The sequence below is a fragment of the Pseudoalteromonas sp. SR43-7 genome (assembly GCF_014163785.1).
Taxonomy (GTDB): domain Bacteria; phylum Pseudomonadota; class Gammaproteobacteria; order Enterobacterales; family Alteromonadaceae; genus Pseudoalteromonas; species Pseudoalteromonas distincta.
This window is the reverse complement of sequence record NZ_JACJDY010000003.1, coordinates 230,686-288,127: the sequence shown is the minus strand read 5'-3', so window position 1 is coordinate 288,127 and position 57,442 is coordinate 230,686. Positions and strand designations below refer to the sequence as shown.

Annotated in this window: 51 protein-coding genes (1 of these 51 cut by a window edge); 17 read left to right on the top strand and 34 right to left on the bottom strand. The window is 38.7% G+C overall.

Annotated elements, in window-relative coordinates:
* Nucleotides 1-133: 133 nt before the first annotated feature.
* On the bottom strand, nt 134-3,142 hold the full coding sequence (locus H5087_RS03940; RefSeq protein ID WP_182671233.1) for an immune inhibitor A domain-containing protein: 3,009 nt from the start codon (nt 3,140-3,142) through the stop codon (nt 134-136).
* Nucleotides 3,143-3,631: 489 nt separating this feature from the next.
* Between H5087_RS03940 and H5087_RS03935 the strand changes: the two genes are divergently transcribed.
* Both H5087_RS03935 and ilvN read left to right on the top strand, forming a co-directional pair.
* Entirely contained in the window at nt 3,632-5,356 is a 1,725-nt protein-coding gene (locus H5087_RS03935; protein WP_182671232.1) for an acetolactate synthase 3 large subunit, read from the top strand.
* Entirely contained in the window at nt 5,356-5,853 is a 498-nt protein-coding gene (gene ilvN / locus H5087_RS03930) for an acetolactate synthase small subunit (protein WP_002960314.1), read from the top strand. The genes H5087_RS03935 and ilvN overlap by 1 nt, the downstream gene beginning before the upstream one ends.
* 92 nt (nt 5,854-5,945) lie before the next feature.
* Here ilvN and H5087_RS03925 read toward each other — a convergent pair whose 3' ends face one another.
* The 15 genes from H5087_RS03925 to H5087_RS03855 form a co-directional block, all read right to left on the bottom strand.
* Entirely contained in the window at nt 5,946-6,221 is a 276-nt protein-coding gene (locus tag H5087_RS03925; RefSeq protein WP_002962474.1) for an HU family DNA-binding protein, read from the bottom strand.
* 210 nt (nt 6,222-6,431) lie between these two features.
* Nucleotides 6,432-6,971 (bottom strand): DUF3833 domain-containing protein, encoded by a 540-nt coding sequence (locus H5087_RS03920; RefSeq protein WP_182671231.1) that lies wholly within the window; start codon nt 6,969-6,971, stop codon nt 6,432-6,434.
* 1 nt (nt 6,972) lies between these two features.
* Nucleotides 6,973-7,461 (bottom strand): chalcone isomerase family protein, encoded by a 489-nt coding sequence (locus tag H5087_RS03915; protein ID WP_182671230.1) that lies wholly within the window; start codon nt 7,459-7,461, stop codon nt 6,973-6,975.
* A gap of 53 nt (nt 7,462-7,514) precedes the next feature.
* Nucleotides 7,515-8,015 (bottom strand): DUF2878 domain-containing protein, encoded by a 501-nt coding sequence (locus H5087_RS03910; protein WP_182671229.1) that lies wholly within the window; start codon nt 8,013-8,015, stop codon nt 7,515-7,517.
* A complete protein-coding gene (locus H5087_RS03905) occupies nt 7,993-9,255 on the bottom strand; it encodes a cyclopropane-fatty-acyl-phospholipid synthase family protein (RefSeq protein WP_182671228.1) in 1,263 nt (420 codons plus the stop codon). Before H5087_RS03905 ends, H5087_RS03910 begins: the two co-directional genes overlap by 23 nt.
* A gap of 37 nt (nt 9,256-9,292) precedes the next feature.
* Entirely contained in the window at nt 9,293-10,030 is a 738-nt protein-coding gene (locus H5087_RS03900) for a DUF1365 domain-containing protein (protein WP_182671227.1), read from the bottom strand.
* Nucleotides 10,023-11,279, bottom strand: coding sequence for an NAD(P)/FAD-dependent oxidoreductase (locus H5087_RS03895; protein ID WP_182671226.1), 1,257 nt, complete (start codon nt 11,277-11,279; stop codon nt 10,023-10,025). The genes H5087_RS03900 and H5087_RS03895 overlap by 8 nt, the downstream gene beginning before the upstream one ends.
* Nucleotides 11,276-11,986: an SDR family NAD(P)-dependent oxidoreductase gene (locus H5087_RS03890; RefSeq protein WP_182671225.1), complete on the bottom strand. Its 711-nt coding sequence runs from the start codon at nt 11,984-11,986 to the stop codon at nt 11,276-11,278. The genes H5087_RS03895 and H5087_RS03890 overlap by 4 nt, the downstream gene beginning before the upstream one ends.
* 2 nt (nt 11,987-11,988) lie before the next feature.
* Nucleotides 11,989-12,417, bottom strand: coding sequence for a nuclear transport factor 2 family protein (locus H5087_RS03885; protein ID WP_182671224.1), 429 nt, complete (start codon nt 12,415-12,417; stop codon nt 11,989-11,991).
* 1 nt (nt 12,418) lies between these two features.
* The gene (gene phrB, locus H5087_RS03880; RefSeq protein ID WP_182671223.1) at nt 12,419-13,813 is read right to left on the bottom strand and encodes a deoxyribodipyrimidine photo-lyase; all 1,395 of its coding nucleotides are present in this window, start codon (nt 13,811-13,813) and stop codon (nt 12,419-12,421) included.
* Nucleotides 13,813-14,766 (bottom strand): DUF523 and DUF1722 domain-containing protein, encoded by a 954-nt coding sequence (locus H5087_RS03875; protein ID WP_138490055.1) that lies wholly within the window; start codon nt 14,764-14,766, stop codon nt 13,813-13,815. Before H5087_RS03875 ends, phrB begins: the two co-directional genes overlap by 1 nt.
* 8 nt (nt 14,767-14,774) lie before the next feature.
* The gene (locus H5087_RS03870) at nt 14,775-15,455 is read right to left on the bottom strand and encodes a ChrR family anti-sigma-E factor (RefSeq protein WP_182671222.1); all 681 of its coding nucleotides are present in this window, start codon (nt 15,453-15,455) and stop codon (nt 14,775-14,777) included.
* Nucleotides 15,448-16,071: a sigma-70 family RNA polymerase sigma factor gene (locus H5087_RS03865; protein WP_002962457.1), complete on the bottom strand. Its 624-nt coding sequence runs from the start codon at nt 16,069-16,071 to the stop codon at nt 15,448-15,450. The genes H5087_RS03870 and H5087_RS03865 overlap by 8 nt, the downstream gene beginning before the upstream one ends.
* A gap of 68 nt (nt 16,072-16,139) precedes the next feature.
* Nucleotides 16,140-16,718, bottom strand: a complete 579-nt coding sequence (locus H5087_RS03860; protein WP_024596915.1) for an LON peptidase substrate-binding domain-containing protein — start codon at nt 16,716-16,718, stop codon at nt 16,140-16,142.
* A 235-nt stretch (nt 16,719-16,953) separates the two neighbouring features.
* Nucleotides 16,954-17,226 carry a hypothetical protein gene (locus H5087_RS03855; protein ID WP_182671221.1) on the bottom strand — a complete coding sequence of 91 codons (273 nt, stop codon included), beginning with the start codon at nt 17,224-17,226 and terminating at the stop codon, nt 16,954-16,956.
* Nucleotides 17,227-17,524: 298 nt separating this feature from the next.
* On the opposite strand from H5087_RS03855, the gene H5087_RS03850 reads away from it, so the two are divergent.
* Nucleotides 17,525-19,216 carry an alkaline phosphatase gene (locus H5087_RS03850; RefSeq protein WP_182671220.1) on the top strand — a complete coding sequence of 564 codons (1,692 nt, stop codon included), beginning with the start codon at nt 17,525-17,527 and terminating at the stop codon, nt 19,214-19,216.
* Between the two features lie 60 nt (nt 19,217-19,276).
* Here the strand turns inward: H5087_RS03850 and H5087_RS03845 are convergent, their stop codons facing one another.
* Together H5087_RS03845 and H5087_RS03840 are read right to left on the bottom strand one after the other, a co-directional pair.
* Complete coding sequence (locus tag H5087_RS03845; protein WP_182671219.1) at nt 19,277-20,755, bottom strand: cellulase family glycosylhydrolase; 1,479 nt, start codon at nt 20,753-20,755, stop codon at nt 19,277-19,279.
* Between the two features lie 399 nt (nt 20,756-21,154).
* Nucleotides 21,155-21,505, bottom strand: coding sequence for a hypothetical protein (locus H5087_RS03840; protein WP_182671218.1), 351 nt, complete (start codon nt 21,503-21,505; stop codon nt 21,155-21,157).
* A 185-nt stretch (nt 21,506-21,690) separates the two neighbouring features.
* On the opposite strand from H5087_RS03840, the gene H5087_RS03835 reads away from it, so the two are divergent.
* Entirely contained in the window at nt 21,691-22,320 is a 630-nt protein-coding gene (locus H5087_RS03835; RefSeq protein ID WP_182671217.1) for a hemolysin III family protein, read from the top strand.
* 155 nt (nt 22,321-22,475) lie between these two features.
* Complete coding sequence (locus H5087_RS03830) at nt 22,476-23,483, top strand: hypothetical protein (protein WP_182671216.1); 1,008 nt, start codon at nt 22,476-22,478, stop codon at nt 23,481-23,483.
* A gap of 247 nt (nt 23,484-23,730) precedes the next feature.
* Here H5087_RS03830 and H5087_RS03825 read toward each other — a convergent pair whose 3' ends face one another.
* Nucleotides 23,731-24,042 (bottom strand): MGMT family protein, encoded by a 312-nt coding sequence (locus tag H5087_RS03825; RefSeq protein ID WP_096794573.1) that lies wholly within the window; start codon nt 24,040-24,042, stop codon nt 23,731-23,733.
* Entirely contained in the window at nt 24,032-24,928 is an 897-nt protein-coding gene (locus tag H5087_RS03820) for a LysR family transcriptional regulator (protein ID WP_002958590.1), read from the bottom strand. The genes H5087_RS03825 and H5087_RS03820 overlap by 11 nt, the downstream gene beginning before the upstream one ends.
* A gap of 122 nt (nt 24,929-25,050) precedes the next feature.
* Here H5087_RS03820 and H5087_RS03815 point away from each other — a divergent pair, with 122 nt between their 5' ends.
* Both H5087_RS03815 and H5087_RS03810 read left to right on the top strand, forming a co-directional pair.
* Nucleotides 25,051-26,133 (top strand): efflux RND transporter periplasmic adaptor subunit, encoded by a 1,083-nt coding sequence (locus H5087_RS03815; protein WP_165724062.1) that lies wholly within the window; start codon nt 25,051-25,053, stop codon nt 26,131-26,133.
* 2 nt (nt 26,134-26,135) lie between these two features.
* Nucleotides 26,136-29,204 (top strand): efflux RND transporter permease subunit, encoded by a 3,069-nt coding sequence (locus H5087_RS03810; RefSeq protein ID WP_182671215.1) that lies wholly within the window; start codon nt 26,136-26,138, stop codon nt 29,202-29,204.
* Nucleotides 29,205-29,313: 109 nt separating this feature from the next.
* Here H5087_RS03810 and H5087_RS03805 read toward each other — a convergent pair whose 3' ends face one another.
* Nucleotides 29,314-29,646 (bottom strand): PBPRA1643 family SWIM/SEC-C metal-binding motif protein, encoded by a 333-nt coding sequence (locus H5087_RS03805; protein ID WP_182671214.1) that lies wholly within the window; start codon nt 29,644-29,646, stop codon nt 29,314-29,316.
* Nucleotides 29,647-29,887: 241 nt separating this feature from the next.
* Here H5087_RS03805 and H5087_RS20125 point away from each other — a divergent pair, with 241 nt between their 5' ends.
* Both H5087_RS20125 and H5087_RS03795 read left to right on the top strand, forming a co-directional pair.
* Nucleotides 29,888-30,028: a hypothetical protein gene (locus H5087_RS20125; RefSeq protein ID WP_259397728.1), complete on the top strand. Its 141-nt coding sequence runs from the start codon at nt 29,888-29,890 to the stop codon at nt 30,026-30,028.
* A gap of 176 nt (nt 30,029-30,204) precedes the next feature.
* Nucleotides 30,205-30,789 carry a hypothetical protein gene (locus H5087_RS03795; protein ID WP_182671213.1) on the top strand — a complete coding sequence of 195 codons (585 nt, stop codon included), beginning with the start codon at nt 30,205-30,207 and terminating at the stop codon, nt 30,787-30,789.
* A gap of 19 nt (nt 30,790-30,808) precedes the next feature.
* Here H5087_RS03795 and rluF read toward each other — a convergent pair whose 3' ends face one another.
* The 10 genes from rluF to H5087_RS03745 form a co-directional block, all read right to left on the bottom strand.
* Nucleotides 30,809-31,822: a 23S rRNA pseudouridine(2604) synthase RluF gene (rluF, locus tag H5087_RS03790; RefSeq protein ID WP_182671212.1), complete on the bottom strand. Its 1,014-nt coding sequence runs from the start codon at nt 31,820-31,822 to the stop codon at nt 30,809-30,811.
* Nucleotides 31,823-31,908: 86 nt separating this feature from the next.
* Nucleotides 31,909-32,979 carry a DUF418 domain-containing protein gene (locus tag H5087_RS03785; RefSeq protein ID WP_182671241.1) on the bottom strand — a complete coding sequence of 357 codons (1,071 nt, stop codon included), beginning with the start codon at nt 32,977-32,979 and terminating at the stop codon, nt 31,909-31,911.
* A gap of 30 nt (nt 32,980-33,009) precedes the next feature.
* Nucleotides 33,010-34,224: an EAL and HDOD domain-containing protein gene (locus H5087_RS03780; protein WP_182671211.1), complete on the bottom strand. Its 1,215-nt coding sequence runs from the start codon at nt 34,222-34,224 to the stop codon at nt 33,010-33,012.
* Between the two features lie 89 nt (nt 34,225-34,313).
* The gene (locus H5087_RS03775) at nt 34,314-35,849 is read right to left on the bottom strand and encodes a glycogen synthase (protein ID WP_182671210.1); all 1,536 of its coding nucleotides are present in this window, start codon (nt 35,847-35,849) and stop codon (nt 34,314-34,316) included.
* A gap of 80 nt (nt 35,850-35,929) precedes the next feature.
* Nucleotides 35,930-37,231 (bottom strand): glucose-1-phosphate adenylyltransferase, encoded by a 1,302-nt coding sequence (glgC, locus tag H5087_RS03770; protein ID WP_002958601.1) that lies wholly within the window; start codon nt 37,229-37,231, stop codon nt 35,930-35,932.
* 14 nt (nt 37,232-37,245) lie between these two features.
* A complete protein-coding gene (locus tag H5087_RS03765; RefSeq protein ID WP_182671209.1) occupies nt 37,246-39,783 on the bottom strand; it encodes a glycogen/starch/alpha-glucan phosphorylase in 2,538 nt (845 codons plus the stop codon).
* Nucleotides 39,776-41,839, bottom strand: coding sequence for a glycogen debranching protein GlgX (gene glgX, locus H5087_RS03760; RefSeq protein WP_182193805.1), 2,064 nt, complete (start codon nt 41,837-41,839; stop codon nt 39,776-39,778). Before glgX ends, H5087_RS03765 begins: the two co-directional genes overlap by 8 nt.
* Nucleotides 41,832-44,039 (bottom strand): 1,4-alpha-glucan branching protein GlgB, encoded by a 2,208-nt coding sequence (gene glgB / locus H5087_RS03755; RefSeq protein ID WP_182671208.1) that lies wholly within the window; start codon nt 44,037-44,039, stop codon nt 41,832-41,834. Before glgB ends, glgX begins: the two co-directional genes overlap by 8 nt.
* Complete coding sequence (gene malQ / locus H5087_RS03750; RefSeq protein WP_182671207.1) at nt 44,040-46,034, bottom strand: 4-alpha-glucanotransferase; 1,995 nt, start codon at nt 46,032-46,034, stop codon at nt 44,040-44,042.
* Between the two features lie 9 nt (nt 46,035-46,043).
* Complete coding sequence (locus tag H5087_RS03745; RefSeq protein ID WP_002958606.1) at nt 46,044-46,346, bottom strand: isoamylase early set domain-containing protein; 303 nt, start codon at nt 46,344-46,346, stop codon at nt 46,044-46,046.
* 385 nt (nt 46,347-46,731) lie between these two features.
* On the opposite strand from H5087_RS03745, the gene H5087_RS03740 reads away from it, so the two are divergent.
* The gene (locus H5087_RS03740; protein WP_182671206.1) at nt 46,732-47,664 is read left to right on the top strand and encodes a hypothetical protein; all 933 of its coding nucleotides are present in this window, start codon (nt 46,732-46,734) and stop codon (nt 47,662-47,664) included.
* A gap of 57 nt (nt 47,665-47,721) precedes the next feature.
* On the opposite strand, the gene H5087_RS03735 is transcribed toward H5087_RS03740, so the two are convergent.
* Nucleotides 47,722-48,891 (bottom strand): cellulose-binding family II protein, encoded by a 1,170-nt coding sequence (locus tag H5087_RS03735; protein WP_182671205.1) that lies wholly within the window; start codon nt 48,889-48,891, stop codon nt 47,722-47,724.
* 515 nt (nt 48,892-49,406) lie between these two features.
* Complete coding sequence (locus H5087_RS03730; RefSeq protein WP_002958609.1) at nt 49,407-49,835, bottom strand: Lrp/AsnC family transcriptional regulator; 429 nt, start codon at nt 49,833-49,835, stop codon at nt 49,407-49,409.
* Nucleotides 49,836-50,029: 194 nt separating this feature from the next.
* Here H5087_RS03730 and H5087_RS03725 point away from each other — a divergent pair, with 194 nt between their 5' ends.
* The 4 genes from H5087_RS03725 to H5087_RS03710 are packed head-to-tail and all read left to right on the top strand — an operon-like array spanning nt 50,030 to nt 54,633.
* Nucleotides 50,030-51,235 carry an aspartate aminotransferase family protein gene (locus H5087_RS03725; RefSeq protein WP_182671204.1) on the top strand — a complete coding sequence of 402 codons (1,206 nt, stop codon included), beginning with the start codon at nt 50,030-50,032 and terminating at the stop codon, nt 51,233-51,235.
* A gap of 50 nt (nt 51,236-51,285) precedes the next feature.
* On the top strand, nt 51,286-52,320 hold the full coding sequence (astA, locus tag H5087_RS03720) for an arginine N-succinyltransferase (protein ID WP_182671203.1): 1,035 nt from the start codon (nt 51,286-51,288) through the stop codon (nt 52,318-52,320).
* A 7-nt stretch (nt 52,321-52,327) separates the two neighbouring features.
* Nucleotides 52,328-53,794: a succinylglutamate-semialdehyde dehydrogenase gene (astD, locus tag H5087_RS03715; protein ID WP_182671202.1), complete on the top strand. Its 1,467-nt coding sequence runs from the start codon at nt 52,328-52,330 to the stop codon at nt 53,792-53,794.
* A 35-nt stretch (nt 53,795-53,829) separates the two neighbouring features.
* A complete protein-coding gene (locus H5087_RS03710; RefSeq protein ID WP_182671201.1) occupies nt 53,830-54,633 on the top strand; it encodes a DUF1338 domain-containing protein in 804 nt (267 codons plus the stop codon).
* Between the two features lie 72 nt (nt 54,634-54,705).
* Here H5087_RS03710 and H5087_RS03705 read toward each other — a convergent pair whose 3' ends face one another.
* Nucleotides 54,706-55,986 (bottom strand): flavohemoglobin expression-modulating QEGLA motif protein, encoded by a 1,281-nt coding sequence (locus H5087_RS03705; protein ID WP_002958615.1) that lies wholly within the window; start codon nt 55,984-55,986, stop codon nt 54,706-54,708.
* Between the two features lie 146 nt (nt 55,987-56,132).
* Between H5087_RS03705 and H5087_RS03700 the strand changes: the two genes are divergently transcribed.
* The 3 genes from H5087_RS03700 to betI form a co-directional block, all read left to right on the top strand.
* The gene (locus H5087_RS03700; protein ID WP_008169639.1) at nt 56,133-56,390 is read left to right on the top strand and encodes a DUF3081 domain-containing protein; all 258 of its coding nucleotides are present in this window, start codon (nt 56,133-56,135) and stop codon (nt 56,388-56,390) included.
* Complete coding sequence (locus tag H5087_RS03695) at nt 56,390-56,695, top strand: hypothetical protein (protein WP_002958617.1); 306 nt, start codon at nt 56,390-56,392, stop codon at nt 56,693-56,695. Before H5087_RS03700 ends, H5087_RS03695 begins: the two co-directional genes overlap by 1 nt.
* A gap of 409 nt (nt 56,696-57,104) precedes the next feature.
* Nucleotides 57,105-57,442, top strand: the 5' portion of a protein-coding gene (betI, locus tag H5087_RS03690; RefSeq protein ID WP_182671240.1) for a transcriptional regulator BetI. Its footprint extends 238 nt past the window's final position; only the first 338 of its 576 coding nucleotides appear in the window; its start codon is at nt 57,105-57,107; the stop codon falls past the right edge of the window.

The following is a 57,442-nucleotide window of genomic DNA, read 5'->3' as shown; positions in this document are numbered from 1 at the left end:
GGCAAAAAATTCGCTATTTAGTTGTTCTCGGCAATTGCTCCTGCATTGCTCTACCTTCTGCATCCATGCAGTCGTAAATGAGAATTTTTTAACACAGGTAGCGACACGTTTAGCCCCGCAAAATGGTTAAGTATTATTGCGGATTGGTATTAGTATTAAACCTAAATAAACTTAACAGTAGTAATCCTAATAAACCCGCCAGTGATCCGCCACTTGAACCTGAACTACTTTGCTGTTTTTGTACAGTAGCAGATAACTCTTGAGTAAAAGTATCATTGGTTTGAGTATCAGTAACATTCAGCGTTACGTTGTATGTCCCATCAGTTTGATAAGTATGCCTTGGGTTTTGTAAATTTGATAACGCACTGCCATCACCAAAATCCCAACTATAAGTATAACTATCAAAGCCGCCGGTTACTTGGACATTAAATTGTGCGCTTAAATCACTAACTGTAGCGTTAGCGTTTATGCTAAGCGGAACATTAGCAGTTACATCAATCGCTTTTGATTGTTCAGTGCCGTCGTCATCTGTCACTGTAAGCGTTACTTGGTAATCACCAGAGTACAAATAATTATACGTAAGTGATTGAGTCGCTAAAGTACTTCCATCTCCTAGCTGCCAATTATAAGTATACGGTGCAACTCCACCTGTAAGCGATACCTCAGCTGTTAAAGTTCCTTGGTTTATTTCATATTCAATTTCACTTACAGTTAATGGTTCAACTAATGTAACTTGTGCTACAGCTACTTGCTGTGAAGTGCCATTATCTGCCATAAACTCAACGTTATAAGTGCCATAGTCTTGGTATTCATGAGTAGGCGTTAACTCTGTGCTGGAGCTCCCGTCGTCAAAACTCCACGTAAATTTGTCCGCTGGAGTAAGTGCAAAACCTTCTACACTAAAATTAACGGTTAAATCGTTTTTAGTAAAATTAACTCCCTTAGTAACATCGTAAGTAAGCTCTACTTCTATATCTTCACTGTCTGTTGACTGGCTTATAATACTAAACCCAAAACCAACCTGTGGAAGCACAACACCCGATGGTTTTTGCGCTGCAAAGCTATAATCGGTTTTATCAGTAAACCCGGTGATAGCTGATAAATCATCATCACCTAACCCTGCTCTTTGTTGATATAGGCTAAAAGCAGCATCACGTATTTGAATTGCTGAAGCTGCCGGAGTTTGCGTACTACCTTTATTTATTGATCGCTGATCGGCATCTACCACTAATGCAAAACCACTGCCTGGATGCTCGGTAGTATTATTATCTGCTTGAGATTCATTGCTGTACCACAATAATAACCCCGGTGAGTACTGCTCTGCTTGCAAACTACTGTCAACGCCTGTGTATGAACGCAGTTGTAAATAGTAATGTGATGGCGATGCATATGTGTAACTACCAACTTTTTCAAAGCCATTAAACACAGTGTTAACTTGATCTTGTGCATTATTTTGCCAAATTAAAGTATCACTTTGCTCAATGCGCATATCATCAACAACAAAACCATAATAATGTGTGTTCGCATCTGTTATGTATTCAATTTTTAAATCAATTGTTTGCCCAGCATAAGCTGATAAATCAAACTTATGGGTCAAATAGCCGTTAGGTTGCTTAGCATCACTATTAAGAAATGAATCACCTGAGATATACGGACCAATATCACCGTAGTATGGATTAAGCGCTTGCGTATAATTACTCGCGATTGGCTCGCCATCTACTTTTACTTGAACTAAATCGTAATCGCGCTCAATACTGTAATAAGCAATAAAGCTTAAAGTAAGTGTCTCAGTTGTGTTTGGTAGCGCTATTGTATTAGCTAAGCTGTTGCTAATATTGTCGCCCGTATTTGAATAGTATTGAAAATCACCTTCAACTGGAGCCCTAAATTTTTCGAGCCTTGGTGGTAGTGATATTTTTATTTGATTTTGCTGTTGTGAAGTACTCGCAGTATTAATTAATGTTTGCTGTGAGTTAGCCTCTATCTCATCCATATCAAGCGTAAGCTGGTTAACCCAGTTACCCTGGTACCGCTTTTGTAAATATTCAAGCGCATAAGGGCTAAACATAACTGGCTCTGAGCCTCTTGGCGAACCAGCCCAACTTCCTGTCGACATAACTGACCAAGACGCGACAGGCTCACCTACCGTGTTAGATTGTAAGTCGTATTCATCTAATAATCCTAAATCATGCCCAAATTCATGCACAACCACACCAATCCCGGCATCAATAGGGTTAATGGTATAACCAAAGAGCTTAATGTTGCTGCCTGCAATCTCGCTTGGCCCGCTATTTTCATCAAATACATAGTAGCGGTGCGACCAAATAGCATCGGTGCTTAGGTAACCGCCACCCGCTTCTTCGCCAATACTTGAATGAAATACCATTACATGGTCAATAATGCCATTAGGTTCATTAAGGATACCGTCGCCATCAATATCATCTAAATCAGTTAAGTCATAATCCGCTAAATTAATATTAAACTTTGCAACTGCTTTCTCCACAGCCTCTTTAATTAAAGCGGGCGCATTTATATCCCGTGTACTGCCTTGGCGCTCACCATATATTTTTGCATTGCTATTAGCGGTTACCCAGCCATATACTTGCCCGCTAAAGTTTAAGCTGTTTCCCGAAGCCGCTTTATAATAATCAGCAGCCGTTTTTAAGCTTTGTCCATCAGGGCCTGTATAACCTTGAGTATTAAAAAGCATTTGCTGATAGTGCTCAGTTGAATAATCAGCGTAAAACATATCTGTGTCTTGCTCTACAAGTTGATTGTCGTCATGTTTAAGATCAGGAAAATCAATTAAAATAGCTAACACTTTCACATCATTAACGCTTTGATCTGGCACTAGCGACGTTGAAAAAGCGACCTGTTGTTTATTTGTGTTTGAAAAAACGTCAGAGGAGGATTTTAATTGCCTAAAGCCATTTTTAATTGAGTGATTGGCAACGTCTTTGTTACTCATATATGACTTAAATGAACTATCTAACTCACTTGAAGATATTTGGTCTCTTTTTTTAAGCCAATATAAAATACGCTCTTCGTTAGTTATACCAACATCATGCGGACTTAAGTTATTAGCCGCCACCATAGGGCTTAATAGCGTAGTTAAAAGCGCAATTAACGTCACTTTTTTCACTGTGTTTTCCTCAAACATAATTATGTAGCAATCATACCTAATAATAGAAATTTAAACATGCGATAAAAACATATAGTTAACATATGCAATTAAAGCTAATGGTCTCTCACACTCTTTTATATCTAAAATCGAACTTACAACCTAAAATGCATAATTTCTGCCAGTAAACTCAATTAAACACAGGTTTCCTGCAGCTTTAAATTAAAAAAAGCCACAAAACGAATTTAAAATGCAAAAAACAGCTTTCAAGGTTGACATGAAGGCTTAAAACCCTTAAAAATAAACCTATACAAAATCTTTAATTTAAAAGCAGTGTTTTGCTAAGTAGAGTAAAAACTATGAACACACACATTAATCTTTTAGTCGTACTCGTACTGGTCTTAGTTATAAGCCCAGCGGGGATGTATTAAAAGGTGATACTGCTTTTTAAAAACCCTCGCACTACGCGGGGGTTTTTTTATGCATAAAAAAGCGCACAGAGGAATGAGGATGAGCAAACAAGAATATAATGGTTCTGAACTAGTAGTTCAGGCATTAAAAGAGTTAAAGGTAAAATACATATTTGGCTATCCCGGTGGTTCGGTTTTAGACTTATATGATGCACTTTTTCAGCAAGATGACATTGAACATATATTAGTACGTCACGAACAAGCTGCAACACATATGGCTGACGGCTATGCACGAGCTACTGGAGACGTTGGTGTTGTACTTGCAACCTCAGGCCCTGGCGCTACAAACTGCATTACAGGTATTGCAACGGCCTACATGGATTCAATTCCTATGGTTGTGTTATCAGGCCAAGTGCCTACAAATTTGATTGGCGACGACGCATTCCAAGAAACCGATATTGTTGGTTGTTCTCGCCCTGTAGTTAAACACAGTTTTAACTGTAGAAGTGCTAAAGACATCCCTACAATCTTAGCTAAAGCTTTTTATATTGCTAGCACTGGTCGCCCAGGTCCTGTCGTTGTTGAGCTTCCAAAAGATATGCTTAACCCTGCTATTAAGTTTGAATACGAATTTCCTAAAACCACCGAGCTGAGAACGTACAGCCCTAATACTAAAGGGCACTCAAAACAAATTCGCAAAGCCGTAACAGCGATTTTAGAGGCCAAAAAACTGGTTATCTACTCTGGTGGTGGTATTGTTATTTCAAATACATCAGAGCAATTAACGCATTTAGTTGAATCATTAAATGCCCCCATTACAAATACACTAATGGGATTGGGTGGTATTTCAGGTGTGCATCCAAACTTTGTAGGTATGTTAGGCATGCACGGTACGCTTGAGGCAAACAAAGCAATGGCTAACGCCGATGTGATTTTAGCGCTTGGTGCCCGATTTGATGACAGGGTAACTAATAATGTTCAAAAGTTTTGCCCTAATGCCACAATTGTTCATGTTGATGTTGACCCAACTTCAATTTCTAAAACAATTAAAGCACACATACCAGTTGTAGGCTGTTTAGCAACCGTACTTGAACAACTACAAGCGGGTATTGATAAAAGCCCAATTAAAATAGATCGCAGCGCGCAAGAAGATTGGTGGCGACAAATTATCAGCTGGCGCGAACAAAAGTGCTTAAGCTACAACACTGATGGCGACAAAATTAAGCCACAAGCTGTAATTGAAGCGGTGTATAAAGCCACTAATGGCGATGCTTATGTAAGCTCAGACGTTGGTCAGCACCAAATGTTTGCAGCGCAATATTATCCATTTAAGCACCCTCGTCAATGGATAAACTCAGGCGGCCTAGGCACTATGGGCTTTGGCTTACCTGCAGCAATGGGCGTAAAGCTAGCCTTTCCTGAGAAAGAGTCTGTGTGTATTACGGGTGATGGCTCTATTCAAATGAATATTCAAGAACTATCTACCTGTTTACAGTACAACCTAGCGGTAAAAGTTGTATCACTTAATAACCGCTCTTTAGGTATGGTACGCCAATGGCAAGACATGGTTTACGGTGGGCGTCATTCATCATCTTACATGGATTCACTGCCTGATTTTGTTAAGTTAGTTGAAAGCTACGGGCATGTAGGCATACAAGTAAACACACTCGATGAGTTACAACCTGCTATCGATAAAGCATTGTCAATTAACGACCGATTAGTCTTTTTAGATATAAACGTTGATGAAAAAGAACATGTATACCCAATGCAAATTAAGTTAGGCGGCATTGATGAGATGTGGTTACGTAAAGGAGTAAAAGCATAATGCGTCGTATTTTATCTATTCTACTGGAAAACGAACCAGGTGCCCTATCACGTATTGTTGGGCTTTTTTCACAACGTGCATATAACATCGACAGCCTAACTGTTGGCACAACTGACGATCAATCATTGTCGCGTATTACCATTACCACTATGGGTGATGACAGAGTTGTAGAGCAAATTACAAAGCAGGTTAACAAATTAGTCGACGTGCTTAAAATTATCGATTTAACAGAAATGAGTCACATTGAACGTGAGTTATTGCTTGTTAAGGTATTTGCTCAAGACGAGACGACTCGTGCAGCGGTTACGCGAGTAGTTGATGTGTTCCAAGGTGCTATTTTAGATATGGGCCGACAAAGCTATAGCCTACAACTAGTGAGTAGTACAGACAAAATAGAATCGTTTTTAGACACTCTTCGTCATGAAACCGATATTATTGAAGTTGTACGTTCTGGCGCTGTTGGCATTGGTCGAGGCGATAAAGCCTTAAAAGCGTAAACTTATAAAAAAAAGGCATCGATTGGTGCCTTTAATCAGCATAAAAAAAAAGAGCTAAATAGCTCTTTTTTTAATTTAATTCGTTAAACCTATTAAGGGTTTACTTGGTCTTTAAGACCTTTACCTGCTTTAAAGCTTGGGATAGTTGCCGCTGCGATTTGGATCTCAGCACCCGTTTGTGGGTTACGGCCAGTGCGAGCTGCACGTTCTTTTACTGAGAAAGTACCAAAACCAACTAATGCTACTGAATCACCTTCTTTTAAAGAAGAAGTTACAGCACCTGTAAACGCGTCAAGAGCACGAGTAGCAGCGGCTTTAGAGATTTCTGCATCAGTAGCAATTTTTTCAACTAATTGAGCTTTATTCATTGTTAGATTCCTATTCGTTATTATTTTGCCTTCGCAAAACCTATCTTTATGCATTTTTAAAGAGTTAGCAACAGCAAATTGCATTTTTTGCTTAAATTCTTAAAAAATGAGTAAAATTTAAATAATTCTCTGTAAAATACAGCGTGTTGGGTTAACAAAGACTTAATTTGAGTACAATTTTGGCGCAAGTTAAGCAACTGGGTAAATAAGCTATATTTTTTCGATCACTAAGGTCACTTCCCCGACCTCGACACCAAACTTAACAATAGATGTGCGGTTTATCAAGCGCGATTGTGTAACCAGGTACATCCAATCATCAAAATTCACTTCTAAAGTACTGCCATCGTATGGAAGCTCTACATCGTAATTCCAATGAAATACGCTACCATCACTTTTACCTTTTGCTGTACCTATAACATCATCTGCCGTCCCCGTTAAACTATTGTCTTCATTTAACGTTATTTTCCAAATACGCTTTTGAGTTTCGCCATCGTCATAAACAAAGTCTTCTTCAATAACGCCCTGGTTACCGTCCCAAGTCGCATTCATATCTACGACAAGCTTTCGGGTCAATTCACCCTTAAAGTCTTGTACGACACCGTAGGCTTTCAAATTTCCACTAAAAAATGTTTTAAAGTCAAAGTTTGGCGATGTATTTTTATAATGCTCTACATTTGGTGCCGAACAGCTTATCAGCAACAAAGCAGATAAGCACACAAGAGCTGTTTTAAACGCGTTAAATACATTCATATTAATTCCCTAATAGTTGCTTTCGTAGTTTCGGCTCAGAGGTTTTTTCATCCAGCCAAATGGCTAAAAAATCATCCGAAAATTGAGATTCATTTATTTCGCCAATTTTTTCATCATTATGATAAAAAGTACTCATACCTTGCTCATTTGTGACTAACGTTAGCGAGTCACCTTGTTTAATATCAGGCCAAATAGACAATAATTTACTGTCGTATTTATCTGCTAACTCTTTTTTTCCAATATGCTCCCACTGCTCATTTGTTGCTTTTACAATTTCTTTAGCTTCAAAGTCACGTAAATAGGTAAGTTTAAATTTAATAGGATGCGATCCTGCGCTGTAATTACCTGAAGGGGTAAATAAAACCGCGTCATATACATCCCAAAATAAATACTCCATTCGTGCTTCGCCTACTTTATTAAATTGTGTATCAGCTAAAACAATTGAAGTTGTAAGCAAATAAAAAGCTACTGCGTTTAGTATAGGTTTCAAAATAAGCTCCCTCGGGTCAATGGGTAGTATTACGAAATGGGAATTGTGGGCGATCAGCGGTTGATGAATAACTTAATTTTTTGGTTTATAAAAACAATAGCAGTAAACACAGTAGACCAAAGCGCACCGTAAACGAGCCAAAACTGCCATAAAGGTAAACCTAAACTTATTACTTCAAAGCGTGCTCCAGCCCAATAACTTGCTGGCGCAAAAGCCATGCATACCAAAAAAGCCTGCCAAAGTTTCAATCTACTTAAAAATATCATTGAGGTATTTAAAGAAAGTAATAACGCGGCCCATAAAAAGGCAAGCCATAAAGGGAAGGGATAAACTTTAAATTCTAATAAACCTAACTTTACCGCTATAAATTCTAACAATAGAGCTAAAGGTAGTGCTTTAATCAGTATTAAGGTGTCTTGTTTTTTTTGTTTTGACAACCAAAACATTAAAACAATAATTAATCCGCTAAAAAGTAGCGAATCAGCTTCAAGCAGCAATGATAAAAACCACACTGCTTGAAATAAAACAAAATTAATAACCGAGCGCAATATCATCGTTATCGCTAACAAAACGTGGTTTACGCGCCATTAAATGTACCGTACTTGTTGCTCTAGCTCTAAACGCGCCTTCGCAATAAGCAAAATAAAACAACCATAAACGATAAAAACGTTCATCAAATTTAGAGCGATCTAAATCAGGCCAGCTTTTTATAAAACGGCTTCGCCAATCAGCCAATGTTCGCGCGTAATGTGCGCCAATATCATTAACAGTATGAATTACCATGTCAGTATTATTTTTAATCTGTTCACTCATTTCGTTGAGTGATGGCAAACACCCACCTGGAAAAATATACTGCTGGATAAAGTCAGAGTTTTTTAAGTAATGCTTATAACGCTGATCGCCAATAGTAATTGCTTGTATGAGCATGGCACCGTCATCTTTTAACAGTTCACCACATTGGGTAAAAAAGCTAGGTAAGTACTCATGGCCCACCGCTTCTATCATTTCGATAGAAACAAGCTTGTCGTATTTACCTTTTAGTAGTCTGTAATCGAGCTTGAGTAGTGTTATTTTACTTTCAAGACCAAGTTCAACAATTTTATTGGCGACATAATCATGTTGCTCATCAGATATGGTTGTAGTTGTTACATGGCAATCGTAATGTGTGGCTGCATATATAGCAAAAGCACCCCACCCTGTACCAATTTCAATTACTGAATCATTTTCTTGAAGCTCAACTTGCTCACAAATGCGTTTCAGCTTGTATTGTTGAGCATCTTCAAGTGTCGCTTCTTTTGTAGGATATACGGCACTTGAGTAGAGCATTTCTTTACTCAAAAATGATTCGTACAGATCATTACCTAAATCATAATGAGCAACGATGTTTTTCTTAGAACCCGATTCAGAATTTTTGTTTTTTATATGATTAAACCGATGTGCGATATTACTAAAAAATGCGAATTTCTTTTCAAACTCATCAAGTTGCTTTTCATTTATAGCAAATATCTCAATGAAAGAGGTTAAATTGTCACAAGACCAATGCCCCAAAATATACGCTTCACCAGCGCCAACGCTACCAGATAATGCAAATGCTTTATACATAGCTTTATCGTTTACTATAATTGTTGCTTTTAGAACTGAAGATGAGTCACCAAAAACTGTACGCTCATTTGCATCAATTAAAATTATTTGGCCTGTTTCAATTGACGAAAAGGCTTTAGTCACTAATTTTTTATATATGTTAGTTAACCAATTTGTGCTTTGTTCGCAATTTAAGCTCGACACTTTATCCATTGAAATACCTATTAATTGTCCTGACTATCTATGCGCTTTATGGCTTGCCTGAGTGGCCTAAAAAAGGAACTCGTTTAATAAACAACTTTAACGCTTGATAATAAATACCTTTGAAAATAGACCATGTCATGGCCGGAAAACGTTTAAATAACTTATTAACTTCTTCTTTAGTAAGTTCTTTACGTTTTAAGCGAAGTGTAGCATCAAATAACAGCTCTTCATTTCGCTTATTTTCAATATGTATCAATGTTTTATCAGACGATTGCTTAACATGCCAATGATAGTTCATGTCTAGATTCATGAAAGGTGATACGGAAAAAACCTTTTTAAAGTTCACTTTTTTTTCTAAAGGTACCAAATAATAATGACGTTCGTTCCATGGTGTATTACTAACCTCAGCAATCATGTATTTAAAACGGGTGTCGTTATGACCAAAAAAGTAAAAATTAACAGGACTAAAATACACACCAAAACAACGAAGTTGCCCAAGCATGTAAATATGAGAAAAGGTTTCAGTAATACCTAAATTGGCAAGTTGTTCGTGTGCACGCTCAATAAGGGGACGTTTAGCAAGCTGTGAGGTGCCTGTAAGATAATCATCTTCATTAAACTTTAACGCCTTTAAGCCTGACGTACCTATGTGTTTATGCACACCATTTAGTTGTTGAGGATTATTTAAATCTACCCACATCATATATAAAGGGTAACTAAAGCGATGTTCTTTAACAGCAAAACGGCGATGTTTAACATCGCCTAAATACACTGCACTAGTCAAATTCGACCCCAAGTTGCTTGGCTACATCTACACCACTGTGTACGCCATCCTCATGAAAACCATTGTACCAATAAGCGCCACAATAGTAACTATTGTTGTGTCCATCAATACTGTGTTTAAGTTTTTGAGCCGCAATAGACTCTTGGTTAAATACAGGGTGGTGATAAGTAAACTCGCGCAAAATTTTACTTTGGCTTATTCCTTCAAGATGGTTAAGCGTTACACAGAACTGTGTATCTGATTGTATACCTTGCAAAATATTCATTTGGTAAGTTACAACAGCGGCTTTATCCGTGTTGTTATTAAGTAGGTAGTTCCAGCTTGCCCATGCCGCTTTTCTATCTGGCAAAAGGTTTGTATCGGTGTGCAGCACCACTGAGTTCTCAGTGTAAGCTATTGCACCCAATACTGACTTTTCTTGCTCAGTAGCATCACCCAGTAGTGCAAGCGCCTGATCTGAATGACAAGCAAATATTACTTTATCAAATTTACCTTGCTCACCATTGGCAAACTCTATTGTTACTTCATCATTTTGACGCGTAACTGATTTAATATTTGTATTGAGGTTAATTTTGTCGGCAAAACCTCTGATCAGCGGCTTAATGTACTGACGAGAGCCTCCTGGTACTACATACCACTGTGGTCTATTGGTTACATCTAAAAGCCCATGATTAAAGAAAAACTTAACAAAAAACTCAACGCCTACGTTTTCCATTTCTTTAATACTGGTAGACCAAATAGCCGCGCCCATAGGAAGAATATAATGGTATTTAAAAAAGTCATTAAACTGGTTATCGTTAAGCAATTGCCCTAATGATTGATCAGACTGGTAGTCACTTTTTTCATGTAGTGCTTTACACAGTTTGTTAAACCTAACAATGTCGTACAATAATCGCCAAAATTTAGGTCTAAAAATATTACGACGCTGTGCAAATAAGCTTGTAAATGTATGTCCATTGTATTCAAAACCAGTGGCTTCATTGTGCACACTAAAGCTCATCTGGGTTGTTTGTTTATCAATACCGATGCGCGAAAGAAGCTTTTCAAAATATGGGTAAGTTCGGTCATTAAATACAATAAAGCCAGTGTCTATTGCGTATTTGATGCCACACACATCAACATCAACCGTTGCTGTGTGGCCACCTATGTAATCATTTTTTTCAAATACGGTTACATCGTAATGTTTGTGAAGCAAATGTCCACATGTTAAACCAGATATACCAGTTCCTATTATTGCTATTTTTTTCAACGGGCTAATCCTTTTGCGATTTTAAGCCAAATCGGCAGTGGTAAAATGCGTAAAGCTTTTAATATAAGTGTAAAACGATAAGGGAAATGAACGTCTTTGCGGCGTTTTTGAATACCCTTAATCATATAGTCTGCGGCTTTTTCAGCAGTAACGGCCATAGGCATCGGAAAATCATTTTTATTAGTAAGTGGCGTTTTTACAAACCCAGGATGAACTAAAGTCACATCAACATCATTTAAATCAACCGCTAGGCTTTTTGCTAAGTAACTTACACCCGCTTTTGATGCGCCATAAGCTTCTGAACGAGGTAGCGCAAGATAAGTAACACTTGAGCTGACCAAAACAAGTTGGCCGCCTGGATTTATTTTAGGAAGTAACGCCTCAAGGCAATACCCCATAGAAAGTAAATTTACGTTTATTACACGCTCAAACAACGCGCTATCAAAGTTGCGCGCATCATCTATATATTCACAATTACCCGCGTTTAAAATAACACGGTCAAAATGAGGAAAGCCAATAGTAGACTCTTTTATATCTTGCAGGTTAGTTGCATCAAATTTACATGCTTGGATATTGTCGTATTTAGCAAGCTCGGCGAGCTTATCACTATTACGACCGCAAGCTACAACAGTGTCTTCTAGCTGTGCATATTTAATTGCTAGCTGCTCGCCAATACCTGATGTAGCACCCGTTATAAGTGTGATCATAATTAACCTGCTCTTTTATCAATTAGCTTTATAACGCTACCAAGTAAAGGAATGTGTTTGTATAACAACTCGCCCACATTAAAGTAGTCTCTGTGCTTAATAATTTTGCCATTTTTAAAAATAAGCTTGCTATGACCGTCTACCGAGATAGTTTTACCTGATGAGAGCTTTGGATGTGCATAATGCATAGTCCAATAAATAAAAGCATTGTTACCGCTGTTAAACGAATCACTAATATCAAACTGGCAATGCTTAACGTTGCTGTATAAGTTAGCAAAGTATCTGCGCAATTCTACAATGCCGTTAATTTCATGCATCGGGTCTATAAACTGTATGTTGTCACAGTAAATATCACTCAATAAATCAAGATTAGTGCTATCAAGCTGTTGGTATATTTCAACAAATTTATCTACTGGTAACTGGTTATCCATATCACACCTTAAATGCAGCAAGTGCACGTTCTCGTGCCGCTTTATGATCAACTATTGCTGGCCAGTAACATTCCTTATCTTTGCCTGTTGCGGCTAAATAAGTGTGTGGAAAATGAATGTGTTTATCTGGCACGTTTTCAAGCTCTGGCAAATACTTACGGATAAACTTGCCCGTTGGATCAAAGCGCTCGCTTTGTCTGATAGGATTAAAAACTCTAAAATAAGGCTGAGCATCACAGCCCGTACTTGCAGCCCACTGCCAACCACCATTATTTGAGGCTAAATCGCCATCAATTAAGTGCTGCATAAAAAAGCGTTCACCTTCACGCCAGTCTATTAATAAATGTTTAGTTAAAAAGCTTGCAACAACCATTCGTAAACGATTATGCATCCAACCGGTTTGCTTTAGTTGTAGCATTGCAGCATCCACTAACGGGTAACCTGTACGCCCTTCACACCATGCTGTAAATTCATTTTCGCTTTTACGCCACACTACGGCGTTATACTTTTCGTTAAAGTTATCGCCGCGCGAAAGCTTCGGAAATTCAGCAATTAAATGCCTGTAAAATTCGCGCCATACAAGCTCGTTAATCCACGTAAACGTTTTACTTTTAGATGTAGTTAAAATATCAGGATAACGCTGCTGAATATTAATAAGCAGTTGCTTTGTGCTTACAATACCTAGTGCTAAATACGGGCTTAAACCCGATGTGCCTTTTACACTGGGAATATCACGCTGGTCGTCGTAACTTGTAAGTTTGTCGCATATAAAGTTATCAACTACGGTAGAGAGTGTTTCGTCGTCAACCGGCCACTTATCTGAGCATCCATCACTTTTTAGTAAGTCGCTTTCATCAAATTTTATTGGCTCAGAAGTTAAAGGCCATTGTGGCAAACTAAAGTGTGTATCTTGATACTGCTTTAACCATGCACGTTTAAATGGAGTAAACACTTTATACATTTCATTACTTTGATTTTTGATCGTTCCAACAGGTGCAATTAAGTCACCTTCGTACAAAGTAAAAGTAATAGAAAGCTCATCGCATTCATGCAAAATTGCTTTATCGCGGTTTGCTTCATTAAGCTCATATTCTGTATTAGCAATTACGTGTTTTACATCGTTTGCTTTACAAAAGTTAATAAGCTCGCGCGTACAATCACTAAAGCTAGGCGCTTCAATAATATGTAAAGTAATACCGTAATCAGCAAGTTGTGATTGAAGATAAGCAACTCGGCGCATGAGTAAGTCAATCTGAATAGGCGCAGCTTGGTGTTGTTGCCACTGCTTTTCAGACACAAAAAAAATGGCGTGTTTAGCGCCATTATTTAGCGCTTGAATTAACGCTTCATTAGAAAAAAGGCGCAAATCGCGCCTAAACCAAAATAATGTATCCATTAAATACCAAATCGTAATTTTAAATCGTGAGGGTATGGGTTAAAAAACACTTGTTTTTCAAGGTACTCATTCGGATGAACTTTCAAATGATGTTTTAACAAAGTAAGTGGTACATACAATGGCACCAATCCTTCGCGGTATTCGTCTATGGCATCACGAAGTTCTTGTTTTTCAACCTTCGATAAATCATTTTTAAAGTAGCCTTGTAAATGCATTAGGGTGTTGCAATTATTTCTTCGAGAAGCTGGCTTTTTCAGACCCGTCATCAAACCTAAAATATATTCATCCGCAACTGCATTTATATCGTCACCTACGAACGTTCCAAGCAGATTACCCAAATCTCGATAAGCTTGGTAATTATGAGCCATCAACAAGTACTTATACTGAGAATGAAATTGAGTAAGCTTGTGAACCGTTAGTGGTTCTTGTACTAACTTTTGCCAATTTTTAAATACGTAAATTCTCATTACAAAGTTTTCGCGTAAATGCATGTCATTTAAGCGACCGTTTTCTTCACATGGCAATAATGGGTTGTGCTTCATTATTTGCTCAGCAAAAAAACCAACGCCTTCAGAGGTATTACCCGTGCCTGCTTCGTTGTATATTTTAATGCGTTCCATGCCACAGCTTGGACTTTTTGCGCAAAATACAAACCCGCTCAACTCTTTAGCTTGTTCTGTTGCAACTTTTTTACCATACTCGGTAAGTTGTTGACCTACATCTCCAGTGCCATCTGGGCGGCATACTTTAATAGTGTCTCCCACTTTAACTTGGCGAATAGTTGGTCGAGGTATTGGTAAACCTACCGCTACCTCCGGACAAAACCGTGTATATTCAACGTGTTTACCTAACTCATCCATACAGAAGTTTGACTTTTTATGACCTGTGTCAAATCTAACTTTTTCGCCTGCTAAGCAGGCGCTTATACCTATTTTTATTATATCTGTGTGCATAAATTCTCTTAGTAAATCAAATTACCTATTGGATTTAGTAACTTGCTGAAGCCCTTATTAAAATGTAGCGCACTACTGACAACTGTAAAGCACAAACAACCATCTTTTGTTAAAGGAGTATGTTGGTGGCTACCATCTTGCCATATAAAGTCACCTGGTACGTAACTACCATCTTCATCACTAAACTCGCCATCTAGGAGTAAAGTAACTTCAAAGCCAGTGTGTGTGTGTTCTGGTATTTCACCACCAGCATCAATATGTAACAAGCTAGAGCGTAATGGGCCATCATCAAGTGCAATACGCGATCTAGCAAGCTTACCCACTTGGGTAAATTTACTGTGAGAAATACGCGTTAGCGCACGTGGAAGCTGATAGTTATGCTCATTAACTTTAATAGAAACAGGCTCTACTTCATAAACTTCGTCGATAGAATCATCAGACGTGATCATATCAAGCACATTCAATTCAAATTCTTCAAGTAACTCAGGTTGCTCAGCTTGAGGTTTCTCATACTGCGCTGGCTCTTCGCTAAATAATGCGTTTGCGTTGCTTGCCTCAATTTTAGCTACTTTAGCTTGGCACACAGGGCACATATCTACATGTATAGAAACGGCTAAACTCAATGATGTAGCAAGTGATGCATCGCAATACTGTGTCAGTAAAGTTTCACTCGGGTGATGTTTAATCATGCTGATCTCCCATTTCATTACGTAATTTTTGCAAGGCCAAACGCAATCGTGATTTTACCGTGCCTACTGGAATATTAAGTTGATGTGCAAGTTGCTCTTGCGACATGTCTTGAAAATAAACGCCTCTTACCACTTCGCGTTGAGCAATAGGTAATTTGTCTAAATAACGTTTAATTTGTTTATCTTCTAAATGATCACTGTATTCGTGATGTGTATCTTGTGATTCGTTTAATAACGGCCAAATATCTTCGCTTATGTTTTCTTCTTTATTACTTTTCATTTTACGAAGCATATCGAATGAAGCATTACGCATAACGGTATAAACCCACGTAGTAGCCGCACCTTTATCACTGTGATACAAATGTGCTTTACGCCAAACAGATGTTAGCGTCTCTTGCACAAGCTCCATTGCTTGAGCTTCAACACCAAATTGCTTAATTCCAAAGCGTTTAATTTTTGGCGCAAAGTATTCAAATAAATAGGAAAATGCTTTTTTATCGCGTGACTGTGCAACATCTATAAGCGCTTGCATGAGTTCTTTACTCGGCGTTTCTGGCATGGCAGTGTACTTACCTGTATTAGGTTCACAACGTGGTGACTGTTGTTGACTTACCATAATAGTTTATCCCGTTATTGCTTTTGTATTAAGTAATACGGGCAATAATTAATTTAGGATCATAAAATTTAGGCAAATTCGTTATTAATCACAGTATGGAGGAAATTCAGTAAGTTATCAAAGTTCGTTTCAAACGCAAGTTGCTGTTTTTTCTCAATAGAAATAGGTAGGAGCTCAAGCCAACGAGCTGCAATCCAAGGCAGTTTGTCAAAGTGAGTTTTTTTGTACAGTAAATTAAGTTCCGGATTACTTTTAAACACGTTTAAAAGCGCATCATGCAATAAGTCATGTTCGCCAACTGAGTTGTTAGAATCCTTATACCAATATGGCGTATTACAAGAAGACACCAAACCATGTCGCAGTTCGTCCTCGTCTTGATAAACATCATTTATTTGAACGCTTTGAGAAGCAAACACATCGATTAATAATACATCGTTGTCGTCTTGGTCAAAATCAATAATATCAACAAGGCAACCTTGCGCGCTTATATTAAATGGCGTGTCGTGCTCAAATGTACAAAGCACAAACCCTGTATTGTTTTTTAATGCGGTTTTAACCATATTTAAATAGCGAGGCTCAAATATGCGTAATCGCGTATAGCCTTCAGGTAACATAAAAATGGGTAATGGAAAAATCGCACGTTTCATAAAGTCTACTTCTTTCAAACACTCTGCCTTTATTTACGTGCGCTTTTGCTAAGTCGATCAGCTTTGTATGAATCGAATTAATTACCAGCTATATAATTGGCTAAAGATTAAACCAACCTCCCATAGCTTTAAACACTTGAACCGAGTAATAAGCGCTAATCATACTGACTACGGGTGCTAACATTAATGCAAATAATCCAAGTTCACTGCTCATCGTTTTAATCCTTTAAATGATTTATTTTACGTTTTTTATACTAGTGTCAGTATTTTTAAGCGCTGAGCTATCTGTTAAAGCGGGCTCATCTAATAAACCCTCTAAAACAGTTTTAGCATCAAAATAAAGCGTTTCCTTTAGTGATTTTTCAAGCTCGATTGTGGTTTGCATTACGTAGCTTGCTACACTTTGAGTTAATATATCAGTTACATCTAGGTCCACTTCTGTTGCATGTACTTGCGCAGAACCTAATACTAATAAACTTGCCATAGCTATTTTAATTGAATGTTTCATAATGGTATTCCTTGTTTGTGTATTGTTTAGACGTAGTTACATACTCAAGGGTTGTGCCAACATAAAAATAAATCGTAAGAAACTGTAATTAAACAGTTTTACATACAACACTTTAATTTAAAAAATTCATACCTTGTTAATTTAACCATTTAATTTAATTTTTTGACTACTTTTTAGTTAATAAATAAAAGGGTTTAAATGTATTAATACCGTCACACTAAATACATTTAGCGTTTATAAAAACGTCATATCTACCCGCTAAAGTGCACACCACTATAAATAATTCAAAAAGTGCAGTATGACCCTTTCATCACGTCGAAATTTCTTAAAAACCTCAGCAGCAAGCATATTTACCGTCGCAGTATCGAGTGCCATTACAGGTTGTGCTCAAACATTAACAAACAAACCACTATCGGCTATTGAATTTAAACACGGTGTAGCCAGTGGCGATCCGCTCAGTAATGCTTTAATAATTTGGACACGTGCAACTACTTCTCAATCAAATTTTGAAGTTACTGTTGCTTGGGAACTGGCAAGTGACTCTCAATTTAAAAACATCATCCGCAGCGGGCGCGAACAAACAGATAAAAGCAGAGACTTTACAATAAAAATAGATGTGCAAGAACTTGCTCCAAACACAGAGTACTTTTATCGATTTGTGGGTTTAAATACACAAAGCCCAATTGGCCGGGCTAAAACACTACCAATAAACAATGTTGAACAAATAAAAATGGCTGTTGTGTCGTGCTCAAACTACCCTGCTGGGTACTTTAATGCCTACACCGATGCCGCTAAACAAAAAGATTTAGATGTAGTACTGCATTTGGGTGATTACATTTACGAATACCCAATGGGCGGATACGCTACCGAAAATGCTGAAAACATTGGCCGCCAATTAGCAGCCGATAACAGCGGTGAAATTATTACCCTTGGCGACTATCGTAAGCGCTATGCTATTTACAGAACAGACCAAGGCTTACAAGCACTTCACGCTGCAGCGCCATTTATCGCAATATGGGATGACCACGAAGTTACCAACGATACCTATAAAAGTGGTGCTGAAAATCATACCCCTGATGAAGGTGACTTTTTTAAGCGCCGTGCAGCAGCTATTCAAGCCTATTACGAATGGCTGCCAATTAGACCGCCTATGGGTGAACAAAGCCCGCAAATATACCGCACCTTCGATTTTGGTAATTTAATAAGCTTGCACATGCTAGATACGCGCGTAATAGCACGCGATAAACAACTCGCTTACAGCGACTATAAAAACCTAGAGACCAAACAAATGGATGTTGCGCGCTTTGCCAGTGATTTAAATAATCCAAATAGGCAGTTACTAGGTAACACACAACTAAACTGGCTCACCAGTGCAATAACTAAATCAAATGCAAAATGGCAAGTATTGGGCCAGCAAGTATTGATGACTAAAATGTGGCTACCTACTGAAATATTCTCGCAATCCGATCGCACTAAAATACCTCAGGTGTTAAAAGAGCTTGTTACCATTAAAAAAGCCGTGTTAGCTAATAAAGCGGTAACACCCGCGCAACTTGCACGCGTAAATACTTTAATGCCTTACAATTTAGATGCGTGGGATGGTTACCCAAGCGAGCGCGAAGCATTATACAAAAGCGTTACCGCATTAAATAAAAAGTTAGTCGTGGTTGCAGGTGATACGCACAATGCGTGGCATGGCACATTAAAAAATGCAAAAGGCGAAAACGTAGGAGTAGAATTTGCAACGCCTGGTGTTACATCCCCGGGTATGGAGCATTATTTAGCGCTTAATACAGCACAAGCAAAGCAAATGGCTGACTCGCTTTCATTGTTAATAAACGATTTAAACTATTGTGACTTATCACACCGTGGTTATATGTTACTGACTATTACTAAAGAGCAAATTACTAGCGATTGGCGCTATATAGATAACATAAATTCCCCAAGCTACAACATCACTGATCAACACCAAAATGTTTATAAAGGCTAATACTTTTAAAAAGAAGGTGAATGTATTATTTACCTTCTACGCATATTTTATTTAACGCGCTTAACTACAGCTATAGATAAGCGTCCACGAAGCATCACTTCCGGGAATGCTGTTTGTATACCAATTTGCGCTGTATGCATTACCTTGATATTGCATTTTATCGTCGGTGTTATTGTGAGTAAACGGACCGGCCGAATAATCTTTTTTCACCCAATTAGGATATGTATTAATACCATTACAATCTGTTGAACTTACAACACTGCATCCGTTTGTATCAACACTTTTACCAGCGGGTGTATCTGGGCACTGATCAATATCATCATTCACTCCATCGTTATCCACATCGCTTTGAGGATCAACTACTTCAACAACGCAACCTACATTATTAACAGTTTCACCTGCAGGTGTATTAGGGCATTGATCAACACTATCGCTAATACCATCGCCATCGCTGTCAGTTACCTCACAACCAATACTATCAACCGTTGTACCTGCGGGAGTATTATCGCACTGATCAAGGCTGTCACTTATACCATCGCCATCAGAGTCTAAAGCAACCGTACTACCACCCCAACCTTGAATGATCTCTTTAACTTTAGCGCCTGACGCGGTTAGTGAATTCCAACTACCGCCTGGAGTAAATAACGATGCACCTTCGTTTTTATCGTTTAAAGCCCAGTTAGCGTGGCTAATATTGTTTGTTTTAAAAAATGCCATCCATGCATCAGTTTCATTAATATTAACACCACCATTGCCATCAGCATTAACTGTTCCCCACTCTGTAGCAAATAGTGCAATGCCGTTATCGAGTGCTGTTTGTGCTTTATTTCGATACGATTGACCATGCGTGCCAGCATAAAAATGTAGAGTGTAAGCAATATTGGCTCGATCAATTGGGTTTTGTGATGCCACATCAACATCTTGCGACCACGTAGGCGTTCCAACCACAATTAAGTTATCAGGGTCGATTGCTCTAATTTTATCAATAACTGTTTCTGCGTAAGGCTTAATATCGTTAACCCACGAAATTTGTAACGGCTCGTTATAAATTTCATAAATAACATTGTCGTACTGCCCATATTTAGTAGCTACCTCTTCAAAAAAGCGAACTGCAGTTGCCTGATCCGTATGTGCTTCATGGCTATGAAAATCAATAATAACGTACATATCTTCGCTAATAGCTGCGTTTACAACAGTATCAAGACGGCTCATATTGCCCTCCCAATCAAAGTTCAAACTACCACCAGTACTCGTACCATGACCAATAGCTGCACGAATTAATGTTGCATTAAATTCAGTTTTTGCCTTTGCTACTGTTTGTGCTGTATAAAACTTTTCAGCGCCCCAACCGGTGTTACTCCAAAATAGGCTAGGTCCTGCAAAGCTTGTGTTTTCTCCACATGCAAGAATTTGATTCCCACTCACCGTTAACTTCTCAACAGCGGCATTGGCCATAGTTGAGCATCCTAATAATAAAGCTAACGATAAGCTCGCCACTTTAAAATCCTTTCTTGTGTAATTATTTGAACTGTTATTCATCGTATTTCCTTAAATTGAAATTATCAGTCGTCATTGCTTGATGTAATAAATTGACACCAAACCAATGCTTAATAGTTAAACAAAGTTAATTTGGCGAGCAGAAAGTATCATTTATTTATTAACATTAAATGAAAAAAAAGACACAAGGAGAAGGGCTTTAATTAACTAAGTATCAACAAGTGAGCAATTTAACGAGGTTTGAGGATTTTACTGGGTATATACAGGTATTTACACTATGTTTACATGGTGCAGGCAAAAATCTCGGTTACAAAAAATATGTATAAAAATGAAAAAGCGGTAATAATAATTATTACCGCTATCAATAATAGCTAAATATCAGGGATAAATATGTGGAAAGAAAATTAATAAGCCAACCAAACCGAGTTCTGATTAACTGGCTTATTTTTTAGTGGGCAGCGCTTTTCTGCCCAAACGGTATGCATCCATCATGCTCAGCACCCAAATTATAATCATTAAAGGTACATACTTATATTCAGCGAGTTGAGCACAGGTGTCTGATGGTTTTTGCGCGGCTTTTAATATGGCCGTAACCGACATGGGGATTTTTCCGTTTACAATTTCATTTGCAGTACACTGTGCAATCGCAAATATATCTTGAAAGGTTAAAATTAAAAGAACAGAGAATACACCCGCAAAAATAGCGCCTATAAGGTGTTTTTTTAAAGAAAAATGCCCCGCTCCAGGATAAACAATGGCGGTAAGTAAAGCAGCTTTTAGATCTTGTTTCATGGTTATTTCAGCTCGTAATATGTATTACACTAGACACCAACATAGTGAATTAATTCTCTTTAAAATCAAGTAAAAGCTAATGTAGCGTATCAAATAAAGTTATTTAGAATTACTCACAGCTAAGATTGAAACTTTCAGCGTACAGTTGTACACTGAAATTAATTCCAATAGTGGTAGGAACAGTTATGTCGTTAGAAGCGCCTTATTCCCGTAAAGAAGAACAACTAAACGTAATTAGCCATGCACTTGGTATTGTATTTGCCGCATTTGTTATGTGGGATTTATTTAGCCAAGCCACCAGCACTAAAGCGTATATTAGTACTGCAATTTATGGCAGCAGTCTATTTGTACTGTTTTTGTCGTCCACTTTGTACCATGCCAGTATTCAACCGCGCTTAAGAGCCTTTTATAAAAAGTGCGATCACTGCGCCATATACTTACTCATTGCCGGCACCTACACTCCCTTTTTATTAATCTCATTAACTGGTGCTTGGTCATGGGCAACACTCACATTTATTTGGGCTGTGGCACTGGCGGGCGTTGCGTACAAAGTATTTGTAAAAAACGGCAATAAAAAAATATCACTCGCCACCTACTTACTCATGGGTTGGTTTGCACTAGCTATTGTATATCCGCTTTATTCAAGTGTTGATGTAAAAGCACTTTACTGGCTACTTGCCGGCGGTATTTTTTATAGTTTAGGCACTTTTTTTTACAGCGCTAAAAGCACCCAATTTAGCCACGCTATTTGGCACTTATTTGTTATTGCTGGGTGTGTTTGCCATTATATTTCAATTAGTAATTATGTTTATTGAGCTGGTATAGCCAATTAATATGGTCTGGTTTGAGCGATGAGCGGACGCTGGTAAAAGTTTAACCTAATGATGAATAGCATATAATTAATCGCTGTTTTGATGTGTTATAAACTCCAGAATGGTGTTCAATAAGCTGTTAGCTTTAAGAGGAAGTTATGGAAGACAACCGTATTTTGGTATATCTAGATCACAACGTATTAGACTTGATGACTAAAGGCGACCCTCATCGGGTTATAGAGTTACTTAAAAACAATGGCCTCACTCCAGTCTATTCAGACGAGACTCTAAAGGAAGTTCAGCGGTCATTAGGTTATGAAAGTAATTTTCTTGAACTACTAGAAGAGATCGAGGCAAAGTATATAGAGCCAATTCTTGATCAAAACTTCAAACAAACTGGTCAGGCAAATATTCATTCAGTTCTCCCCAATGATATTTATAAGCGCTTTTTAGCCAACCAATTGGAAAACTCTGATGGCGATTTTGGCATGTCTGAGATGCTCATGAAATTTTATGGGGGGCAACCGGATAGATCTTTCGAGGAAATCTTCCAGCAAGGCGCTGCTAATTTACAAAAGTACATAAAGGAAGCATTTGAAGGAATTGACGAAGTTTCGTCGGATGACACCATAGATATAGAAGGCATCAAAAAGCTTATTCAGGATTTGCCTGCATTAATGAGCAGTCAAACTTCGAGAGTAGCAAAGGAACTTGATGAAAGAGATGGATCCCCAATTTCAGAGTTCCAGGCCAAAACGGGAATCAGACCAGTTATATTAAAAAATGTAAAGCCGCCAAACGTGGTGGAAAAAATATGGCAGATGTTATCAGACACTGAAGGATTCTCAGAAATAGATATAAGAACATTCTTCGGGGTAAAGCCACATAGCTTTGAAGCCGATTCGGATAGAGAGCGGACGATTCAAGAGAAGGTCAACGCAGTCTATCATCAGTTGAATTTTCTCGGATACTATCGTGATTCTAAAATGAAAAAAGATAGAAGATTTCGGGCATCTTTTAGTGATATGACCCATGCAGGTGTTGCTTCATTTTGTCATTTGTTTTTGTGTAGAGACGAAGATTTGGTAATGAAGGCTGCTGCGGCTTATGAATTCTTAGGCGTAAATACTAGAATATTGCACTACAAAGCTAATAAGAAAATATAGCCGTTCACTGATGCGTCGGCTGATTAGGGCGTTACCAATGGCCGCAATTGACACTCTCCAGCCAGTCGACAACATAAAATATTGATAATAATTGGCAAGGTATTTTACTGTGTCAGATGGCGTGGCTTCGCCACTTATCCGACCTACGTCAAAAGGTAGGTTGGTTAAGCCGAAGGCGCCACCCAACAGAGTATCAATTCACGCCTTGAAAGTCAGCTATGGCACTTACCTGCCAATAATAGTCATATCACTCCCACCGACACTCACGCATATTTACTTTGTCATTTTTAAACAATACGCCTTCTGATAATAGCTTTTCGCGTTGTTCTTGGTATTTTTCGCTACCTTCAGGGAATGATATTTTACCTTGGCTATTCACTACCCTGTGCCAAGGTATAACCGAGTCGTTTGGCATCATTTTTAATAAGCGCCCAACCAACCGTGAGTTTTGCGGGTAGCCCGCAAGAGCTGCAACTTGCCCGTAGCTTGCCACTTTACCTATTGGTATGCCTGCGATAACAGTATAAATAAGTGTTTCTTTATCAATATCAGCGTTCATTTAAATACGCCTCACTAAGTACTTTAAATTGCTCCCAAATAGTACGCGCTACAGGGCCGTGGTGCACTGCATGTTGTCTAAAGGCTCTAATTTGTGCGCTAAATTTATGCTCTCGGTCAGTTATGTGTATTTCTTGAAGTAAGCCTGCTTTTATTTCAGGAGCGCAGTGTTCTAGGCTCATCATTGCCCAACCTGCACCTGAAAGTAAAAACGATTTTAAGGTCGATACATCATCAATTTTCATCATGGCGGAGCCTTTTGAGTACGATAGTCTGTCGCTGTCGATACTCAAGTCACTTTCAAACATAGCTAAACACGGATACGTTTGTAGTTCGCTATAGGTTAGCTTTTGAGGGAGTACGCCTTTAGCGCTGACAATGCCAATATCGAGCCTGCCTATAGGTACGCTTTCTAAATCGCCTGTCGCATGAAATAAATCAAACCACGGGCCAATGCCCAATTCGGCTTGCCCACTATTTACTTGCTCTAACGAAATAAAGCGCTTCCCGCTTGTTAAGCTAAATTCGGTGCTGGTAAACAATCTAAAAGTATTACTTATGATCTCGTTGTAACTCTGCGTATGGCAAAGTTGTTCGTAACAAATTCTAAATTGGGGTTCATTACCGAGTGCCAATTCTTTAGCAAGCTGCGCTAGCTCGTCGTTGGCATGCAGAAGTTGCTGCGCCTCGCGGTGAAAAATACGCCCTTTTTCAGTAAGCTGTAATCGGTACTTACTTCTGTCTAGCAACTCAAACCCTATTTTTTCTTCTAGATTTTTAATAGCAAGTGTAAGCGCTGGCTGCGTTTTATGTAGCTTTAGTGCTGCCCCGCTTAAGCTTGCGCTTTGCACTATGGCATCTAAAATTATTAATTGATTCAGCTTCATATAGCACTCTGCAACATTATAAGTAAAACTTATTAAGTTTCTAAAATTTAATGATTTTTATTTTATATGTTTGCAGCGTATGCTGCACTTAATTATTTTGCCATCATTGCAACGGAGAAGACATGAAACTCTTTCGTCTATGTTTTTTAACTACGACTTTATTAAGCTTAATAGCCTGTTCTGAGCCAGAACAACAAGTTAAAGAAGAGCCCATTCGCCCTGTTAAATTATTCAACATAGGTCATGATTCTCAAACTAACATTCGCAGCTTTCCTGCTGAGGTTGTTGCAAACCAAGGCTCTTACCTTGCTTTTAGGGTAAACGGCGAACTTATTAAGTTTCCTGTGCTTGCTGGTGAACACGTTGAAAAAGGTGATTTATTAGCAAAACTTGACCCTGAAGATTTTCAGTTGCAGTTTGATGAGCGCAAAGCGCGCTTTGAATTGGCAAAGTCACAACTTGGCCGTATTGAGCAATTATTTGAGAAAAAAATAACCAGCCAATCAGAATTAGATCAAGCCACTGCTAATATGCAAATTGCTGAATCTGCATTTAAAATTGCACAAACAAACCTTGAGTACAGCGAGCTACGCGCGCCATTTTCAGGCACAGTTGCAAAAGTATTTGTTAAAAACTTTGAAAACATTCAAGCCAAACAAAATATATTACGCTTAGAAACACGCGATTTAATGGATGTAGAAATCCAGGTTCCTGAAAAAATAGTCGCTCGTTTTCAAAAAGGCACTGATTACCACCCTACTGTAAAATTCGATGGCTTTGACGATAAAGAATACACACTTGATATTAAAGAGTGGGATACCCAAGCAGACCCTGCAACACTTACCTATAAAGTTGTGTTTTCGCTACCAGTACCTGAAGACTTTAATTTACTAGCGGGTATGACGGGTAGTGTATTTATTGATTTAAGTAAAGTAACTCGCTCGCAAGTGTCTTACACAATACTGCCAATTGAGTCAGTGTTTTCTGAACCTCAAGAATCTATTAAAGATAATGCCTACGTGTGGCTTTTTGATTCAGAAACTAGCCAAGTACATAAACAAGCAGTAAAAATTGGCCAGCTACACCGCGATGGTATTGAGGTGTTAAGTGGTATTAAAGAAGGCCAAATTGTTGTTTCTGCCGGTGTGCACTCACTAAAAGAAGGCATGAAAGTAAGAGCATGGAATAAAGAGCGAGGCTTATAATTATGAGCTTTGCACAACTCTCCATTGAGAAAAAAGTAATCAGTTGGATGTTTACGCTGCTGCTATTAATTGGCGGTACCGTGTCGTATTTTGATTTAGGGCAATTAGAAGACCCTGAGTTTACGCTTAAAAAAGCCATGGTTATTACCATGTACCCTGGCGCATCGCCGCAACAAGTAGAAGAAGAAGTAACTTTTCCTCTGGAAAACGCGATTCAGCAATTACCTTATGTTGATTACGTTACGTCTATTTCATCTAACGGTAAATCACAAATTTCGGTAGAGATGAAAAGTACCTACCGAAAAGAGCAACTTCGCCAAATTTGGGATGAAATGCGTCGTAAAATTAACGACCTCTCCCCTTCGCTTCCCAGCGGCGTTTACCCAAGTACTATTTTAGATGACTTTGCCGATGTTTACGGTGTTATGTATTCGGTAACCGGTGATGGCTACTCATATGACGAACTTAAAGACTACGTCGACTTTTTAAAGCGCGAGCTAGTCTTGGTTAAAGGTGTAAGTAAAGTAACAGTTGCAGGTGAGCAACAACCGCAAGTAATGGTTGAAGTATCAACGCGTAAATTGGCTCAACTAGGTATTGCACCAAGTCATATATTTCAGTTACTGCAATCGCAAAATACGGTATCTAACGCGGGTAAAATTCGCGTGGGCGATGAGTCAATTCGATTGCACCCTACTGGCGAGTTTAAAGATGTAAAAGAGCTCGAAACGCTATTAATTTCAAAACCTGGTGCAAGTGAGCTTATTTATTTAGGCGACGTAGCAAAGGTTTACAGAGAGTACGCAGAAGTACCTAACAATGTTATTCGTTATAACTCTCAGCAAGCTTTGCTTATTGGCGTGTCGTTTATGTCGGGAGTTAACGTGGTAGATGTGGGTAAACACATTGACGATCACTTAGCTTCACTTGAGTATCAACGCCCTCATGGTATTGACATAAATTCGGTATACAACCAACCACAAGAGGTTCAAAAATCGGTTGATGGTTTTATTATCAGCTTACTTGAAGCCATTGCGATTGTTATTGTAGTACTCCTGTTATTTATGGGTTTAAAAAGCGGTGTTTTAATTGGTGGTATTTTACTGCTTACTGTATTGGGTACGTTTATATTTATGAAGTTGTTTGCTATCGACTTGCAACGCATATCGCTTGGGGCACTTATTATTGCGCTTGGTATGCTGGTTGATAACGCAATAGTTGTAACCGAAGGGATACTAATCAACCTTAAACGTGGCCAAACAAAACTCAAAGCGGCGGTTAATATTGTTGAGCAAACAAAATGGCCTTTATTAGGTGCAACAGTCATTGCAGTCACTGCCTTTGCGCCAATTGGATTAAGCTCTGATGCCAGTGGTGAATTTGCCGGTAGCTTGTTTTGGGTGTTGTTTATTTCGCTTTTATTAAGTTGGATAACAGCCATAACATTAACGCCATTTTTTGCCAATTTAATGTTCAAAGAAAACGAGTTTAAAAACGAAGAAGGCCAAGAAGATGAAGACCCATATAAAGGCTTTATTTTTAATGGTTACAAAGCGGTTTTAGATTTAGCGCTGCACTTTAGAAAAACCACGCTTATATTAATGGTTGCTTTACTGTGTACTGCGGTTGTTGGTTTTGGCTCTGTTAAACAGTCGTTTTTTCCTGCCTCTAATACACCTATGTTTTATGTAGATTACTGGCAAGAGCAAGGATCTGATATTCGCTCAACCCTAGAGGGCGTTAAAAAACTTGAAGAGTTTTTGCAAAAAGAAGACCTTGTTGAAGAAGTAACAAGTACAACAGGCCAAGGCGCGCCACGCTTTATGCTTACCTACGCACCAGAAAAGTCATATCCCGCGTACGGGCAATTAATTATTCGTGTAGCCAACAGAGAAGCCGTAGCGACTGTAATGCAAACTGTACGTGATTACTCAAATAATCATGCACTCTCTGCACAGCTTAAAATTAAGCCAATGGAAATTGGCCCCTCTACTGATGCAAAAATAGAAGCGCGTTTTTCAGGCCCTGATCCTGTTATTTTAAGACAACTCGCTGCTAAAGCTGAAGAACTTATTGGTAACGACGATGGCGCATACAATATTCGTGATGACTGGCGTGCACGTACTAAAATGATTCGCCCGCAGTTTAACGAGCAAAAAGCACGCCGCTTAGGTATTAGTAAATCTGACTTAGACAATGTATTACTAACAAGTTTATCGGGTAAACAAGTGGGCGTATATCGCGATGGCACGCAGTTGCTGCCTATTATTGCACGATCTCCTGCTAACGAGCGCTTAAACGTAGAAAGCGTACACGACCTTCAAATATACAGCCCAGTACTTGGTGTATTTGTACCAGTAACCCAAGTGGTAGACGAGTTTATTGTACAGTGGGAAGACAGCCTAATAATGCGCCGCGATCGCAAACGTACAATTACGATTATGGCCGATCACGATGTATTAGGGGATGAAACCCCAGCTAAACTATTTGCGCGTATTCGCGGACCAATAGAAAACATGGAATTACCGCGCGGTTACGAACTGGAATGGGGCGGCGAGTTTGAATCTTCAAGCAAAGCTCAAAAAGCAATATTTGGCTCATTACCGCTGGGTTACTTAGCGATGTTTGCAGTAACCGTATTACTTTTTAACTCGCTTAAGCAACCACTTGTGATTTGGGCAACGGTTCCGTTAGCTATTATCGGTGTAAGCGCGGGCTTGTTAGCTATGAATGCTCCGTTTAGTTTTATGGGACTACTTGGTTTATTAAGCTTAAGCGGTATGCTTATTAAAAACGGTATTGTATTAGTTGATCAAATAAATCTCGAATTAAGGGAAGGTAAATCTCCCTATGAGGCCGTATTTGACTCTGGTGTGAGCCGTGTACGCCCAGTTGCTATGGCGGCTATAACTACTATTTTAGGTATGATCCCGCTGTTATTTGACGTGTTCTTCCAGTCAATGGCGGTAACTATAATGTTTGGTTTAGGCTTTGCCACCATACTAACGCTAATTGTGGTACCCGTACTTTACACGGTTATATTTAGAATTGATTACGAACCGCGTAAGTAGTTAAGCATATAATCGGTTAACATTAAAAAATGCCACTGGCTCAAGGTCAGTGGCATTTTTATTTAATACCGATGAAAAAAGAAAGGCTACATATTTAGTTGTTAAGAAACTAACCGCAACACTTCTTATATTTTTTGCCGCTACCACATACACAAGGTGCGTTACGCTCTGGTACTTTATCAAATACTTGTGGTGTTGACTTGCTAAGTGCAAACTCTAGTTCGCGAATATCTTCTGGTACTTCAGCTTTAACTTCAATTGAAGCAAACAGCGAATGCTCTTCTAATATTGCTTCTATTTCTGATTGTCGTTCAACTGAGTTTACAGTTAACGTGAGCGGGTGTAACTCTGAGCCTGGCTTTGCAGTACGTTTTGGCGCAAATCCATTACTGTTATTTTTACCCATTATGTCGGGCTTACCCATAAAGAAAAACTTTGACATGCTACTTCTATAACCTTTCTACACTATTGAGACGGCGCATCTTAACAGCTTACCCTGCATATAACTAAGTGTACTTGATAATGCACAATATAAATCAGGCTTTAGCGTATATACGCCTAATATAGCGACATAATGAGGCCATTTAATGGATTTAGGCAAAATTTAAATTCGAAATATAGTAAAATTATCATGACTCAACTTAGTGCCATTTTAGTATCTAACTCAATATTATGGAAAAGCCTTGGAAAATTTTAAAACCGCGATACTAATAGCGGGCAGCGTTTTTATACTTTTTGGTTATTTACGCTTTATAACTGACGAGAATGGTAACGTGAACTTAAACAACTACCGTTTTACAGGTGGTTTAGTACTGGTGATTTAAGGCATGGTTGATGGCACACGCGACCTTGTTAAGCGCCTGCGCTCTAAAAACTCGTTATCGGCGATTGCAGTTTATTTAGGTATACTCTTATTTTATATTGGCTTTAGCATTTAATAGCGAAACATTAAGCGCTAATTTGGGCTTTATACAAGCAACATTTTATAAGTGAATACCCTTTGACCTTTAAGCAACTCTTCAACAGCGCCTTATTACTCTTAGTAACAGCACCTCCGCTGGTTTTACTTGCATGGGATGAACAAGCCGACCCCGCTTTTATCCCCAACAGTATATATAACACCTTAACATTTACGTTATTTCCAATAACGGCGATAGTGTTGTCGGTTGTTTTATTAAGGCACCTATATAAAAAATACAATAATAACTTTGAATTTAAACATACAGTTAAAAATTATATTGCTGAGCATGGGAAGTTCCGCAGCGCATTTATACCACTGTTTTTGCCCATTTTAATTTACTTATGGTTATGGACGTCAGTTTGTATTTCTGTGAAATTATGGGCCAATAAACACAGCAATAATATATGGCAGCAAGAGCATCAATTACTTGAGGTAGGTAGTTGCCCAACTGATTATGAGTACAGTTGTACAACACTAACTGTGCTTAGTTTACAGAACTACAGAAAATACACTTTTAGATGGTATTTAGATAAGAATAAATTGGTGACTTTGCAAAATAACAATATAAATTTAGTGGGCATTACAAGCCCACTTGGTAATATAGTACAAGAAATACAGTGGTAGTAGAAAACCTAGGTGCAGATTATTTTTTTAAGCTAAGGGTACGCCCCGAGCTAGGTTTTGACTGTGACGACTTATTCTCTTTAATACTTTTTGGCTTACCAACATACGTGGTAGAACGCTTTTGATAAGGTGCTTTACTGCGCTCATTTTTGCGCTCGCCATTAGCATTACTGCGATCAGAGTTGCGACTTGAATTTCGCTCGCCACTTTGTTCGCCTTTATTAAAACGGCGAGGATTTTCACCCTGAAAATCACGCTTTTTAGGAGCTGACGGCGTATTATTTTCTGATTGTTTATTAGCATCAAGCGAATGTTCTTGAGTTTTACCTGAGTCAGAAATCGAGTCGTTGATTTGCGCCATTTCAGTATCAGACAAATGACGCCACTGCCCTACCTTTAAACCTTTTAGTGTTACGTTCATTATGCGCGTACGCTTTAACGTCACCACTTCGTAACCTAAATATTCACACATACGGCGTATTTGACGGTTTAAACCTTGTGTAAGTACTATTTTAAATTCTTTAGGGGCAGTTTGTGTCACTTTACACTTTTTAGTAACAGTATCTAAAATAGGCACACCATTGGCCATTTTTGTAACAAACTGACGATTAAGCGGTTTATCAACCGTAACAACATATTCTTTTTCGTGGTTATTACCCGCACGCAAAATTTTATTAACGATGTCGCCTTCGTTAGTTAAAAATATAAGCCCTTCAGACGGTCTATCTAAACGCCCTATTGGAAATATACGCGTAGGATAATTTACCGCGCGAATAATATTACTTTGAATTTTACTTTCGGTAGTACACGTAATACCAACGGGTTTATTGTAAGCGATATAAACGCGCTTTGGTGTGGCTTTAAGTGGCTTGCCATCAACCAATACAACATCGGTAGCAGCAACTTTTACGCCCATTTCAGGCGAGTAGCCATTAACGCTGACACGACCTTGCTCAATATATTTATCGGCTTCGCGGCGTGAACAAAATCCTGTTTCACTAATAAATTTATTTAAACGTTTTAATTCGGTCATGGCACTTATAGCGTAGTAATTTTTAAGGCGAGTAGTGTAAACCACCCACACTATTTTTTCGCCCCTAATTTAAAATTTATAGGTGTTTAAGCATTAATTTTTGCTTTCGTTAATTTACGCCATACAAATTCAAGCGGGCCTTGGTTAAAATAGCGGCTGTATATAAAGGTAAATATAAGCTGCAGTGCAACTAATGCCGTTGCAACTAACCAGTAGTCAATACGATCAAAATTGAGCACCCAGTGCGTAAATAGCACTTTATATAACAACAGTTGTATGAGTGTTTGACTAATATATAAAGTAAATGCTAAGCGCCCCGCTTGTTGAATAAGCGTGCCAACGTGTGCGCTGTTATTGCAAAATTTAACAATTAAATGAATATACAGCGTAGCCATACCTAGCGCCGCAAAAATATTTACAAATTCTTGCACCCCATATCCTAAGCTGCCATTAAGCTGTAATGCATAAAGCCTGATTCCACAAAAAACAAAGGTCATTGCACCGCAAACTATTAATTGCTGAGTCGTTAAGCCTTTACTAAAAACGTTTTGTTTATATAAATAAATGCCAATGAGCATAAGGCCCACGCACATCCACATTGTCATTATTGGCACCATAACAAGCATTAACGTGTTCATAGCAAGGTTACTGATAAAGTAATCAATATAGTGTGGGTTATATAATTCAATAAACTGTGCTGTATCGCGGTAAATCACTTCATCGGGTACGCTATATATAACAAGTAAGGTAATCACAGCCGACAACAAGGTAAATGCAAACCCTCTTTTTAAAAGTACGTTGCTATCACTTTCTAAATATTTAATAACAAACCAGCCAGATACACCGTAAACAAATAAAATATCACCGGCCCAAAGTAAAAAACCATGCGCTAAACCAAAGAGGATTAACCAATAGAGCCTGCTTTTTATCTCCACTTCAGACTTGTAACGTTGCCACTGAATATAAAGCCCAGCACCAAAAAGCAAACTAAACAGCGTTCTAAAACGCCCGTCCACAAACACACTGCTAAGGGTGTGAATAATTGAGTCGCTAACAGGAGGATTAGTTAAGGAACTATACCCATATTCAAAAATGCCGAAGGCGTAAGCATTCATGTAAACAAGGCCAAGCACGGCAACGCCGCGAATAAAGTCCATATTATAATTGCGCATTAAAGCTATTATCCGTTAAATATTATTCTTATAACTGTCAGCCCAATCGACTGACTGCTGGTAAAGTGGAGGTAGTATAGCACTGTCTATATTTAGCAAAAGTACAGCTTGTTCAAGTGCCCACCAGCTTCCTGTTTCATATGCTTTAACAACGTTTAAAATATAATAAAGTGTGTTTTTGTCCCCTAATAATGCCGTTTTTATTTCATCAGGGAAAGGTAGCTTTTCAACAAGCAAGCTCATTGGTTGATCAAGGATTGCATCTAGCAGTGAAAATAACCCTGTTAAAAATGCTTCGCCTGACTGACTTTTATCAACATTTTTTGCCACAAGCTCACAAAAGCGAGCACGTACAACACATACTTGCATTAGCTCTGCTGGCTTTTTACCCGCTGTATGAGCAGTAACAATAAGGCTCACAAACTTTTTCAGGCGTTCGTGTCCTAAATACACAAGCGCTTGCTTTAATGACGATATTTGGCTTTGTATAGGAAACACACCGCTGTTTATTAATCTTAGTAACTTATATGCGAGTGCAGCATCTAGCTCAAACAGGCTTGCGATGGTTTTAATGTCAGGGCTTTGCTTCATTATTTCGGCGTAAATAGCGACGACTAAACCATAATTATAATCAATGTCGTTTTGCTTGATCATGGTAGGCTTTGCAAAAAAATAGCCTTGAAAATAATCAAACCCCATATCAAAGGCGAGCTTATAGTCTTCTTGTGTTTCTATTTTTTCGGCTAGTATTTTTATTTGTTTATGCGCTTGTAACTTAGTAACTATGGGCTGTATTTCGCTAAGAGGTGTAATTGCAATATCAAATTTAATGAGCTTCACAAGCTTTAGAAAACGATCCCATTGTGGTTTATATACAAAATCATCGAGCGCGAGTTTGTAGTTACTATGAAATAAACCTCGGCATAGCTCATAGTTATCGTCGGTAGGTTCTATGGTTTCGAGCAACTCAATCACAACGTCTTGGCATGGTAAGAAAGCACATAAATCGAGTTTTAGTGATTCTGGTCCTATATTAATAAGTGCTTTTTTGCCTGATGTAATATGGCGTGTACCTAAATTTAATTGATTTTCCATAATAAGCCTTGCTGTTGCTTGGCCTTCTGCAATATCTGGAAAATAATTTTTTGGACTATCACGAAAAAGTAGCTCATAGGCTACTACTTTTTTACTTCGATTGAATATTGCTTGCCTTGCAACAAATACAGACACATTACCTACTTCTTAGCTTTTATATAATACTAAGTAATTAAACCCTAAGCAGGTAGATTTGTCACTAAACTTTAAAGTACAGAAACGATTTACCGGTATAAGGTTGTTATATAATCAGTTGCCACTTGTGGCCACGAAAAACGCATTAGCTCTGCGCTGTGCTTAATTTTATGCCATCTTTTAGGATTTTGCTTTTTAATTAAGAGAGTTTCGTCTAAACAGCTAATTAAATTACGCGTTTGCGTTGCCAACGTGTCTCCATTAAAGCTAAAACCATTTTCGTGGTGTTTAACAGTATCTTTTAATCCGCCAACACTGTGTACTAAACACGGTTGCCCCGCTCGCATTGCTAGCATTTGGCTAATACCACACGGTTCAAACGAGCTTGGCATTAAAAATAAGTCACCTAATTGATACATTAAATCGCCAACACCTTGCCCATACCCCTTTAAAAATAAAAGATTGGAATTACGCGCCATTGCTTTGGTAAATATACTTTCGAGCTCTTTGTCACCCGAGCCGAGAATAATAAGTCTGCCATTATGTTCATTAATTAATTGGCACACTTTATCAATAGCTAAAACCCCATTAACCTGCTGGCACAATAACAACACTTTTTGCTCAGTAAGACGGCCAACACTTGTAACTAATGGACCGTTATTAACCGTTGCTTTAAATTGCTGTAGTCGTTGGTGGGCAATATAGTAGCCACTTTGTAACTGCTCGCTATTTGCCATCCAAGTAAATAAAGTGTTCTCTGCTTGGCTATAAAAATCAGCGAGAGTTGCTCCTTCAAGTGCATTGCTTGGATATTCGCAGCCATTTAAAATACCAACAAGCTTGCCTTGGCTTGCTGCATTTTGCAGATCTTGCTCAAGCCCTTCGCCACCAAAAAAACCATGTTCGTAATTGCTAGGTTCAAGAACCTCTTGGCTGTAAGTTGGCGATACAACATGTATTTTATCGCATAGATTTATTGCACTGCGCATAGGATTAAAACAATGAGGGTAACGCGGGTCGCATAACTGCTGGCCATTATAACTAAGTGATGGAAACCACGCCTCTAAGCTTGAATCATCATGTTTGAAAGGCCTTATCCCTTGCAGTGCAATATTATGCACTGTGAAGGCAATAGGTAAGGTATTAAGTGAGCTATAACGTGGCTCAAACTTAAGTAAAACTGCAACGCAGGCACTGTGCCAATCATGTAAATGCAGCGCTGTAGGGCGCTTTAATACACCTTGTAATAACGCTTCGCAGACGGCTGCGTTAAATAGAGCAAATTTAGTCGCATCAGTTGCAAAAGGCCTCCCCGGTGCATCATTACAATATACACTGCCTGATTCACTAAATAACGGGTGGCTAATAACAATCTGGCTTACATTATTTTCGGCTTGTTGTACTTTAAAAATGGTTAATACATGGGGTTGAGCATTAAATGCAACGGTTACTTCACCTATATAAATACGCTCAAGCGGCTCAAACCCGTAATCAGGAATAACAACATCAACCGTTATACCTTGCTTTGCAAGAGCCTTAGGTGCATCGCGTACTACATCTGCCACACCGCCTACTTTTGCGCCTGGTAACGCGTCATTTTCTGCTGCAACCATTAATACATGCATTAATTTATTATTTCCTTTAAACCTGTGTGAGCTTGCTCACAAATGAGCAAGCTATGTTGTCGTGCTTATCTAACTTGTTGTTACGCTAGCTTTTTATTTTCTCGCGCTTGGCGTTCTAACTTTTTTGCAAGCTCAGTGAGCATATCACGTGTAACAAGAACGATACCTTTTTTAGATACCCTAAAGCCGTTTTCTTCATCTGTTTTTTTGTCAAAACCGATTTCAAGACCCGCAGGTATTTCACAGCTTCTATCTATTATTGCGCGTTTAATTTTACAACCTCGGTTTATAACCGCACCGGGTAAAATAACCGACTGCTCAATGGTACAAAATGAGCGAACGTGAACGTTAGAAAACAACAGGGATTTTCTAACCGCAGAGCCCGAAATAATACACCCACCCGAGACTGTTGAGTCTAAAGCCATACCACGTCTATCTTCGTCATCGAAAATAAATTTAGCAGGTGGTAGTTGCTCTTGATAAGTCCATATTGGCCACGTTGGATCGTATAAATCAAGTTGTGGCTCTGGCATTACCAGTTCCATATTAGCTTCCCAGAACGAGTCAAGCGTACCTACATCGCGCCAATAAGGTTGCCCTTCTTGGTTTGGATCTCTAAATGGGAAAGCAAATACATTATGCTCTTCTATAATCGCTGGAATAATATCGTGACCAAAATCGCGTCCAGAGCCTTCATTTTCAGAATCTTTTTTAAGTTGCTCAAATAAAAATTCTGTATTGAAAATGTAGTTCCCCATTGATGCTAAACATGTACCTGGCTTGCCGGGTACGGAGCTCGGCATTGCTGGTTTTTCATCAAAACGACACACTCTATTTTCTTCATCAACGGTCATTACACCAAACGTGTCTGCGGCTTCCTCTACTGGGACTTCAATACAACACACAGTCATATCTGCGCCTTTTTGCACATGTTCAGCCAATAAAGCACCATAGTCCATACGGTACACATGATCTCCAGACAAAATCATCACATATTTAGGAAGCTCATGACGAATAATATCTATGTTTTGAAAAACAGCATCTGCGGTTCCACAATACCAATCATCACCTTGGCGCTGAGATGCAGGTAGTATTTCAACCGACTCTCCTAGCTCTTTTTTAAAGTGCCCCCATGCGCGGTTTACATGGCGTATTAATGAATGTGATTTATATTGTGTAGCAATACCAACACGTCTCACACCCGAGTTAATGCAGTTTGATAGTGGAAAATCGATAATTCGATGTTTACCACCAAAGTAAACTGCTGGCTTTGCTCGCCAATCGGTTAACTCATGCAGGCGAGAACCGCGACCGCCTGCCAGTATTAACGCGTAAGTTTCTCTGGTTAGGCTACTTATGTAGCGATTTGCATAATTAGGCATAATACTCTCTCCATTTAGTCTAGGCTGTTAGTGGCATGGCTTTTAGTTGTCGTTAAGTCTGTTTCACTAATATTGAGGGGTTCTAAATGCCAAATATCCTCACTGTATTGGCTTATGGTTCTGTCACTTGAAAACATACCACTGGCTGCTGTATTTAAAATACTCATTTGTGTCCAGTAGGTCTGATCTGCGTAAGCTTTATCAACTTCTTTTTGGGCTGCTACATAACTTTCAAAATCGTGAGCAACAAGCCATGGATCGTGCGGGCTCTTAATTGCATTTGTTATGTCGTCAAATAAGCATGGTTCAAATAAATTAAAATGTCCGCTCTCGAGTAATTGCATCACATTCTTTAAATCGCTATTTTGAGATATTAAATGCTCTGGATTATAACGTGATTTAATATCGTCAATTTCGTGCGCTTGTGCGCCAAACAAAAAGAAGTTATCAGCACCAACAGCATCTCTAATTTCAATGTTTGCGCCATCCAGCGTGCCTATTGTCAATGCACCATTCATCATAAATTTCATGTTGCCAGTACCAGACGCTTCTTTGCCTGCGGTAGATACTTGCTCTGAGAGGTCGGTTGCAGGACAAATAACTTCCATTGCGGTTACGTTGTAATTAGGTAAAAATGCGACGCGTAAATATGGTGCAGCTTGAGGGTCTTTATTTATAACCTCTGCCACGTTATTAATAAGCTTAATAATTTTTTTAGCCATGTAATAACCTGGCGCTGCTTTACCACCTAATAGGACACAACGAGGAACAAGTCCTTGGGTATCCCCACGGCGAATACGGTCATATAAATGAATCACATGAAGTATGTTTAATAGCTGACGTTTGTATTCGTGGATACGTTTTACTTGTACGTCAAACATCATTGATACATCAAAATCGATATCGCAGCGCGCCTTAACTAAATCAACTAAACGTTGTTTGTTTTCACGTTTAGCATTTTGCCACTGCTCATGAAATGCCTTGTCGTCATAAAAACGACGTAGGTCACTAATTTTTGAAAAGTTTTTAACCCAATCATGGCCAATTTTTTCACCAATTAATTCACTTAATACTGGATTACAATGCGCAAGCCATCGACGAGGCGTTACACCATTTGTTTTGTTATTAAACTTATCTGGCCACAATGCATAAAATTCTTTAAATAATCCCGCTTTTAACAGTTCAGTATGAAGTGCTGCTACGCCATTTACAGAGTAACTACCTACAATAGCTAAATAAGCCATACGAATTTGCGGCTCATCACCCTCTTCAATCAGTGACAATGCACGTTGCTTTTCAACATCTCCCGGCCATTGCTGTGCAACTTGTGCTAAAAAGCGTGCATTTATCTCGTAAACTATTTCTAAAATGCGTGGTAATAATTTTGAAAACAACGAAACAGACCATTTTTCAAGCGCTTCAGGAAGTAGCGTATGATTTGTATAGGCCATGGTTTTAGTTGTGATTTGCCACGCATCGTTCCAATTTAATTCGTAATCATCAATTAAAATACGCATTAGCTCTGCAACAGCAATACTTGGATGCGTGTCGTTTAACTGAAAAACATGAAAATCAGCAAAGTCACTAAAGCTTTCGCCATGTTGAGAAACCCATTGGTCTACTACGTCTTGAATACTCGACGATGATAAAAAGTATTGTTGGCGTAACCTAAGCTCCTTACCATTTTCGCTGCTGTCATTTGGATACAGCACCATGGTGATCTGTTCGGCTAGATTTTTTTGTGCGACGGCTTCTGAATAACTGCCCGCATTAAATTCGGTTAAATTAAATTCATCTGTTGCCTCTGATTTCCACAGACGTAGTGTATTTACGATATTGTTTTTATAACCTGGGACAGGTACATCGTACGGTACAGCTAATACATCTTGTGAGCCCATCCATTGACGGTGCTCTCTGCCAAATTTATCTGTGTAACTTTGCACATAGCCACCAAACTTCACACGTTTTGCATGCTCTGGTGCGCTTAGCTCCCATGGGTGCCCTTCACGTAGCCAGTTATCTGGTTGCTCAATTTGGTTACCATCTTTAATCGATTGATTAAACATGCCGTATTCGTATCGTAGGCCATAGCCAATAACAGGCAACGCTAAACTAGCACAGCTATCTAAAAAGCAGGCTGCAAGGCGCCCTAGCCCGCCATTTCCTAGGCCAGCGTCGTGCTCGGCGTCTTCAATTGTTTCTATTGTTGTGCAGTACTCTTGTAGTGCTGAGCTTACTTGTTCATCTAAATCTAGATTTAAAACAGCATTACCTAGCGCACGCCCCATCAAAAACTCAAGAGAAAGGTAAGCCGTTTTGCGGCGTTTCTCTTGCTTAATTTGTTGATTCGTTTCTCTGCAGCGGGCCACAAGTCTGTCGCGAATAGTAAGCGCTAATGCGTGATACAAATAATGCTGCGATTCACCAACCTTATCTCGGCCGAGGGTATAATAAAAATGCCGTGTTAAGTCATCTTTAAGCGTACTTTCATCAATAACTGGCCCTTCTTGCCAGCCCTTTACTACACACACTTGATCACTTTGTTTAACCATGACTAACATCCTCTAAATTGGCACTAAAAACCCAACTACTTTGTGCTGAAATTTCAACCATCGCATCTTCATTACTGCTCACAGATGCATTATGTACACTTGATAGAATCATTTGCCACGGCGCATTAATTGGCGATGGGGGCATTTGACAAAAAATTGTTTTTTCACTGGCATTAAATACAATCAGCAATGCATGATTGTTTTGCTTATCAAGTAAGCTATACATTAAAAACTGCCTGGTATCTTCATGCCAGTGAGCATCAGTCATGGTTTTACCTTGTTCGGTAAACCACTTAACGGTAAAACGCTCGTCTATATCATCTAAAAATACACTGTGTTTAAACGCACTGTGCGCACGTCTAATTTTTAATGCATCATCAATAAATCGTGTTAACGAATGATTAAGTTGAGAATCTTTCCAGGCAAGCCAACTAGTGCGATTATTTTGGCAATAAGCATTGTTATTCCCCCCTTGCGAGTGCGCCATTTCGCTGCCAGCGGCAATCATTGGAACACCTTTTGAGAGAATTAAAGTAAGTAAAAAGTTCTTTTGTTGCTGTAAGCGCAGTGCGTTTATTTTAGAGTCGCTGGTAAAACCTTCTACCCCACAGTTAAACGAATGATTTGCACTGTGCCCATCTCGATTTTGCTCGCCATTAGCTTCGTTATGTTTATGCTCATAACTCACTAAATCAGCAAGGGTAAAACCATCATGACTCGTTATGAAATTAATACTATTGAGCGGCCCACGTTGGCTGTGCTCAAAAATATCAAACGATCCATGCAAACGTTTTGCAACGCTTGCAATAATGCCTGTTTCACTTTGCCAAAAACGTCTAATTACATCGCGGTATTGATCGTTCCATTCTCGCCATGGCGGCGGAAATGCACCAAGCTGATAACCACCTGGGCCTATATCCCAAGGCTCGCTTATTAACTTAACTTTGTTAAGCACAGGGTCTTGGGCAACTACTTGTAAAAAAGTATGTGCGGAGCTAAAGCCTGCTTTTGAGCGGCCTAAAATGGTCGCTAAATCAAACCTAAAACCATCAACTCCCATTACTTCAACCCAATAACGAAGGCTATCAAGTACAAGTTGCAGTGTTTTAGGGTGGTCAATATTTATGGTATTACCACAGCCGGTATCGTTTATATATACGTCAGGCTGGCCATCTACTGTGCGGTAATAGGCTAAGTTATCAAAGCCTCTAAGCGATAGTATAGGGCCATCCGCCCCTGCTTCAGCTGTATGGTTGTAAACAACATCTAATATGACTTCTATGTCTGCAGCATGGAACTCTTGCACCATTTGCTTAAACTCGTTTATATCGTCGTTTACCAAATAGTCTTTATGGGGCGTAAAAAAGTTAAGCGTGTTGTAACCCCAGTAGTTTTGCAAACCTTTCCCTGTTAAAAATTGCTCACTAATAAAAGAATGAACAGGCAAAAGCTCAACGGCTGTAACACCAAAGCTTTGTAAGTGTTCAATAAAGCTTGGGTGGCTTAACCCTAAAAACTTTCCTTGTAGAGGTTTAGGTATTTTAGGATGACGACACGTTGTACCTTTCACATGGCACTCATAAATAACCGTGTTTGACCAACGGTGGTTAGGCTTTTTATGCGTATACAACGTAGGAGCCGCTACTTTTGATTTAGGTATATCAATCGCATTATTTACAGTGCTTTTAGTACCGATTGGCATTTGCCCGTAGTGGCGTTCACTCCAAGTAAACTCGCCAAACAAGTCTTTTGCATATGGGTCTATCAGCAGCTTATTTTCGTTAAACAGTTGACCATTTTTAGGGTTATATTCACCCTCAACTCTAAAACCATAAAGCGCACCGGCGTTTAATGGCGAAATATGAATACTCCAAATACCCCCTTCGTTGATGTTCATCGCCATTTTTAGTATTTCTGAATGGCCACTTTTATCAAACAGGCATACATAAGCTTGGCTTGCCCCAGGCGCATAAAGCGCGAAGTTGACCCCATTATCAATAACACTAGAGCCAAGTGGTTCTACATTACCGGGTGCTACATCAAATCGGTTACTCATCATCAACCTTTTGTAAATAAATAGTAGTTAAGCCACCAATGGCAATTGAAATACTGTGTTTAAAACCATGATTTGATTCGTTTATTGCCTGAACTATCAGCGAAGAATCTTTAGTTACCTCAACGCCAGAGCCAAAAAACTGAGTATCGTCTGTATTTACAATGACCTTGTAACGCCCTTTACTCGGTACGCCAATAACGTAGTTTTCATAGGACGCGGGGGTAAAATTAGCAATTACAACCACAAAGTTTTTTGCGTTTTTAGCATAGCGAACAAAGCTTAAAATGCTCTGCTGATTATTATTGTTATCTATCCAGGTAAAACCAGCCGCGCTCGAATCAAGCTCATACAACGCGGGTTGGGTTTTATAAACGGTATTGAGCGCTTTTACGGTGTGCTTTATACCGCTGTGGCTTTGGTGCTCAAGTAAATGCCAATCGATAGAATGATCGTGCCCCCACTCTTTTCGCTGTGCAATTTCACCGCCCATAAATAAGAGTTTTTTACCCGGGTGTGCCCACATAAATGCGTAATAAGCGCGTAAATTTGCAAATTTTTGCCAATCATCGCCTGGCATTTTTTCAATTAACGAGCCTTTACCATGTACTACCTCATCGTGGCTTAATGGCAATATATAGTTTTCGCTAAACGCGTATACCATCGAAAAAGTCATTTCATGATGATGATGCTGACGATATAAAGGGTCGTGCTGTATGTAATGCAAACTATCGTTCATCCAACCCATATTCCACTTATAACCAAAGCCTAAACCGTTGTGCTCAACACTTTGGGTGACACCCGGCCATGCTGTTGACTCCTCAGCCACCATCATAATGCCTGGGTTGTTTTTATAGCTGCGCATATTGACTTGTTTTAGGCACTCAATTGCACCTAAGTTTTCACGCCCACCGTAACAATTAGCAACCCACTCGCCTTCTTTTCGGCTGTAATCTAAATACAACATAGAAGCTACGGCATCTACACGCAGACCATCTAAACCAAATTGATGTAGCCAATACATAGCATTTGATATTAAAAAGCTTTTAACTTCAGGACGGTCGTAGTTATAAATGTAGGTATTCCAATCAGGATGAAACCCTTGGCGTTTATCAGCATGCTCATATAAATGGGTGCCATCAAATCGATGTAAGCCATGCGGATCGCTTGGAAAATGCCCTGGTACCCAATCAAGCAAAATACCTAAATTAGCATTGTGGCACTGCTCTACAAAGTATTTAAAGCTGTTGTAGTCGCCAAAGCGGCTGGTAGGTGCAAATAATCCAACAGGCTGATACCCCCACGAACCATCAAACGGGTATTCACTTATTGGCATAAGTTGCAGGTGAGTAAAATTCATTTCAAGAGCGTAGCTAACGAGTTTATCGGCAAGCTCTGTGTAACTTAAATAGCGGTTGTTTTCAGCGCGTTGCCATGAGCCTAAATGCACTTCGTAAATACTAATTGGTGCATCAATATGGTTACGCTTTTGTCTGTTTTGAAGTGCCTGCTCGCCAAGCTTTATAGGTTCTGGTTTATACTGCAGTACACTTGCAGTGCCAGGTGCTTGTTGCATTTTAAATGCATAGGGGTCGGCTTTTTCGAGCACCTCTCCACTTTGCGCGGTAATTGCAAATTTGTAGCACATGTCAGCTTTAAGGCCTGGTACAAATAACTCCCATACACCACTTGCAGGATGAAAGCGCATAAAGTGGCGATTCGCTTGCCAAAAGTTAAACTCACCAATAATAGAGACACTTGCCGCATTAGGCGCCCATACACAAAAACGTACACCGTCTACGTTTTGTTGAGTACTAAAATGTGCACCAAAATGCGAGTAAGCATGTTCAAGGCTGCCTTCGTTAAATAAATACATTGCCTCTGCATCAAGTGTGCTTTGGAAACTGTATTCATCATAAAAGGTAACGCTGCTATCTGTGTACTGAGCAATGCATTGATATGGCGCAGTGGGCAAAGCATCAACTTTGGCTATAAATAAATCACTTTGCTGGTAGCGTTTCGCCTTAATACTTTTATTATTTAATGTAACACTTACGCTTATTGCACAAGGTAGATAAAAACGAATTTCAACCTCAGCATCCGTTTTATGTGCCCCTAAGAAGCTAAATGGGTCTTTAAATCGCCCTGTATTTAATGCGTGTACTTGTGCATCGTAACTATTTTCATTAGTTGTACTGCTCATTTAACCTTTCCTTATTGAATCGATAGCAGCTAAAAGTGAGGCATTTTTGGTAAAAATTTCTTCACTGGTATGCGTTAATACACGTCGCCAATTAGGATATTCTTTATCTGTCCCGGGGATATTAACCGGATACTTTTGCTCATCTAAGTCATCTATTTGTATTGCAAATAAACGCGATTGAGAGCCTGCTAAACACAATGCAAGTGCGCTATAAACAGTCACAGCTTCACTATGTAATAAAAGCTCAGTTGTATTGCCATGGTGATTAATAAAACGTAGTAACCTTTGTTGCTCTTCTATTCGCTGTTGCTTTAGTTGCTCGTATTCATTGCAAGTTATAAGCTTATATTGTTGCTTAATATCTAAATCATCATGTTGCCACCAGCCTGTAAATGGAGGAACATCGTGATTGGCTATCATTAACAAACAATGTGTTGCTAGCTCATCTACCGATAAAAACTCTCCACTGTGTTGTTTCTCAAAATAAAATAAGCTGTTGGAAAAAATACCGCTAGATGCCAAAGCTTCCCTAACCTCTGGCGGTACGATGCCTAAATCTTCACCAATAACAATACTCTGATTAATATGCGATTCAATTTTTAAAATGGCAAGTAAATGCTCAAACGGATAGTAAACATAACAGCCGTTTTGTTCGCCATTGCTTTCAAAGCACCACCATAGGCGCCTAATAGCCATTACGTGGTCAATTCGAAGCCCACCTACGTTTTGCATGTTTGCGCGAATGAGCGAGCGGTAAAATTGGTAGTGATTATTACTAAGGCTTTGGGGATTGAGGGCTGGGAGGCCCCAATTTTGACCTGCTTCAGCCCATGGATCGGGTGGAGCACCTACACTTGCACCTTGGCTAAACAGCGATTGCTGGTTTTTAAATTCAGCCCCATCGCCAGCACAACCAACAGCTAAGTCGTTTATTAAGCCAATAGCCATGCCTCTTTCTGCGCAACTTTTTTGACACAGTGCCAGTTGCATATGCGCTTGCCATTGCAGGTAATAAGCAAATGTTAGGTTATCTGATTCGAGGGTCTTTAACGTAGTAGAGTGAGCATTACAAAAATCAGTAAACGCTTGGCGACGCTCATCACTTGCCGTTAATTCAAACTGATTATAAAGCGCTTCAAATAACGTATACTTTATACGGCTTACATTTTCATAATCTATAAACTGATCATTACTTTTAATAAGTGCAGCGACATCATCTTGCTGCATAATGGCGTCAAGGTTTTCGTTATTTATTGCGTCTTCGCTTAGTACGATAGAAATATAGAGAGGATTTAATAAAGCGCGACTATTAGGGCTATAAGGACTGGCTCGCTCTGGCATATCAGCAAATAACAAATGCAGTGGATTAAGTAATATATAATCCATGTTTTGGGAGCTGCATAGTTTTGTAAGCGCTAATAAATCGTCAAAGTCGCCAATACCAAAATTCGCTCTATTTTTTAATGTGTAAAGCTGAATAGATAATCCAGTGCGCTTTGTGTCTCCCACTTGATAGACTTGCTCAGGCACGCACCAAATTTGTGTAATAGCGTGTTGCTCACCTACCTGAACATTAGCGTCATGATAGCCAATTGGCATATTATCTATGGGTAATGCCAGCTCAATATAACGAACGCCATGCAAGTAATATTCACCAGTGACAGCCAAGTTATAAAGGTTATCAAATGCTAAATGCATTCCAAGTGAAGGGACATCGATATTAGCGGCTAAATATTGCTGACGTTCATCTATACGAAGCTTTAACAAACATGCAGTTTGCTCAACTAAACTCACACTAGGTACTAAATCAAGCCAAAGCGATGCATCTAAATCATAAGTTAGTTGAGCTATTCCTGCTTCATTATTTGTATCAACACCACAACATTGCAAAGCACGTTTACGCGTTTCTTCGCTAAAAAATACCTGTTCACCTGTATACTTAGTGAATTCAAAGCCAATACCATGCAGGTAAAACAACTGCGAAAGAGCATCCATTGAATCGCCTTAATTAGTGCGTTGAGTATTTACTATGCTGTTTTCTGTGCCAAATGTATTGCCGATATAACCGTCAGCTTGATGGTCGTTATCCCAAATGTCTCCATTAATCAGATAACGAAAGTGAAATTGTTGATCGATAGGTAAGCGTTGCTTAAATTTAAACACACCTTGTTTTTTATAAAGCTTCATTGGCACTGGTTGCCAATCATTAAATTCACCTAATAAGCAAACTTCTTCTGCCTCTGGATGAGAAAATTCAAAAGTAACTTCAGCTTCATCTTTTGTTTTAAAAAAACGTTTATTCAACATAGCAGGCTCCAACTAAACCAAAAAGGGTACTTAATCTTTGCCACAGGCCATACAACTAAACAAAAAGGCGATGTGGATTCCATTCAAAATCATTAAACACGTTGTAAGTTAACCAAAACTTTATTTACGCATTATTACAGTGCAAATAATATTTCAATTACACCAAAAAGGTGCATTAACCTTATGTACAATACGCTTTAAATGATACTTAACATACAGAGCAATATTCAAACCAACAAACTATTAAAAACCTCATTAGTTCAATATATAAATATTTATAGCTGCAAATATCCGAAGAAAATTTAAAATCCTAAATTACTTTTTTTATATTACTTCATCATGGATAATACACACCATTCTAATACTCTGAAATATCATTAATTTCATGTTGAAAAAAACCATTTTAATAACTACCACCATCATTTTTTTAGTTGTAGCTGCATTTATTGGTACCTCAATTTATACCCTATACAGTAAAAAAGAAATTTCAGTTGACCCTAAATTAAAAGAAATATCAGGAATAGAATTTGATAAACAGCAACGTTTATGGGCTATTAACGACGGAGGCAATGAACCAAAGCTATACAGACTCAATAAAGATGGTTCTATTGCTAAAGAAATTTTAGTTGAAAACGCTAAAAACATTGATTGGGAAGACATGACCCAAAACAAATTTGGGCACTTCTTTTTAGGCGATTTTGGCAACAACAAAAACGATCGTAGATGGCTCACTATTTATAAAATAGAAAACCCGATAGATATAAAAACAGATACGACTCAAGCAGAAATAATTAAGTTTACCTACCCCGAAATGGATGGCAGTCCTATAAAGCCCAATAACCGTAATTTTGATTTAGAGGCATTTGTAGCTCTAGGACGTCACTTATATTTATTTACTAAAAACCGCACAGAGCCATTTGACGGTATTACTAAGGTTTATAAAGTGGGCGATCATGCCGCTAATTTTAAAGCAGAGTTAATAGACTCATTTAAAACATGTACCACTTTAGAAAAGCTATGCTGGATAACATCGGCCGCTTTAAGCCCTGATCGTAAAAAACTAATATTACTTGATTCAACCAGTATTTGGCTATTCGAAAATTTTGAGGGTGATAAGTTTTTTTCTGGCGATGTATCAAAAATTGACTTAGGAATAGTAACTCAAAAAGAAGCTATCACTTTTTTTGATGACAATACTATTGTATTTACAGATGAAGAATTTAAAGGTATTGGCGGTAATGCTTATTTTATAAAGCTTGATGAAGCCAAAAAAGAAATTATAAGAAAAAAGCCGACCTCAGAAAAAATACATCCATAATATAATGTTAGCTAAGCTAAAGTTCTAAAGCTTAGCTAACTTATGAAAGGTATCGAGTTAGTTACTCTTTTCGTTTGACGAATGGAGTGCTTTTTCTACATCAACACCTAAAATCAACACTCCAATATGACTATTATTATCATCTAAAACAGGAAAACTTAGCTGTACTTGAAAATGATGTGTTGATGCATCATATGTAACGCTATCAAAGTTATAGTCCTTTGACTGTTTAAATATTTTAGTAAACTTATTCTCATCTCCTTGCCAGTAATCACTGGTTAACTTACTTATTGCTATATTTTTTCCTTGGCTATCAGTCAATATAAGCTCAGTAACAACACCTTTAAACTGCGATTGCCATTTTTTAAATACCTTAGATAACGGTAAATCAAACATAGTTAACCCATCAGCATGCCCAACGTGTTTACTTTCTTTTATCCATAACTGGTCTCGTTTCATAATTTCAGGCTCACTCAAAGGAGACTCATTACTTATTTGAACTTGCTCTATTAAACTAGGTAAGTATAATAAGGTTTTAGCGCTACTGTAGAGCCTATCAAGTATTTGCTTTTCTTCACTTTTTGATAGTGGAAATGGAGCTTGCGCACAAGTATTTATATTTTCATCGAACTGCTGCATAAATTCAGGAAGGCGTTTGATAAGGGAATGCAAAGCAAATAATCCCAAAGGTACATATCTAAAAAATTCTTTTTGGTACTCGTCTTTATTAATCCTTAGCTTAGAGGCTGCTAATTCAAAATCATCTAAATCAAGTAGGATTCTATCAATCCGTTTATGGTGCATTACATTTACTATTTCTTCTAATGAATTTACTTCTACCTCAGCAATAATATTTTGAGTTTTAAACCAATTTGCTTGATAACTTCCTCTTACTGCACCATAAAGCATTTTATTTTTTGGTTTATTAATGCTCTCTGGGTGAGTAAACCAGTACCAGCTTTCTAAAAAAATGGGGGATGATATACGTCCATAAGCTTTCATTTCAGGCATTAAATGGGTTGTGAAATATCCATCTAAGCGCTCTAACTTTACTTCTCTACGAGCACGTAACCATGGCAAGGTTTGTAGCTGGAAAGGAGCTCCCATTTCAAATAAAATACACTCGACTTGGTTGACTGCATTATTAGGTGCTGTGGTGGGTAAGTTTGTCCCAAACTGGAGAGGCTCAGTTAAACCTAACAAAAGAGTAAAAAGATATACGAGCATAATCCATTGCTAAATATTGTACAAATTAAAATAAGTATAGTCATGCTTATAAAAAAGTATAAATTTTCCTTACAAAATTTTTTACCTTATCAATGGCTTCAATATTTGAACCTATGATTTATTGCTATTAACTTATAAAAAGCACGCTTAAACATTTAAATTAATGCATTTATATCTAGGGTCTGTTTATCATTGCGGATAAAAATTTGCTCACACTAGGCGCTATTTAATTGCGGCGCAAGATTTATAACCTAGTGTGCTCGATAACTGCTCCTGCGTTATTCTAATTGCTTATATCCATGTAAGAATAAGTAAAAACCGAGCAATGCTTCCGCGCCCTGCTCACGCACCTACCCTACATCTATGTAGGCCACAAAGAGAAAATAGCGCCTAGGAAGAACCTTTTGGGGGCTGTTAATTTAACCTTGAAGGTTCAACAGACCCTAGCCTTTTTATTATTGACCTAGAGTATACCGAGTGTTCACTTAACGACTAAAACAAAAAACTCACTGACTCTAGCGCTTAAATTTAGTTTCTAAAATAACAGAAGATGTTGTGCGCTCCACCCCATCAAGATTTCCTATATCGTCCAACAAATGACTAAGCTGTTCTAAATTTTGAGCCTGTACCACAGCAATTAAATCAAACTCACCACTTATGGCATATAGCTGTGAAATAGCATCAATTTGCTTAAGCTCAATGTTTGTTTTAGTCGTTAATTTTTGTCTTACTTTTATAGACACATGAGCTGATACCATTTTACTAAGGTAGTCGTCACCGTAATCAACGCTATAGCCTTTAATTACACCGGTTTCTTCTAATTTGAGCATTCGGCTCTGTACTGTTGAACGAGACAAGTCAAGCATTCGCGCAAGATCAGAAATACTCGCTCTTGCATTTGTTTTTAGTACCGAAAGTAGCTTTTCATCTTGTGGAGTTATCATAATGGTAATTTTCTTCGTTATTTTGACTTTTATTTTAATCATTTTTCACAAAATAGCACTGCAATTTTTACTACTAACCTTCGATAATGGCACCTAACAGAAATAATAACGTGTTTGCTGAAGAATAAAGGCTATATTCTTCTTTGAGTTAGCAACTAATCTTTTATCTAAGCCCATTAAATTTAGGTGTAAAAATGCAAGTAACAAGAGACTTATTTAACGACGTAATGGTACCAAACTATAACCCATCAGCAATTATCCCAGTTCGTGGTGAAGGTTCACGCGTTTGGGATCAAAATAACAATGAGTTCATTGATTTTGCCGGTGGTATTGCCGTTAACTGTTTGGGTCACTGTCATCCTGCATTAGTTAAAGCATTAAAAGAGCAAGGCGAAAAAATTTGGCATTTATCAAATGTTATGACCAATGAGCCAGCACTTCGTTTAGCTCAAAAAATGGTTGAAGCAACATTTGCTGATAAAGTTTACTTTGCAAACTCAGGTGCAGAAGCAAACGAAGCAGCCCTCAAGCTAGCGCGTCGTTATGCATTGGACGTATATGGCGCTGAAAAAACGCAAATTATTGCATTTAATAAAGGTTTCCATGGTCGTACATTCTTTACAGTAACCGTTGGCGGGCAAGCGGCTTATTCAGATGGCTTTGGTCCAAAACCTGCGGACATAATACATTGTGATTTTAACGATATAGCTGCATTTGAAGCGCTGATCAGCGATAAAACATGTGCTGTTATGATGGAACCATTACAAGGTGAAGGCGGTATTATTTCACCAACAGATGAATTTGCTAAAAAAGTACGCGAACTTTGTACTAAACATAACGCGTTACTTATTTTTGATGAAGTACAAACGGGTGTTGGTCGCACAGGCGATTTATACGCCTATGAAGGTTTAGGGGTTGTTCCTGACATTTTAACAACGGCAAAAGCATTGGGTGGTGGTTTTCCTATTGGCGCTATGATCACTCGTACACCTATTGCTGAGCATTTAAAAATTGGTACTCACGGCTCTACTTATGGCGGAAACGCACTTGCTTGTGCTGTGGCCGAAGCGGCATTTGATACAGTAAATACACCAGACGTACTAAACGGTGTTAAAGAGCGCGAGCAATTATTCCGTGACGGATTAAACGCAATTAACGAAAAATATAACGTATTTAGCGAAGTACGTGGTAAAGGCTTACTAATTGGCGCAGTACTAAATGACAAATTTGAAGGCCGCGCACGCGACTTTTTAGTAGCCAGTGCTAATAATGGTTTGATGAACCTTGTAGCGGGTATGAATGTAATTCGTTTTACACCGTCTTTAATTATTCCGTTTGAAGATATTAAAGAAGGCTTAGCGCGCTTTGAAAAAGCCGTTAGCGACGTAGTAAACGGTTAATATAGTTTAACTTAGCACGCCTATAGGCGTGCTATTGGAGCAAGCAATAAATGCAAGTATTACGTCCTATTACTGCCAATGATTTTGACGCGCTTAAACAAATAGCGATTGAATCCGGTCATGGGTTTACCTCTTTACCTGTGGACGATACACAGCTTAAAGAAAAAATTGAACGTGCTGAAAAAAGCTTTGCCAAAAACATTAACCAGCCACTTGATGAAAGCTATTTATTTGTTTTAGAAGACAGTGAAACAGGTGACGTTATTGGCACAACCGCTATAGAAGCCGCAGTAGGTTTATCGGTGCCTTTATATCATTATCATTTGGGTAAAACAGTACACCACTCGCCTACTTTAAATGTATATAACACCGTTGATATTTTAAGCATGTGTAACGACTACACTGGTTGCTCAGAAATATGTACATTATTTTTGCGCGAAAATAGCCGCAAAGGCCTAACGGGTCGATTTTTATCTCGTTCACGCTTTTTGTTTATGGCTCAGCACAGCGAGCGTTTTGCCGATACTGTTATCGCAGAAATGCGCGGTGTTAGCGACGAAGACGGTCATTCTCCTTTTTGGCAATGGCTACAAGAGCACTTTTTTAGTATCGAATTTCCACAAGCGGATCACTTAGTTGGCTTAGGCGATAAGGTGTTTATTAGCGAGTTAATGCCTAAATACCCTATTTATGTGAACTTGCTTAGTAAAAAAGCCCAAGCAGTGATTGGCCATGTGCATGAAAAAACAAAACCTGCGCTAAAACTATTAGAAAAGGAAGGTTTTGAGCACAGAGGCTACGTTGACTTATTTGATGCAGGCCCAACAGTTGAAGCAAAGCTTGGTAATATTCGCAGCATTCGCGACTCTCAAGTTTGCCCTGTTACGATTGGCGAGCTTGATCACATATCACAAAATAGCTCTGATACGCTGGCTGTATGTAATCAAGGCGTAAGTGGCTTTAGAGCAACATTTACCAAAGAAGCACACTACAATCATGCAAAACATACCCTCGTCATTAGCCAAGATGTGGCTAAGGCGCTTAATTTAAGCCAAGGAGATGCAGCGCGATTTTTCCGCCTGTAAATAATTTATGAATACACACCTAATTAATAATCAGTGGCATGTGGGACTTGGTCCAGCATTTGAGTCAATCAATCCAAGTAATGGCGATGTGGTATGGCAAGGTAATGGCGCAAACACTGATCAAGTAAATTCAGCTATAAAAGCAGCTAGAGCCGCGCAATTACAATGGGCAGACAAACCACTTAAAGAGCGTATCGCCATTTTAGAAAACTTCGCAGCACAATTAAAAGAACACAGCGAAGAATTTGCTACTATTATTGCACGCGAAACGGGTAAGCCATTATGGGAAACCCGCACCGAAGTGGGCGCAATGACAGGTAAAGTAGCTATATCTGTAAAAGCGTACCATGAGCGTACAGGTACAACCGAAAACCCAATGCCCGGTGCTAAAGCGTTTATTAGACACAAACCGCATGGCGTTGTGGCTATTTTTGGCCCATATAACTTTCCGGGGCATTTACCAAACGGGCATATTGTTCCTGCAATTTTAGCCGGTAATACCGTTGTATTTAAGCCATCAGAATTGACTCCGCACGTTGCAGAATTTACCCTCTCACTTTGGTTAAAAGCAGGTTTGCCCGCGGGTGTTATTAACCTTGTCCAAGGTGAAATTGAAACAGGTAAAGCGCTTGCTTCTCATAAAGATATAGATGGCTTGTTTTTTACCGGTAGCTCAAACACAGGCCACTTATTGCATAAACAGTTTGCAGGACATCCTGGCAAAATTTTAGCACTTGAAATGGGCGGCAATAATCCTCTTATTGTAAAAGATGTGAGCGATATAAGCGCCGCTGTACACGATATTATTCAATCAGGCTTTATTACCTCAGGTCAACGTTGTACGTGTGCACGCCGCTTATTTATTGAAAAATCAGCCAACGGCGATGCCATTTTAGAAAAGCTAATAAGCGCAACTAAAAACATAGTTGTAGACGACAGTTTTGCTACAGAGCAGCCTTTTATGGGTGCAATGATAAGCGAAAAAGCAGCACTGGGTATGGTTGCCGCGCAAAGTGAATTAGTCTCAAAAGGTGCACAAATCCTTGTTGAACTTAAGCAATTAAAACCAGGCACAGGTTTTGTAAGCCCGGGCATTATTGATGTAACAAGCATAACCGATATGCCAGATGAAGAGCATTTTGGGCCGCTAATCAAAGTGTATCGTTACACCGACTTTGACAGCGCAATTATTGAAGCCAACAACACAAGCTTTGGTTTATCTGCAGGTTTACTTAGCGACAGTGAAGATGATTACACTCACTTTTTAAAGCGCATTCGTGCCGGTATTGTTAACTGGAACCGCCCCATTACAGGAGCCTCTAGTGCAGCTCCATTTGGAGGGATTGGCGCCAGTGGTAATCACAGAGCAAGTGCCTATTACGCCGCCGATTATTGCGCATACCCTGTCGCATCTGTGGAGTCAGATAAAGTGAGCTTACCGCAAACCCTAGCGCCGGGCTTAGTAATTGAATAAGCAATAAAACCAAATTTTAGATTTAAGGACTTAACATGCATACTGATGTAAATACATTATTTGAGAACCTTTGGGAAAACTATTTAAACGTAACTCCATCGGCAGATAAAATTCACGACCTTTTAGGGTCAACGCAAAAAGATGACATCATTAACGATCATATTGCGCTGCGTACATTTAATATAGAAAAAGTGGGTCTTGAAAAGCTCGCTGCTCACTTTTTAGCAATTGGTTACAAAGAATGTGGTGAATACCACTTTGAAGCTAAAAAACTCTACGCAAAGCACTACGAGCATAGCGATCCGAATCAACCAAAAGTGTTTATTTCTGAGCTACTAGTAGAAAAATGCTCGCCAGAGTTACAAGCCATCGTGACAGATATGGTAAGTCAAATTGACGAAAGTGCAGTTACAGCAGACAACTTTTTATATTCAGGCACACATTGGCAAGTAAGCACCGATACTTACAAACAACTGCTAGTTGAAAGCGAATATGCAGCGTGGATGTCGGCGTGGGGTTACCGTGCCAATCACTTTACCGTAAATATTAATACGCTTGCTAAGTTTGATAACATTCATGATGTTAACCAAGCCCTAAAAGACGCCGGCTTTTCGCTTAATACGTCAGGCGGTGAAGTTAAAGGCTCACCAGAGGTGTTACTAGAGCAATCGTCAACACTTGCTGATGAATACTCAGTTACCTTTAGTGACGGTGATATGAGCATTCCTAGCTGCTTTTATGAGTTTGCTATTCGTTACCCAAAAGCAGACGGCGAGCTTTATACTGGTTTTGTTGCAGCCTCAGCTGACAAAATATTTGAAAGCACGAACGCTCGATAATTACATTTAAAGTACTTTAATTTAAAAGCCCGTTACGGGCTTTTTTTTATGTCGGTAAGTTATGTTGATTAATTATAAAAATAGCGGTTTATAATCGTTTTCTAACTTTTCAAACGACAAGTCGCCAATAAAACGACCGAAGCTCAACCAAGTTGCCAAACCGCGTAAGTCTTTAAAGTGTGGTGGCACAAATTGTGGGCTCTCTATTACACCTAAATCATGAAGCTGCGATATTAATCTAAAATCATCTATCGATATTTTACCTACCAATAATAAAGGGAGTCTATCTATTCGACCAAGCTGTATTGCAACGCGTATTAAATTATAAACCAGTACAAAGCCTTTAATGTAGGCAATATCTTTTGTAAAAGGCAAACCTGTTGGCGTACTGCCTCTAAATACACGCTGCGCGAGTGTGTAGCTGTCGTCTTTTGATAAACCTTGCGCTACGTAATCACGGTAAATGTCTACAAACTCAGCGCCATCTATTACCTTTGTAACGGCTTGAATACGATTCACTAATTTAGATAAACGCCTTGGAGTTGATTTTAAAGTAATAATTTCGGTTAGTACCGCTAAACCTTCTTGGGTAATAGTAGAGCTTGGCGTACCTTTACTTAAACAGGTTAAATAAGGCTGAGCTAAACCATTTTGAGTGGTACCTACGTGTATCCACCCTTCGTGAACTTCTAAGATATCAAGTTCACGCTGCGAAAACTTAACATCTTGATTAAGCTTTATATTATTAGCACCTGCGGCTGCATCACTGACAATACCATCGCTCAGCATCACCTCTACGTTTATGCCTGCCATACTAGCGGTTACTTGCTCAGACAAAATACGCACTGCATCAACAGCATCAATATTTTTAGGGTCGTCAGGCAGTATGTCGGCTATAAGTAAATTTTGCAGCGGTTTATCTAGCATATTAGCTAGCTCAGAAAGTGAGGGCTCACCGGCATGAAATAAATCTTTAGGGTGACCAAATAACTCCACCGATAAGTCATGAAACTCGGGGGTGCCACGATACTCAAGCATACTTAATACTGTTTTATACTCTGTGCACATTTTTCCCATGTATTGAGCTATGGGATTTAACTGACCCAATTGGTTAATAATGTTACGGTGCAAAGTAGAAAACGCTTGGCGTAACTCGCTAGGTACAAAACCAAGATCGCGCTGTTGATAGTATGCACGATCGATAAGTGGATTTTTTTGACATTTCTGTCTAAAAAACTCCTCTTTAGTTTGTTTATCCCAATTAATAGCATCGAGTATCCTAATAGGCGTTTGCAATGCAATTAATTGATCCGATAACTCACGAGTTTTTAGTAGTAACGCCTTGTCTATCATGGTGTAAGCTCAACAATAAATGAATTTTGAGCATAATTTAAAAAGGCCAAATTACAAAGCAATATCACATTTTTTTAGCTATTGTTTTTAAAATGATCGACCCTCATATCTATATCGTATGAGTTACTAAATAAAAGGTATAAAGCATGAAAAACGAACTCGACAATAAACAGATTTTAGCCGTATATGAACGCATAATTCAAAAAGGTGAAATGACTGATGAAGGCAAACATTATCAGGGAGTTACTGCATATTCAGACGTAGACGGTTACACCGTATATCTACAAGGTAGCGGCGTAGAACTGCGCTTTGGTTTTCATAATACTTACCACCTTGACTACGAGCATGAAAAGCACAAAGACGACTTTTTGAAAAAATTATATAACATTGCAAACGAGAGCTAATGCACCCACGAAAACTAAGACACCGCCCGACCAGCAAGCTCAATACTACTTTTATTAATCAAGTAGTAGAAGAGCTTAAAGCTAATCCAAGTAAAGTCTCTATTATTCAAGACAACCTAGAACAGTACCGTTCTCAAACTCATTTAAAGCGTGGTTTTTTACTGGCTATAGAGCGCTTTGATTGGGTATTTGAAGCAAGCAAAGATATTGATTTCATTTGCCAGCAAATTTTAGCTGATGACTACATTGGCAATAGACTAAGACGTTACCCCCTACTTTTTAAAGGCGTTATTAATAATGCCTAACCTTTCAATACCAAGCGCTTTAAAGCGATAAAACCACAAAGTTTACTCTCCATATAAATTTATTAGAGCACTAAGCAATTGCAGGTTTAGTGTTCTTTTGTATCAAAATAATACTATTAGTACTCTAACTATTATTGTTCTAATGGTTTTTTGACATTTTATTCATTTATTGCTGTAAACAAATCATTACCATTATTAAATTTAAAAATTAAATTCTCAAGCTACTGTTTTAAATAAAATTAAATAAATAAAAACCACATCTTCTTTGTCCTATTAATTGCTCTTTTATTAATGATTAATCTACATTTTGGCATCTAGGTATTTACTTCAGCCTTGAATTGTTAGAGCTATTACCTTAAGCTTATGTTTATTGAACGTTCAATTAATAAAAATTATGCCTAAAGTCGGAATGGAACCTGTCAGACGTCAGCAGCTAATTGACGCAACTATAGAGTCAGTTGCTACTAAGGGACTACAAGGCACAACGATAAACAGCATTAGTAAAAATGCAGGTTTATCATCAGGTATCATTAGCCATTATTTTAATGGTAAGCAGGGGTTAATTGAAGCCACGGTTAGATACTTACTAACAAGCTTAAAGCAAGGCTTAATAAGTAAAGTAAATCATCAAACCACTGCCACTGAGCGTTTAATGTTTATTATCGAGGCCAACTTTGCGCTTGTACAACAGCGTAATGATACAACCCGAACGTGGTTAAGTTTTTGGGCGCAATCGATGCACGATGA

Bases quoted from the DNA above. Each gene is read 5' to 3' on its own strand.
- ilvN (WP_002960314.1), top strand. From the start codon at position 5,356: ATGCGTCGTATTTTATCTATTCTACTGGAAAACGAACCAGGTGCCCTA.
- H5087_RS03850 (WP_182671220.1), top strand. From the start codon at position 17,525: ATGACCCTTTCATCACGTCGAAATTTCTTAAAAACCTCAGCAGCAAGC.
- H5087_RS03740 (WP_182671206.1), top strand. From the start codon at position 46,732: ATGTTGAAAAAAACCATTTTAATAACTACCACCATCATTTTTTTAGTT.
- glgC (WP_002958601.1), bottom strand. From the start codon at position 37,231: ATGCCTAATTATGCAAATCGCTACATAAGTAGCCTAACCAGAGAAACT.
- H5087_RS03830 (WP_182671216.1), top strand. From the start codon at position 22,476: ATGGAAGACAACCGTATTTTGGTATATCTAGATCACAACGTATTAGAC.
- H5087_RS03920 (WP_182671231.1), bottom strand. From the start codon at position 6,971: ATGAATGTATTTAACGCGTTTAAAACAGCTCTTGTGTGCTTATCTGCT.
- H5087_RS03785 (WP_182671241.1), bottom strand. From the start codon at position 32,979: ATGGACTTTATTCGCGGCGTTGCCGTGCTTGGCCTTGTTTACATGAAT.
- H5087_RS03820 (WP_002958590.1), bottom strand. From the start codon at position 24,928: ATGAAGCTGAATCAATTAATAATTTTAGATGCCATAGTGCAAAGCGCA.
- H5087_RS03700 (WP_008169639.1), top strand. From the start codon at position 56,133: ATGAAAAACGAACTCGACAATAAACAGATTTTAGCCGTATATGAACGC.
- malQ (WP_182671207.1), bottom strand. From the start codon at position 46,034: ATGGATGCTCTTTCGCAGTTGTTTTACCTGCATGGTATTGGCTTTGAA.
- H5087_RS03810 (WP_182671215.1), top strand. From the start codon at position 26,136: ATGAGCTTTGCACAACTCTCCATTGAGAAAAAAGTAATCAGTTGGATG.
- H5087_RS03925 (WP_002962474.1), bottom strand. From the start codon at position 6,221: ATGAATAAAGCTCAATTAGTTGAAAAAATTGCTACTGATGCAGAAATC.
- H5087_RS03910 (WP_182671229.1), bottom strand. From the start codon at position 8,015: ATGATATTGCGCTCGGTTATTAATTTTGTTTTATTTCAAGCAGTGTGG.
- glgB (WP_182671208.1), bottom strand. From the start codon at position 44,039: ATGAGCAGTACAACTAATGAAAATAGTTACGATGCACAAGTACACGCA.
- H5087_RS03725 (WP_182671204.1), top strand. From the start codon at position 50,030: ATGCAAGTAACAAGAGACTTATTTAACGACGTAATGGTACCAAACTAT.
- H5087_RS03845 (WP_182671219.1), bottom strand. From the start codon at position 20,755: ATGAATAACAGTTCAAATAATTACACAAGAAAGGATTTTAAAGTGGCG.
- H5087_RS03765 (WP_182671209.1), bottom strand. From the start codon at position 39,783: ATGGTTAAACAAAGTGATCAAGTGTGTGTAGTAAAGGGCTGGCAAGAA.
- H5087_RS03860 (WP_024596915.1), bottom strand. From the start codon at position 16,718: ATGAAACGTGCGATTTTTCCATTACCCATTTTTATGTTACCTGAAGGC.
- H5087_RS03805 (WP_182671214.1), bottom strand. From the start codon at position 29,646: ATGTCAAAGTTTTTCTTTATGGGTAAGCCCGACATAATGGGTAAAAAT.
- H5087_RS03735 (WP_182671205.1), bottom strand. From the start codon at position 48,891: ATGCTCGTATATCTTTTTACTCTTTTGTTAGGTTTAACTGAGCCTCTC.
- H5087_RS03710 (WP_182671201.1), top strand. From the start codon at position 53,830: ATGCATACTGATGTAAATACATTATTTGAGAACCTTTGGGAAAACTAT.
- H5087_RS03865 (WP_002962457.1), bottom strand. From the start codon at position 16,071: ATGGTAAGTCAACAACAGTCACCACGTTGTGAACCTAATACAGGTAAG.
- H5087_RS03905 (WP_182671228.1), bottom strand. From the start codon at position 9,255: ATGGATAAAGTGTCGAGCTTAAATTGCGAACAAAGCACAAATTGGTTA.
- H5087_RS03870 (WP_182671222.1), bottom strand. From the start codon at position 15,455: ATGATTAAACATCACCCGAGTGAAACTTTACTGACACAGTATTGCGAT.
- H5087_RS03815 (WP_165724062.1), top strand. From the start codon at position 25,051: ATGAAACTCTTTCGTCTATGTTTTTTAACTACGACTTTATTAAGCTTA.
- H5087_RS03890 (WP_182671225.1), bottom strand. From the start codon at position 11,986: ATGATCACACTTATAACGGGTGCTACATCAGGTATTGGCGAGCAGCTA.
- phrB (WP_182671223.1), bottom strand. From the start codon at position 13,813: ATGGATACATTATTTTGGTTTAGGCGCGATTTGCGCCTTTTTTCTAAT.
- H5087_RS03730 (WP_002958609.1), bottom strand. From the start codon at position 49,835: ATGATAACTCCACAAGATGAAAAGCTACTTTCGGTACTAAAAACAAAT.
- H5087_RS03875 (WP_138490055.1), bottom strand. From the start codon at position 14,766: ATGCACACAGATATAATAAAAATAGGTATAAGCGCCTGCTTAGCAGGC.
- H5087_RS03745 (WP_002958606.1), bottom strand. From the start codon at position 46,346: ATGTTGAATAAACGTTTTTTTAAAACAAAAGATGAAGCTGAAGTTACT.
- H5087_RS03885 (WP_182671224.1), bottom strand. From the start codon at position 12,417: ATGGATAACCAGTTACCAGTAGATAAATTTGTTGAAATATACCAACAG.
- H5087_RS03775 (WP_182671210.1), bottom strand. From the start codon at position 35,849: ATGCATGTATTAATGGTTGCAGCAGAAAATGACGCGTTACCAGGCGCA.
- H5087_RS03935 (WP_182671232.1), top strand. From the start codon at position 3,632: ATGAGCAAACAAGAATATAATGGTTCTGAACTAGTAGTTCAGGCATTA.
- H5087_RS03855 (WP_182671221.1), bottom strand. From the start codon at position 17,226: ATGAAACATTCAATTAAAATAGCTATGGCAAGTTTATTAGTATTAGGT.
- astD (WP_182671202.1), top strand. From the start codon at position 52,328: ATGAATACACACCTAATTAATAATCAGTGGCATGTGGGACTTGGTCCA.
- glgX (WP_182193805.1), bottom strand. From the start codon at position 41,839: ATGAGTAACCGATTTGATGTAGCACCCGGTAATGTAGAACCACTTGGC.
- H5087_RS03835 (WP_182671217.1), top strand. From the start codon at position 21,691: ATGTCGTTAGAAGCGCCTTATTCCCGTAAAGAAGAACAACTAAACGTA.
- astA (WP_182671203.1), top strand. From the start codon at position 51,286: ATGCAAGTATTACGTCCTATTACTGCCAATGATTTTGACGCGCTTAAA.
- H5087_RS03840 (WP_182671218.1), bottom strand. From the start codon at position 21,505: ATGAAACAAGATCTAAAAGCTGCTTTACTTACCGCCATTGTTTATCCT.
- rluF (WP_182671212.1), bottom strand. From the start codon at position 31,822: ATGACCGAATTAAAACGTTTAAATAAATTTATTAGTGAAACAGGATTT.
- H5087_RS03695 (WP_002958617.1), top strand. From the start codon at position 56,390: ATGCACCCACGAAAACTAAGACACCGCCCGACCAGCAAGCTCAATACT.
- H5087_RS03705 (WP_002958615.1), bottom strand. From the start codon at position 55,986: ATGATAGACAAGGCGTTACTACTAAAAACTCGTGAGTTATCGGATCAA.
- H5087_RS03825 (WP_096794573.1), bottom strand. From the start codon at position 24,042: ATGAACGCTGATATTGATAAAGAAACACTTATTTATACTGTTATCGCA.